Consider the following 55,253-nt stretch of genomic DNA (forward strand, 5'->3'; position numbering starts at 1 on the left):
AGCCTGGAGGATATTGGGGTGGCTGCCGAGCAGGTTGGTTTAGCCCATGCTGCTACGCGTATCACTCATGCAGTCTCACGCGGGGTGCGTGGTCGAGGAGAGACAATCTACGGCGATGCCGATACCCAAGCCGAGGCGGTAGTGGAATTCCTTGCCGCTAGGAATCTACTTACACGGAATTAAAGGAGCAAAGCTATGTCTCAAGCCTATATTCTCGTCGATTATGCTGGCGATACTCTTGCGCCCTCGACTATCGAGCTCTTGCATGCTGCTCGCGTCCTAGGATCTGTTACGGCTGTGGTGGTTGGTGAGCCCGGGAGTCATCTTCGCTTTGTCGAGGACTTAAAGGCACACGGCGCTGATACCATTATCGGGGCTGAGGTGGCCGATTATTCGCGTCGAACCATTATTCCTGAAGTTGATGCCCTAAGTATGCTTGCGGCTGGAAATCCTGGACCCATCGTAGTCAGCGCCGGCATTGAGGGCAATGAAATCGCTGGCAGGCTCGCTGCTCGACTCGCCTCGGGGGTGCTTTGCGATGTAGTAGCCATCAACTCCGATCGCAGCGCCACCATGAGCATCTTTGGAGACTCTATTGAAGTCAATGCAGTCGTAGGAGGTACCAGCCCAATTTATACGCTGCGCCAGGGTGCCGTTGATTCTCGCCAAGAGATTAGTGCAGGGGCTGGGGCTGTCAGCAGCTTCGCGCTTCCTTCTCACGGCGCTAAGGATTGCACTATTACGTCCTTTAGCCCAGTCGAGGCTGGCGAACGGCCGGATCTGAGTCAAGCAAAGGTAGTCATTTGTGCTGGCCGCGGAATTGACTCGGCCGAGAATTTCCACGAGCTCGCCGAACCTTTGGCCGATCTATTCGAAGGGGCGGTGGGTGCAACCCGCGATGTGGTTGACCTCGATTGGTATCCCGGGCAATACCAGGTGGGGCAGACAGGCGTGACTGTCAGCCCTGATCTCTACATTGGTCTCGGTATCTCTGGAGCCATCCAGCATACATCCGGAATGCAGACCTCGCGGACGGTCATCGTGATCAATAACGACGAGGACGCACCGTTTTTCCACATAGCGGATCTAGGTATAGTGGGTGACCTCCATGAGGTCGTGCCACTAGTGATTGAGAAGATCAAGGCTCGTCGTAGCTAAATAGGCCGCTAAATAGGCTGCGCTGCAATTAGGAGGGAGAAGCCTTGGTATACCTTGACCATGCCGCCACAACACCGATGCGCGCGGTCACCAAAAGTGCATGGCTGGAGGCGAGCACCTACCTGAATCCAGCCGGCCAGTATGGGGCAGGGCGACAGGCTCGAAGTGTGCTCGACGATGCCCGCGAACTCGTAGCCAGTCTCTTAGGTGCAGAACCCATTGAGGTTGTTTTCACAGCTAGCGGCACCGAAGCAGACAATCTCGCGATTCAGGGCTACTACGAGGCGCGGGGTGCCACCCACCCCCGAGTGATTAGTTCCGACATAGAGCACGCTGCTGTTTATGATACCGTACGCCATCTCGAGGCAAGCAGAGGAGCACACCTCGAGCTACTCTCTGCCGACCGTAGCGGCTTTATCCATGATGCCCACGACGCTCTCGACCAACCCGCGGCGGTGGCTAGTTTCATGTGGGCCAATAATGAAACTGGCGCGATACAACCAATATCGAGCCTCATTGCCGGAGCTGCCGCTACTGGTACCCCGGTCCATATTGATGCTGTCCAGGTGGCAGGCAAAATCCCCATCGATTTCGCGGCGCTGGGGGCTAGTTCGCTGGCTGTGTCCGGACACAAATTCGGTGGGCCCCGAGGTGTCGGAGTGCTGTTAGTGAAACGCAACCCCGCTCCACGTCCACTTTTCCATGGAGGGGGTCAAGAGCGAGGGCTACGGTCAGGGACCGTGGACGTTGCTGGAGCGTGGGCTCTTGCACGCGCGCTGGAGGAGGCAGTCGCGGACATCGACGCAGAAAATAGGCGCTTGGAACGGTTGAAGGAGAAAGTGCTTCGCACAGTTTCCGACACCGTTGATGACGTGCTGATCAATACTCCGGAGCTCTCCTTATCGAGCCATATAAATTTCTCTTTTCCCGGCTGTGAGGGGGATAGCCTCATCATGCTTCTCGACGCGATGAATATCGCTGCTTCAACCGGGTCCGCCTGTGCCAACGGAGTTAACCGTGCTTCGCGGGTGCTGCTGGCCCAGGGCCTCGATGACGCTACAGCGAGGGGAACCCTGCGCATTACCTTGGGCTATACCACCACCGAGGATGACGTCGATACGCTTTTAGCGGCGCTGCCTAAGGTAGTCGAACGAGCGCGAGCCGCTGGAATGGCGTCCACGTAGAAAAACTGCCTGCTCTGTAAGCAGGCAGTTTCTTTAATCGAAAGGAAGTTGGTTGAGGTCAGCTTCAGTCAGGGTTGATCTAGTCTCGCTCGGGGCCAGATTCTCGTCGCTGTCTGTATTGCTGTCTTCGTCGGTTGCGCGCATCCGGAATGCGTGGGGTAATACCTCCTCGTTGTCGATGCCGAACCCTTTAGCGTAGGTGGGCCAGGAATCCTCCATATCACGGACCCAGTAGGACCAGGTGTGGACGCCTGTATTGCGGAAATTATAGGTCGCCGGGATCCCCAGGTGATCTAGTTTCGCTTTAAGATCATGAGTGCATGAATTGGTTGCAGCCTCGATCACTCCACCGGATACCGTCACTTCGGCAGACCCTCCCAAGGCTTCCGTGCTTTGCTCCGGGGTACTTGTCTTGAAATTAACAAAAGAGCTAAATACCTCGCTTGCGGAAACTAGGCCCGAACCATTGGAGATATAGATCGTTTTATCGCGAAGTCCAGGAGCTTGGATCAAAGCATCATGGGCCTTGTTGCGCTCGGATCCCAAAGGGCCCCATATTGACGCTGGGCTCTCCCCGTCGCGGTTCACGGTGAATTGAGCCCATAGGGCTGGTAGCGGCTTCGATGTAGCAGCGCAGCCAGAATATGAACCGACTACATCATAGAAATCGGGATTGCGCTCGGCTAGTAGTAGCGACGAGGTCGCAGACATACTCATACCTACGATGCCCCGGCGCTGACTGTCAGCCTCCAGTTCTGCCTCTAAAGGGCCAGGTAATTCTTTAGTAAGGAAGGTCTCCCAGCGCTGCGGCCCCTTGAGATAGGTATCGCCTTGGGGTTCCTTCAGCCAATCCACATAATAGGAAAAGGCACCACGCATCGGGATGACCACATTGATATTCTTTTTCCAGTAAAAATCGAGCGCTTGAGTATTACTTACCCACGTCACACGTTGCTCACCGCCACCGGCACCATTGAGCAAATAGAGAATCGGTCGATTGGGGTCTTTAGCCTTAATAACCACCAACGGAATACTACGATTATTCATAGACGGTGAGGTCGCCTGAATCTCCACAATTCGATCATCACCGTGGCGCTGGTTGAAATAATCAATCCGTTGCCGGAAACGATCATCGTTGAACTCGGCATCAGCGGGGCGATCTTCTGGACGCATCACCGTCAATTGCGATAAAGCCACAGGAACGGCTTCTGCAGGATCTTCTTCTGCGATGGAGAGTTCTGTCTGTGAGGGTGCGGCGATCTCATCCCTGAGGGTCTCCGTACCTAAAACTTCGGCTGACACGAGGTTGTCAGCAGCAGTAAAAGATGAGTCTTCTGCATGACTGAGAGCTGGATGAGCTACCAAGCTCGCAACTAAAAAACTGATCGCTGTAAGACCTACGGACGATTTACTCATAACGCTCCTTGCGAGAGGGACAACCTGGTTGGAAATCTTAGTGCACTTAGAATAGCAGCCTTTATCTAACTACAATCGTCGCCATTGCTTGCCCGCTATGATCAGTCATGCAGAATCTTACCGCTGGCACAAAATTGCTTAACCCACTCCTCATCCTTATATTGAGCTGGAACCGCACCGCGCAACAGCATCTTTGTCATATGAGGTGCCTGATCACGTAAAGGCAGGGGAGAAGAAGAAGCGAGTAAAATCATATTCCCATAGCGTCGCCCTTTCAGCATCGCAGGATCGGCAATCGCCGCGCGGTAGGGAAAAATCTCTCCCATAGTTTTCAATTCCGATTTAGCTAGACTGAGATCGGAGTGGTCTCCGCAATTTGCGCAGTACAGACCGCTGGAGTCTAGGGAGGCAGCCACCTGATGGAAAAACTCAATAGTTCTAAGAGATGAAGGAGTTTGATCACCGGCGAATACGTCTCGAATGATGATGTCTCGCGAGCGATCGACAAAGGAATCAGTCACAGTACGAGCATCGCCCACTCGAATTTTCAACTGGGGGCTGCGGGGCAGATCAAACCACTCGCGCACCATACGAGCTAAATCTCCATCGATTTCCACCACAGTATTTCGGGACGCCGGATACCGTGCCACCATATACCTTGCCAGCGAACATGCCCCACCTCCTAGGTGCGTCACCCGCAACTTCTGCGGATCCAGGCAGTTCTCCACCCACGGCTCAATTGCAGCCACAATCCACCGCATATACTCATATTCAAGGCGGAGAGGGTCTTGGCTGATATGAGAAGACGGAACCCCGTTGACTAAAACCTCCCAGTCGCCCGGGCTGAAACTGTCTGCTCGCACCTCCACGCTTCCCGAGGACGTAGGATAAATTCCAGCCAGCTCGGACTTATCGGGAGTCTTCTTGTTTAGATGTGATAATCGTTGTTTTCGGCCCACAGTGCTCTAATACTAGAGTAGTAGACTCGCATTATCATCGACGCTCGAAAGAAGAGAGGGGCTTATGAGAGTTCTTGCAGCAATGAGCGGTGGCGTTGATTCCGCCGTCGCCGCCGCCCGCGCAGTACAAGCCGGCCACGAGGTCATCGGCGTTCACCTTGCTCTTTCTCGCGATCCGAAGTCCGTGCGCGAATCCTCCCGCGGATGCTGCTCTCTTGAAGATTCAGCCGATGCGCGCCGGGTATGCGATAAACTCGGTATTCCCTTCTACGTGTGGGACTTCTCTGACCGCTTCAAGACCGAGGTTATCGACGATTTTGTGGACTCCTATGAGCGCGGCGAAACCCCTAACCCCTGCTTAAGATGTAACGAAAAAATCAAATTTGAGGCCCTCCTCGAACGCGGGATTGCGCTAGGATTCGACGCCGTGGTTACCGGACACTACGCTCAGTTGACGCAAGTTGGTGACGGCGGCGATGGATATCTCCGCCGCGGGATCGATCCGCAAAAGGACCAGTCCTATGTTTTAGGTGTACTCGGGGCGAAGGAAATCGCACATTGCATGTTTCCTGTCGGCGATACGATTAAACCCGACATTAGACAAGAGGCAGCAACATTGGGTTTCTCGGTGGCAACCAAGCCGGACTCCTACGATATCTGTTTTATTCCCGACGGAAATACCCAAGCCTTCTTAGGAGCGCGCATCGGCCTCAGGCCAGGGATGATTGTTGACACCGAGGGCCGAGAGCTGCGCAGCCACGACGGGGCATGGAATTATACTATTGGTCAAAGAAAAGGTCTCGATATCAAGGAACCAGCTGCTGATGGTCAACCCCGATATGTCACTGATATTGATGCGTCAACCGGGACAGTGACAGTAGGTGCCAGAAAAGATCTCGAGGTCCGCACTATCACAGCTGATCGCCTCAAATACCTGCATCCTGATATGACTGGTGAATTTGAGGCTGAAGTTCAAGTTCGCGCTCACGGTTCGGTCGTACCGTGCACTGTTGTTATCGATCGCGAACGCGATACCATGACCATCGACCTTCATCATCCTCTTAGCGGTGTGGCGCGCGGGCAAGCGGCTGTCATCTATCGACCCGACCCTGGCGGAGATATTGTCTTGGGCTCCGGCACAATTTCTGGGACGAAGAACTAATGGATGCTTTTGCACGCGGCGAGTTCCCAGGAACAGACCTTGAAAGTGCTGCCGATATAATCTCCAGCGAAACGGGGAGCCTGCGAGCGATTCCACGGCTCGTGCAACGAGGCCTTGGTGCTGATCTGGTTGGACACACCATGGCCGTCATCGAAGAACTGCCTGTCGATATCGGACCCCGCTCATGGCGGCTTAGTGCCCGGCCGCAGCAGATCAGTAGGCGCCTATTCGATATGAGGGAAAGGGATCTGGACCAATTAGTGGAATTCTGGGGTCGAGGGGATATTCACTGTCACGTCATGGGCCCATGGTCACTGGCGAGCAGGATAGAGCTGCCTCGGGGACATCGCGCCATTACCGATCGCGGAGCAGTGGAGGAGATTTTTACGCTCTTCGCCGCTGGGGTGCAGCAGCATATACTCGACCTAAAGAAACGCTTTGGAAAACGGGTAACGCTCGCCATTTATGAGCCGGACGTGAAGGACCTCATGCGCGGAACGCTTCCAGGAACGAGTGACTTTGATCGAATCCCAGCGATGAACATGGAGGACCTCGCGCCTCGGTTGGCGCACTGTGTTTCTGTGCTGCCCAACGATAATACGTGGCTATACCTGCGCTCTCGCGAAGACTTTCAGATTGTCCAGCACGCTCAGTTTCCCGGGCTCATGGCTGATATCGATTCACTATGTACCGCTGAGATCCTCGATGCCTGCGGCGAAGCAGTTGCCTCAGGCATGCCGCTAGCGCTTGGCGCCGTCAACCCAAAAAAGCCATATGAGTCAGAAACAGATTTAGCCCAGCGAGTCATCCGGCTTGCAGATGAGTGGGCCATTGATCGCTGCCTGCTGCTCGAACGCCTCTCGATTACCCACACCGGCGACCTGAGTGAGGGTAGTCAGCTGGATGCCGCGCACACCCTCGAACGAGTGCGAAAGGTAGCGCAGATTTTAGAATATGCTGGCAGTGACCTCTAATAGCTTCCTTATGTGTGTGCTCTCCGCACCTGCACGGGCCACGAGGTATTGACTTCGTCTGCATCCTTGCCCTCACCTTGGAGATAGCGCGCGAGAGAACTTTGAATCTCGTGATATCCCACAGCTTGGAACTCCATCAATTCTTCCATGGATCGATCGGAGATATCGGTCTTGAACGTGTGCTTTGCTTGTTTCCACGCAATACGAGCAGCCGCTAGAGCGTCTGCGGTGGCTTCGTGAGCATTATCAATTTTAACCCCATAAAATTCACAAAGATCTGTCAAAGTCCGGCGGCCCTTACGGTAGCGATCTAAGGTTTTGTCGATCACATAGGGATCAAAAACGGGACCATTGATGAGAAAACTCGGGTCGAGGTGGTGCAAGACGGAGAGATCATAGGCGGCATTAAAAACAATAAGTGTATATCCCTGCTCCCAGCCCTTAGTGATCGTGGCAATAGTCTCATTGAGTACGTCATTGTGGGGGCGGCCGTGGGTACGCGCATAGTCGGTAGAGATTCCGTGCACGTTGGTTGCTTCCTCCGGTATGTCCACTCCTGGGTCCGCCAACATCTCATACGGGTGGGCGCCATCGGTATCGATGGTGATGAGCGCAGACGTTACTATTCGCGCCTCGAAGGGCTGCGCAGACGTGGTCTCGAGATCAAAGCTGATGACTTTTTGCGGGTCGAAGGGGTGAAGAAGCGCGTCCATAAAGATACCTTCCAGGGGAGGATGAGGGGGAGACCTTCATCAAAGTCGATGAGCCACCCAGGTTTTGTCCCTATCAGTGTAGATCACAGTCGCGACACCAAAGCTGTGAGGTGGATGACGAAAGTACGGAATTATTACTACACTCTAAGGCTATGACAAGTGAGACGAGTAAAGAGTCGGACTACAGCGATATCTATCAGCAGTGGCAAAAATTGGCGGCCACGATCACCGATCACCGGGATCTCTACTATCAAGGCTCTCCGAAGATAAGTGATCAAGAATTCGACCGACTTTTTCAAGAATTACTCGCCCTGGAAGAAGCGCATCCGCAGTTAAAAACGCCGGATAGCCCTAGTGCTCAAGTTGGTTCACCAGTAAAAGAATCTAGCTTTGAAAACGTTGAGCATCTGGAGAAGATGACTAGCTTGGACAATGTCTTCAACGCTGAGGAACTCGACGAGTGGCTTAAGAAAACCCCAGCTGATGACTATATTACCGAACTAAAAATCGATGGGCTATCGCTTGCGCTCGTCTACCGCCGTGGTGTTCTAGAACGCGCAGCTACGAGAGGGGACGGGCGCGTGGGAGAAGACGTGACAGAGAACGCCAAGGTCATCGAAGATATCCCGCACCGACTCCACGAGCACCCCGAGTTCCCCATTCCAGACGTTGTGGAAGTGCGCGGCGAAGTCTTTATCACTGTTGAGGATTTCGGGCTCGTTAACGAACAACGGCAAAAGGATGGTGGTAAGCCATTCGCCAATCCTCGTAATGCGGCCGCTGGATCGCTGCGTCAGAAGGACGTTGAGGCCGTGAAGCGCCGCAGACTGAGGCTCCTTTGCCACGGCATTGGCTACAGCGAGGGTTTTGAGCCTGTTACACAGTCAGCAGCCTACGAAGCCCTCGATGCTTGGGGATTACCAGTGTCCAAATACTCACAAGTGGTTACCAGTTCGGCGGAAGTGCACCAACGGGTGAGCTACTGGGAAAAACACCGAGGTGATGCACTTCATGAGATGGATGGCCTTGTCATCAAGGTGAATTCACGCGCTCAACAGGCCCAACTGGGAGCAACCTCTAGAGCGCCACGCTGGGCCATCGCCTACAAATACCCTCCAGAAGAAGTTACAACTAAGCTCCTTGACATAAGGGCCTCAGTGGGACGTACCGGCCGAGTTACACCTTTTGCCATTATGGAACCAGTTTTCGTGGCCGGATCGACGGTTTCTATGGCCACATTGCACAACCAGACGGAGGTTAAGCGCAAAGGCGTTCTGATCGGTGATACCGTAGTCGTGCGTAAAGCAGGAGAGATCATTCCAGAAGTCTTAGGCCCAGTGGTGGAGGACCGTGACGGAAGTGAATACGACTTCGTTTTTCCCACGTATTGTCCGAGTTGCGGTACAGTCCTCGCGCCGCAAAAAGAAGACGACGCCGATTGGCGCTGCCCCAATACTCGTTCATGCCCTGCACAGCTGTCAGCCCGCCTGAGTTATATAGGTGGACGCGGAGCCTTTGATATCGAAGCGCTAGGTGAAAAGGGTGCCCAGGATCTCATAGCCTCCAAAGTTCTCAACGATGAGGCCGGGCTTTTCGATTTAACTGCTGAGGATCTCGAACGAACGGGCGTCTATACCACCAAGAAGGGAACTATCAACGCTAGTGCCCGGAAACTGCTCAAGAATCTTGAGAGCGCCAAGCATACCGAATTGTGGAGGGTCATCGTGGCCCTGTCAATTCGTCACGTGGGACCGATCGCGGCGCGCGCGATAGCGAATAGGTATCGCAGCATGGCTGCCGCCCGTGCCGCGGATATCGAGGACCTTGCCGAAACCCCAGGCGTAGGAACCATTATTGCGCAGAGCTTTAAGGAATGGTTCGAGGTTGATTGGCACCAGGATATCGTCGACAGATGGGCCGCTAGCGGGGTTACCATGGAAGAGAATGCTCGCGAGGAGCTGCCACAAACGCTAGCTGGTTTAACCGTCGTGGTAACGGGCACCTTGGAGGGGTATACCCGTGATTCCGTGAAGGAGGCGATTATTGCTCGTGGTGGCAAAGCCAGTGGCTCTGTATCTAGAAAGACTGATTACGTTGTCGTGGGGGCCAACGCAGGGTCTAAGGAAACGAAGGCTCGCGACTTAGGTTTACGGATTCTCAACGAAGAGGAGTTCCGTGAGCTCATTGAAACTGGGAACATCGGAAATGCTGCGGGCACTGCTGACTAGGCATCGAAGCTAAAGTATGCCCGTGGTCAGCTCGGGCCGCGGGCATGCTTCGTGGTTCTTCTAGTCTTGAAGCATCCTGGATAGGATCGTGCCAAAATTACCCATATGTTCTACCTCTCCCGGTAAATAATCGGGTCCGCCTACTCTGCCGATGATAAGGACGAGTCCAGAGTGGCCTAGGGGTGCCGCTGCGAGAGAAGAGTCGAGCAAGGACCACGACTCCGGAATCCAGGCTTCTTCTTCAGGGTTGAGAATGCGCGCCTTGGGAATATTAAGCTGCGAAGGTGCGGAGCCATCGTCGCCGGGTGCGGCATCGGATGCGGTCACTCGGCTCACAGGACTGCCATCTTGGAGGAGGATGGCCCAACTCGAGGTGATGGCCTGGGGGATCCGATCCACGAGGGCGGCAATAGTGTCAGAGTGAGAGGACGCACCTGCCACGGCTGCGAGCATGGCAATTTGACCGCGTCGATCGACAGTTCCGGAAAAAGGCCGAATGGAGTCTACTTCGACGCCTGGGACCGAGGTGGCAGCCGAAATGAGGGTATCGGCCATGGCATGACCAGGCAGATGGACTACCATATCATCCATGGCGGTACCATCGGGGAGTGTTTCTATGACATCGACCGATTTGATATTGCCATCGATTAATCCAATAGCCTCTGCGAGTAGTCCCAGGCTACCGGGAGTATCGGGAAGCAAGACGCGGATTAAGTACTTCACCGAGTATCACAGCCTTTCTTAGAGTACTGACCTTTACTTCTCATGAAGGATCCATGACTGAGGGCTAACGAAAGGCCAGACTTCCTATCTTAGACTCTCGGGGCTCCTATGCTCCGTAGCGCTCCAGCGCGTTTCGGCAATTACCAGCCACCACGATTGGGGCAACCCCTTGAACTCCTCTGGACCCTCTAGACCCTCTAGATCTCAGAAACGCGCCTAGTTGCAAAACTATGATGCACCCACCTGATAGCGCGGTGCTCATTGTGTCTCCATGGCGGCTCATGACGCTTAGGTGTGACGATCGCTGGGCATCCGCGTTACCGCGCGAGTGAGGAGCGAAGATTTGGCATGGAATAGCTCCACGTTCGATAGGTGCCCTAAGATGGTGGTTACACCTATATGTTCACCATCCAAATCGAGGTAGTGAACATCGAATTGACTGCAGTAAGGATACGACTAACAGTGCCTGATATTTCGCGCAATGAAGTTGCTCACCTGGCTAAGCTCGCCCGCTTGGCTCTAACAGATGAAGAATTGGATCGGTTTGCAGAGCAGATCGACAGTATCGTGGCTAATGTTTCCGCGGTTCAAAAGGTCTCGGTTGAGGGAGTTGAGCCGATGAGTCATCCGCACTCAATTCCAACGCGGATGCGGGAGGACAGAGTAGAGCCCACATTAACCGCGGAGCAAGCTCTGGACCAGGCGCCCAAGGTTGCCGAGCAGCGTTTCGTCGTACCTCAGATTTTGGGAGAGTAAACTAGCATGACCAGTAAATATATATGGAATTCTGAATCTGCCCCAGAGCTCGTTAAGCTCTCGGCGGCAGAGCTAGCAGAGAAAATTCACTCCCGCGAAGTCTCCTCGGTAGAGGTGACCCAAGCTCATCTTGATCGTATTGCTGACATTGATGACGACATCCACGCTTTCCTTCATATTGGAGCTCAGCAAGCTCTTGAGGCGGCGGAAAAAGTTGATGAAGCTCTCGACCGCGGGGAGCAACCCGCCTCTGCACTAGCAGGTGTGCCATTGGCACTTAAGGATGTATTTACCACCACTGACGCTCCTACGACCTGCGCTTCAAAGATACTTGAAGGGTATATATCGCCGTACGATGCCACGGTAACGTCTAAGATTCGAGCAGCTGGAATCCCAATTTTAGGTAAAACAAATATGGACGAATTTGCCATGGGCTCGTCCACGGAAAATTCCGCCTACGGTCCTACCCATAATCCGTGGGATTTGGAGCGCACTGCCGGTGGCTCCGGAGGTGGCTCAGCTGCTGCCTTAGCGTCTGGTGAGGCTCCTTTGGCTATTGGAACTGATACAGGTGGATCAATTAGGCAGCCCGCAGCTTTGACCAGCACAGTAGGCGTGAAACCAACCTATGGTACGGTCTCGCGTTATGGTCTAGTGGCATGCGCATCGTCTCTGGATCAGGGCGGCCCGACCGCGCGCACGGTACTGGACACAGCTCTTCTCCATGAGATTATTGCAGGTTATGACCGATTTGATGCGACAAGCGTGAACCGCTCTGTTGCGCCTGTTGTTGAGGCTGCACGACGGGGTCAGAGTGGCGACTTAACCGGCGTGCGGCTTGGTGTGGTCAAGCAATTCGACCGGGAAGGCTACCAAGATGGTGTATTGCAGCAATTCCACCGGTCTGTGGAGCAGCTACAATCCCAAGGTGCTGATATCGTGGAGGTCGATTGCCCCCATTTCGATGATGCACTCGCAGCCTACTACCTCATTCTGCCGTGTGAAGTGTCCTCGAACCTTGCCCGCTTTGATGGCATGCGCTATGGCTTGAGAGCCGGTGATGACGGGCAACGCTCCGCGGAAGAGGTGATGTCTCTAACGCGTGCCGAAGGCTTCGGGCCCGAAGTCAAGAGGCGCATCATTCTTGGAACTTATGCACTCTCAGTAGGTTATTACGATGCCTATTACCTGCAGGCGCAGCGTGTGCGAACGCTCATCGCCCAAGATTTCGCGCGCGCTTTTGAGCAGTGCGACGTGCTGATTTCCCCCACCACGCCTACCACCGCCTTCAAACTGGGGGAGAAGGTCTCCGATCCAATGGCAATGTACAACTTTGATTTGTGCACCCTGCCTCTAAATCTTGCTGGTTTGTGTGGCATGTCGGTCCCAGCAGGATTGGCCACCGATACCCAGCTGCCGGTGGGCTTGCAGTTGATGGCCCCCGCTTTTGCTGATGACCGTCTTTACCATGTCGGAGCGGCATTCGAACAAGGTCGTTCCTGATAGGGGGACTGGCAATTAAAAGCCCGCCGGATTTTACCGGCGGGCTTTTAATTGCCAAAACACACTGCTAAACTAATTACTAGCACTTCGAAGTGAGCTGATGGGAATTTTCCCATGGGAACACCCAGTGAGATTCTGGGGACTGACGCGCAGCGGTGAGCGGGGACTTCCTACTCTCGAGTTATTTATAGCAACCACTGGCCAATTCCATGGCTGGGAAGGTGAGAGGGTAATGAGGGTTGATCCGCGAAGTCCGAAGACCGATCAGCTCGTGACCGTTAGTAATCGCCTCGCGTTCTAGGTAGATGCTGATACTACGAGGATCTTTCCGGCATAGCAGGTCCGTTATAGTGCCTTAGGTTCGATCAGCCCTCCGTCAAAAGGGCTGGTACACCTATCGCCATAATGCTCCTAAGTGCACGCGCCACGCAGAACCGTGGGGCAGTAGCAGAAAAGTGAGTCAGTCGATCGTATTGAGGTCACTGTCAGCCGGAAAAGTTTTGTCAGGCTTCCTCCGGGACCAAACGATCGACAGGCGCTTGTGATGCGCGGAAAATGCTGCCTCCTCCCTGCTGACGCACCTTTTGATGAAACAGGAAATAGGTTATCGTCGTCGCACCTTTTTTGAGGAAAGCCTCGACGCTGAGGGAATATGATCTCGAAGTTTTTCCCACCCCTTTTAGCTTCGAGTAATTTTATTTCGGTGCCGAACATGGACTCAAATAGTCTCAAGATTCATCTTGGGGGCTGAGCTTAAAAAAGGTCCAACCTATTTCCTGTTTCACCCATGCCTTAATTTAGTGATTTTAGTTTGTTATTTGATATGCATTTAGCGGATAAAATGGCATCGCCAATGAAACGGTTGGCTGTCAGAGCTTTCGCTGCGCAGTCCACAAACCAGAGGGTATCGGGGGTTCTGTAGGAGACGGGGAATGAGTCAGTCGGCGTGTGAAACCCGGGGAATAAGCCAGATGTGTCGGCAATCGTAATAACTGCTGCTCGTACAGTTAAGAAGCGTATTAGGGGAGAGCTTGCTTAGGCGATTTATCACAATCAATGGTGGTAGTGGATACCGGGAAAAACGGGGGTAAAGAGATTAGTCTTTTTTATTGTTTAGATAACATTTTCACCTTTCAGTTACGTTACGTCAGGTGTATGAGCTACCATTACCGCTGAGCTTTCATTAGAAAGCTAGCGTTAGTAACAAGTATCTAGACAAGCTGCTTTGCTACCGCTTTTTTTGGAATAATAGAGGTTCGTTAGTGCTAAAGTTTCGGTGGCTCACACCCGTTCTCTTTCTCACCTTGCTGGGTTTTACAGCGGTGAGTTTTGTGCTTTCCTTAACCTTTGGTGCGGTTGAATATCCCGCAGCAGATGTTCGAAACGTAGTGATGGCCCACCTCGCAGGTGGAATGGGAGATGACCCAGCACTTGATGCGGTTGTGTGGGAGCTTCGCGCCCCTCGAGGCCTGCTAGCTATCATCGTGGGCGCCGGTTTGGCGCTAGCAGGTGTGGCCATGCAGACTCTGGTGCGCAATCCTCTCGCAGATCCCTATCTTCTTGGCGTTTCCTCTGGCGCTTCAGTGGGAGCAACTGCGGTTATCACATGGGGAATATTCTCTTCCTTCGGTCTCTACTCGCTCTCGGTGGGTGCTCTGATTGGCGCCCTCGTTGCTACCGTCAGCGTATACACCATCACTCTAGCCCAAGGAGGTCTGACCCCTTTGCGCCTGATACTTACTGGTGTTGTACTTTCGTCGGCTTTTTCTGCCCTGGCAAGCTTCCTCGTTTTTTGGGGACCAGATCCCCGTGCCGCTCAAGGAGTAATGTTCTGGATGCTAGGCTCAGTCTCAGGCGGACAGTGGGATAAGCTGCTGATTCCGGTCGTAGTCGTTGTTATCAGCTACCTCATCCTCAGCTTATGCGCTAATGATCTCGATGCTTTAGCTTCAGGCCCTGACACCGCTAGTGCTTTGGGGGTAAAGGTGCCACAGCTTAGGCGTTTACTCTTTTTCCTCCAAGCCCTGTTGGTGGGATCGATGGTCGCTGTTGCTGGCGGCATCGGATTCGTTGGCTTGGTTATTCCACACCTTGCCCGAATGGTGGTGGGCTCTCTGCACCGTCGATTGCTACCCATTGCGATGGCGATGGGTGGGCTGTTTCTCCTTTGGGTTGATGTGTTAGCGCGTATCGCCGCCGCTCCACAAGAAATTCCGCTCGGTGTGGTGACCGGTGTGATTGGCGCACCAATATTCCTGATTCTCATGAGTCGCGGTCGCTATACCTTTGGGAGTGCATCATGACCTTACTTGAAGTTAAAAACGTTGCTGCGGGATTTAATCAAAGGTCGGTTGTTCACGATGCTTCCTTTAGGGTGGCGAATGGATCCTTCACAGCACTCGTAGGAGTCAACGGTGCAGGTAAATCGACACTGCTTCGCGCTATTGCGGGCATCACTCCGGTTCTATCTGGCCATGTGCACCTCGACGGACACGATATCCACCGTATGCCGTCAAAAAAGCGAGCCCAAGCTCTCAGTTTCATCGGGCAGGATGAGGTTCCGTTGGGTGATCTCACCGTTCATGAGATGGTAGCTATGGGGCGTATGCCGCATCTAAAGAGCTGGCAAATTGGCGGCAGAAAAGAGCAGACGATTATTGAATCATGTTTAGACATGGTGGATATGGTCGGCCTTGCGGAGCGCCGCTGTGAGCAGCTATCTGGCGGTCAGCGTCGATTAGCTCTGATCGCAAGAGGGCTAGCTCAGCAGGCACCCATGATGATCCTGGATGAGCCGACCAATCACCTTGATGTTCACCACCAGCACCATCTCCTGCAGTTATTGAAGAACTCGGGATTAACCATTCTTGCTACTATTCACGATCTCGATCTTGCGGTTGCATACTGCGATCAAGTTGTGGTGCTCCATGAGGGCGGGATCTTGGTTGCAGGGACTCCTGTCGAGGTACTAAATTCGCAAACCTTAAGACAGGTCTTTGATGTCTCAGCTTTTGTATTCGATTTTGAGACAACAGAACACCCCCATCTAGTTGTGGATTCTCTCTGATAGATTCTGCACCAGTACGACCCAGCTCAGAAGGGCTGGAGAAAGAAAACCTAATGAAAAATATCTGGAATAACAAGAGCATCGGCGCCCTAGTGATTAGCGCCTTCGTTTTAACTGGCTGCGCAAATAATGAGCAGGCCGTTAACCCTGCCACCTCGGGCGCTGCCGACAGCCAAATGACTAAGGCAGCTGAAGGCGAAGGAGTCACTGTTACTAACTGCGGCGAAGAGGTGACCTTCTCGAAGGCCGACAATCTATTCGTCAACGACGGCAATATCATCTCCATCGTCATGTCGGCTGGTGCTCGCGAGAATATCAAATATGTCTCGTCTGTCCAGCGCGATATGGATATTCTCAGGGCCAAATACGGTGAGGAGGTCGATGGCTTAGTTGATGTGGCTGAGCAGTACCCGTCTCTCGAAGAGATCGTATCCAAGCAACCTGATATTTATGTAGCTGGGTGGGGCTACGGCTTCAGTGAGGGTAAAAATATCACTCCAGAGGCACTCAAAGAGCAAGGCATCGACTCGTATTTCCTCACGGAATCATGCCGCCAAGAGGATGGCGACCGCGGTATCGTTGACCCCTGGACCGCTGTGACCACCGATATCAAGAATATCGCCGCCATCACTGGACACAAGGAGAACGCCGATAAGGTCGTTGCCGATATCAACTCCCGCCTGAATAAATTGGAAAACGCCGCGAAGGCTGAGAAGACCCCTGTAGGCTTCCTTTTCGATTCTGGCAGTGACACCATCTTTACCTCTGGCCGGTTCGGTGCTCCGCAAGCCATCCTAGAGGCTGCTGGCTCCGAAAATGCAGCCGCTGATATTGACAACACATGGACCACTGTGAGCTGGGAGCAAATGTCCGCGAAATCCCCAGATTTCTTCGTTTTCGTGGAATATCCAGGACAAGAATTCGATGAGAAGGTGAAGATCCTCAAGGAGCACCCAGTGACCAAGGATCTCCCAGCTGTCAAGGAAAACCGCTTTATCAACCTGCCGTATGCGATGTGGACCTCCGGCCCGCTCAATATCGATGCTGCTGAGCACGTACGGAAGGGCTTGGAAAAATTTGACCTCGTTCCTGCTTCGAACCTGACTCCCAAGCTTGATTTGCCAGATTCTGTTCCTGGTAAGGAGTTCTTCGTCGGCTAGTAGCCGCTGATTTTGCTCTACAGTCAACCGCCTCTGTCTGTGACGAGGCGGTTTTTCACCCCCTACTTTGCTATACCTCAGATTCGGCTAAGCTGTGCTGCAAAGCTAGTACCGGGGAAAGGGTATACAGTTGCCTCAGTTGACGCGCTCTCCAAAAAATACCGTATGGGTTTACCTCCTATCAGCCGCCTTATCCAATTTTGGCAACTCCATTGCTGGGACTGTGTGGCCATGGCTAGTCCTCGTACGCACGGGAGATCCGGCTTCCGCTGCACTGGTGGCCGCTCTCATTGCTATTCCCTCGGTGGTGTTTTCCGTTGTCGGCGGCCAACTCATCGATACCTTTGGCCGGAAACGTATGAGCGTAATCTCCGACACCATTTCTGCTTTAAGCATCGTGAGCGTGATCATCGTTGATCAACTTTTGGGGCTTAATATATGGTGGTTCGTGATTATAGGGATCTTTGGGGCAATCGGCGACGTCCCAGGTTACGCCGCGCGTAGTGCCCTCCTGGGAGATGTCGCTCAAACCTCTCAACGCACCTTGAAGTGGTTAGCGGGTGCTAGTCAGACGGTGGGCGCGATGACCTTTCTTGTTGGTCCAGCACTTGCCGGTGTACTTATTGCAGCGTTCCCTATCACTCAAGTTCTGTGGATTACCGCGTTATGTTCTTTCTTAGCCGCGCTGGTGACGTGGTCGCTGCGTTTGAAACCCAGTCAAGAGGCAGCAGAAACCTCAGACAATCCTCTGCAGGGCTGGCGAGCATGGACCAACCTGTTAAAAAGCGGGCCTATACGATTGCTTGCTATCACCAGTGGTATCTCTCAAATCTTAGTCATGCCTTATATCATTATTGTGGTTCCAGCCCACTTTCAGGCCACCGAGAATCCTCTCGGTATGGGCATGGTGCTTTCGAGTTTCGCTATTGGGATGATGGCCGGCGGTGTTCTAAGTACTACAATCTCTTCCAAAAATAAGTTCTGCCCGTGGAGTATTGCTCTTCTCAGTTACAGCATTGGGTTTTCTATGATGTCAGTCCTACAGTGGGAATGGGTCGTGATCGCGGGGACTGCTATTGCCGGAATTGGCGGCGGATTAATTAATCCTCTGCAAGCGGTCATCATCACCGAGAATGCCGCCGAGCACGTGCGAGGGCGAGCGTTTTCGCTCCTCGGTGCCATTGCCTTATTAACTCAACCCATGGGATTATCAGCCGCAGCATTTTTCCTGGAATTCACGACCATCTATGTTCTTGCCACAGCGGTTGCGGGAATTTGGCTCATTGTTGCTATATGGGCTGCCGTTTATGGAGCGCGAGTGCTGCACCCGAGCAAAACAGCGTAGTAGGATCGTACCGGTGACTGATATAAGTGAGAAGCAGGCATGGCGGGCGCTGGCAGCCTTGTGTATTGGCTTCTTTATGATTTTACTTGACCAAACAATCGTTGCCGTTGCCACCCCTGAAATCCAAGCCGAACTGGGTGCCACGCTCAATCAAGTGGTGTGGGTATCGAGTATTTATTTACTCTTCTTCGCGGTCCCTATCCTTGTTACCGGACGCTTAGGTGACCGATATGGACAGCGTCGGATGTATATCACGGGTATGTCTATCTTCACGGCAAGCTCGCTGGCTTGTGGACTGGCTCCCACGATTGACATTCTCATTGTAGCGCGCGCTTTCCAAGGGATCGGGGCGGCTATTATGACACCCCAAACAATGAGTGTGGTTAACCGGATTTTTCCGCGCGATCGACGTGGTGCGGCCCTCGGGGTTTGGGGTGCGGTTGCAGGACTTGCCACTTTGCTTGGCCCAATTCTCGGCGGAGTCTTAGTCAGCAGTGTGGGATGGCAGTGGATTTTTCTGGCGAATATCCCTCTCGGAATTCCTTCGATTATTGCGGTTTATTACTGGGTTCCAAAGCTCCCGCGAACCGCTAAGGCAATAGACACCGTAAGTGTTGTTGTGGCAATAGTCGCTATGTCCTGTTTCATTTTTGCGGTTCAGCAGGGTCCCGAGCTCGGGTGGCCCTGGTGGTTGTGGATCCTTCTCGCCATCGGACTGCTAGGTATCGGGTATTTTATTCGACGTCAGGCTGATGTGGCTGCTCGCGCCGAGGATGCTCTCGTTCCTTTGGAAATTTTCAAGGACAAGAATTTTTCCCTTGCCGCTTTCTCCATATCGACCATGGCTTTTGCGGTTGGGGGTGTGATGCTCCCTATGATGATTTACCTCCAAGACGGGCACCAATTAAGCGCGCAAGATGCGGGTTTTATGCTCATTCCCATGTCCGTTCTAGCGGGCGTTTTGGCTCCTTTTGTCGGCAGGTTATCGGATCGGCTTCATCCACGAATCCTCTCTACTATTGGGTTTAGCTGTATGCTCTGTGCTGCCTGTGCGCTGTTTGTCGTTATGCGCGAAGGATGGAGCTACTGGTGGTTGTTGCTTCCTGTGGTTTTGCTTGGTTTTGGAAATGGTTTCGTGTGGTCGCCTAATTCCGCCACCGCCCTGCGAGACCTTCCTGTTTCGCAGCTAGGAGCAGCTTCAGGGGTATATAATACGACCCGTCAGGTGGGTTCAGTGGTTGGGACCGCCATGATCGGCGCCTTAATGCAGCACGGTATGGCGCATTCTGCTTCGGTCAAAGACGCTATGGGTTTTTCCATGATTGCAGCCGTCATCGCGCTGGCTTTTGGCCTGCTAGCCGTAATCCAATTCAACGACCCGTCAGCGAAAAAGAATGCTCGTGTGCGAGAAAACTCACAACTCTAGGAAAGACCAGCTCAACACCACAATACCCATTTTTACCGATCGGACATTTTTTCAAGTATAAGCTAGGATAACAATCATGCGTATTGCCACTTTAACCTCCGGCGGCGACTGCCCCGGCCTGAATGCTGTTATTCGAGGAATCGTTCGTACCGCCACCGAGTACGGCTCCACAGTAGTGGGCTATCAAGATGGTTGGGTAGGCCTCATGGAAGATCGCCGTGTGCAGCTTTACGACGATGAAAGTATCGATCGTATTCTCTTACGTGGCGGTACCATACTTGGTACCGGCCGACTGCACCCTGACCGTTTTAAGAGTGGGGTTGACCAGATCAAGGCAAATCTCGCTGACGCAGGGATCGATGCTCTCGTACCCATCGGTGGCGAGGGAACCTTGAAGGGCGCTCAGTGGCTCGCAGATAACGGGATCCCTGTTGTAGGTGTCCCTAAAACAATCGACAACGACGTCAACGGAACCGATTTCACCTTTGGTTTTGATACGGCAGTATCAGTAGCAACAGACTCGATTGACCGTTTGCACACTACCGCAGAATCGCACAACCGCGTGATGATCGTGGAGGTTATGGGTCGGCATGTCGGTTGGATTGCCTTGCACGCAGGTATGGCTGGTGGCGCTCACTATATTGTGATACCTGAGGTTCCTTTTGATATTGCGGAAATCTGCAAGGCAATGGAACGTCGCTTCCAAATGGGCGAAAAGTACGGCATTATTGTGGTTGCTGAAGGTGCACTGCCCAAGGAAGGCACCCTGAATTTTGATGAGGGTGAAGAGGATCAATTTGGTCACAAGACCTTTAATGGCATCGGTCATGTGATCGGTGAGGAAATCAAAAAACGTCTGGGACACGATGTTCGCACCTCGGTGTTGGGACATATTCAACGCGGCGGTACTCCCACCGCCTTTGACCGAGTTCTTGCCACTCGCTATGGCGTTCATGCAGCTCGTGCTTGCCACAACGGAAACTTTGGTAAGTGTGTGGCTCTGCATGGAGAACATATCGAGCTCATCGATTTGCAAGAAGCAGTTGGCAGTTTGAAAGCTGTTCCAGCCGGCCGGTATCGCACCGCCCAAGCCCTCTTTGGCTAATAATAGTAAAAGAAAAAGCCTGCGGCCTCTGTGGTCGCAGGCTTTTTCTAATAGTGGGTTGCAAGCACGAGACCGAGGACCTGGACACCGTAGTGCTCGTGCAGCTCCGAAGCCGCGACAGTGACACTCCACGACGTGTCCACAACATCACTGATGAGTAATACAGGACCGATGACCTCACCGAGAGAGTCGCAGTTCCATCTCTTGGTGAGTGCTCTCACGCGGTAGGTGGAATTATGTGCGTCGACGTCTCGGGCCCCCTCATGGAGCTTTAGTACACCGCTGAAATTTATATTGCCAATATCTGCTAGGAGCTGCGCATACTGGTGGAGCAATGTTGTTATGTCTGGATGCGGATTTTCTAAGACGACCACACAGCGCGGGCGATATTCCCACTCCCAATCCTGTAAGACACTGACGGATAGGGCGAGGAGTGGGTCGTCCTGCCACCGGGCAGCGAAGGGCCACGCTTTGTCGTGGAGGATTTGACGTAATAGTGTTCCGTGCGTGAGGGAGGAGAGTCGATCGAGAGCTTTGATCCCAGCAATTCCTAAAATTGGTCCTTTCTGGGTTACACCAGCAGGCCACCTCTTTCGGACGCTTATATCGACGCCGCTCTGAGCGGCCGCTGCACGCAGGGCCTCGAGACTCGCTGTGTCGATATGTGGGTCGAGGTAGGTGTTGCGGCAATTGTCGCACCGACCGCACGGTTCCGTAGCGGTCATATCATCGAGTTGCTTGCGTAAATAAAGCTCGCGGCACCACGACGTTTCGATATAGTCCAACATCGCCTGTGCCTCCTTTGCGCGTGTTTCTTTGAGAGCTTGGTTCTTGTGGAGGTCAAGAGTAAAGGGTTTGCTGGTTCTTATCCATCCGCTGCGGGTTTTCTCTACGAAGTGGTCAACGCTGAGGATTTTCAGGGTTTGCTCAATTCGCCCGCGGCTTAGGTTGACAGAATTCTCCAGGCGGGCCACGGTGAGAGGGGTATCTGCTTGGGAGAGGGCCTGCATAAGAGGCTCGACGGCGGAAGCATCGGGCAGGCTCGATTTGGCGAAGTATTCCCAAATTGCCTGATCCTCAGTTCCGGGTAGAAGAATAATACTGGCTTGATCGTTATTGCGGCCTGCTCGTCCAATGTGCTGATAGTAGCTAATAGGTGAGGAGGGCGCTCCGTAGTGTATGACAAAGCCGAGGTCAGGTTTGTCAAAGCCCATGCCCAAGGCGGATGTGGCAACGAGTACTTTCAGTTCGTTGTTGAGAAGTTGTTGCTCATAGAGTTCCCGCTCTGCAGCCTCAGTGCGCCCTGTATAGGTAGCCGCCTGATAACCCATGGAACGAAGATAGTGGCCGAGCTCTTCGGCTGCCGCAATAGTCAAGCAATAAACGATGCCGGAACCAGATAGATCTTGTATATGAGTAGCAATCCACGCCGCTCGTTGGGACGAATCGGGTAGGTGGAGCACATTGAGATATAGCGAACGCCGGGCGAGAGATCCACGCATGATCGTGGTTTCTTCCCCTAATTGAGCACTGATATCGCCGACTACTCTGTTATTTGCGGTAGCAGTAGTGGCAAGCACTGGGGTTGCCGGATTCAGAGTGGGAATCAGGTCCTTAATGCGGCGATAGTCAGGGCGGAAATCATGTCCCCAATCTGAAATACAGTGCGCCTCATCGATGACAAGAAGTGACAACTGTGTTGCCAGTCGAGGCAGGAGCTCTTCGCGGAAATTAAGATTATTCAGCCGCTCGGGGGACACGAGGAGAATATCGATGTCCCCATCCCTTAGACGGGAAGCGATCGTGCCCCATTCGTCGATATTTGCACTATTGAGAGTCACTGCCTGAATGCCAGCGCGCTGGGCCGCTTCGATCTGGTTGCGCATCAAAGCTAATAACGGGGAGATAATCACAGCGGGGCCACCCCCTGCATCGCGGAGGAGTTGAGCAGCTATGAAATAAACGGCTGATTTTCCCCATCCGGTCCGTTGGACCACCAAGAGCCGTTGATGGCCGTTGACAAGGGCATCTATCGCATCCCATTGGTCAGGGTGGAGATGATGGTCATCATCTCCGGTAATTCTTCTTAAAATATTAGTGGCTGATGCCTGGCTAACTATGCTCATATGGATGAGAGTATCGGGTGCACAGGACACACCACCCCCACGATGGTGATGCAACGGCGCACGGAGTCCCGATTATCTGGCTTCTCAGTGGGTATCGGTATCTCGGAGGAGACAGTATAGAATGGTGAATTATGACTACAGCCTTTGATGAACTGATGGATTACGACGAGGTCCTGGAAAAATTTGAGCCAGTGATGGGCATGGAAGTCCACGTTGAATTGGCAACTGAAACCAAAATGTTCTCCACATCCTCGGCTCATTTCGGTTCAGAACCCAATTCCAATGTTGATCCCGTTTCACTCGGTCTGCCTGGTGCGCTTCCCGTTGTAAATGCTCAGGGAGTCGAGTGGGCTATTAAGATCGGCCTCGCCCTCAACTGCTCCATCGCTGAATCTTCGCGCTTCGCTCGCAAGAATTATTTCTATCCTGATCAGCCCAAAAATTATCAGATCTCGCAGTACGACGAGCCAATTGCTTACGATGGCTATCTCGATGTGGTTCTCGATGACGGTACGCCGTGGCGGATTGACATTGAACGGGCACATATGGAGGAAGATACTGGCAAGTTGACTCATATCGGTGGGGCCGATGGCCGCATCCACGGAGCCACCTCGTCGTTGGTGGATTGCAACCGCGCAGGGATTCCACTTATAGAGATAGTGACAAAGCCCATCGTTGGTGCTGGTGAGAGAGCCCCAGAAGTAGCAAAAGCATATGTGTCTGCGCTTCGAGATTTGGTCAAGGCTCTGGGTGTATCTGATGCGCGAATGGATCAAGGATCTATGCGCGTTGATTCGAATCTCTCGCTCAATCGGATCGGAGCTGAGGAATTTGGCACCCGTACAGAGACAAAGAATATTAACTCTCTCAAATCCGTTGAGCAGGCTGTGCGCTTCGAGATGATGCGTCAAGCAGCAGTGATCGAGAACGGAGGTGAGATTATCCAAGAAACGCGCCACTATCAGGAAACCGACGGGTCGACGACCTCCGGCCGTATCAAGGAAACCGCCGAGGACTATCGGTATTTCAATGATCCCGACTTGCCGCCGGTTATTGCCCCCCGAGAATGGGTCGAGGAGATCCGCGCCACCCTGCCGGAGCTGCCGTGGGTGAGGAAGGCACGTATTCAGAAGGAGTGGAATCTCTCCGACGCTGAAATGCGCGATCTCGTGAACGCTGGTGCCATCGACGTCATCATCGCAACCGTAGAAGCCGGAACCACTGCTGACGAGGCTCGTTCTTGGTGGGTTTCTTATCTGGCGCAAAAAGCCAAGGAGCGCGGTGTGGAACTTGAGGACCTCGCTATCACCCCTCAGCAGGTTGCTGAGGTGGTGTCCATGGTTAAGCAGGGAACGCTTACCAATAAGTTGGCCCGCCAGGCAGTTGACGGGGTCGTCGCCGGGGAGGGCAGTGTGGCTGAAGTTATTAAGGCCCGAGGCTTGGAGGTAGTCCGCGATGATGGTGCGATCGAAAAGGCAGTAGATGAGGCCTTAGCAGCCAATCCAGATATCGTGGAGAAATATAGAGCCGGCAATAAGAAAGTTGTCGGAGCCATTGTTGGTCAAGTGATGAAGGCAACACGCGGCAAGGCCGATCCAGGTCACGTGAACCAGCTCATTGCGAAAAAGCTCAACTCTTAAAAAAGAGGGGGATCTAGCTCCGGCTAGATCCCTCTTGTTGGTTTCGGTTAGAGCACACGTTCAGTTAGTGCATGAGTAAGCGCACACACATGACGGCCATAATGCAGCCGATGGCAGCGTTAATAATACGCCAGGATGAGGGCTTGGCTAAGATATGGGAGAAGTAGCTGGACCCGAAGCCTATGAGAGGAAACCACACAACTGAGGCGATGAGGGCACCTGTAGCGAAATACCAGCGACCAGACGTTCCATACTGGTTTGCCATTCCGCCCAGCATGATGAGTGCATCGATATAGGCAGCTGGATTCAGCCATGTAAACGCAAGCGCCGCGAGAACGGGCTTCGTCCATGTCCGAGTGCGTTGCTGTGGTCGCACCTTAACCTGAACGCCCCCGGAACCGCTGGCACCGTCAACGGGAGCAGTAGGGGAGGATTGCTCTATGACCATAGATCCGCCTTTAGGTTTGAAAGCATCCCTAAAACAGCTCAGCCCAAACCAGGCGAGGTAGCTTGCGCCCGCATACTTCAAAATGGTGAGAATAATTGGAGCCCGCTCGATTATGGCGCCCACTCCTGCGGTGCCACCGAAGATGAGCAAGATATCACTGATGAGACAGACGGCCACAACAGCTCCAACAGCTTCGCGTTTGATGCCCTGTCGGATAATGAGTGCGTTCTGAGGACCAATGGCCACGATAATGGAGATTCCCAGGAGGAATCCAGCGATAACAATGCTCATACTCAATGAAATTAGATTGAGCGAATCCTTAAGTAAAATTACATACCTTAAACATAGTTTAGAATAGCTTCATGAACCCCACTCACCTGCACACATTGCTCAGCATTATCGACGAGGGTAGTTTCGAAGATGCCGCCGCAGCCCTAGGCATTAGCCCTTCAGCGGTTAGCCAACGCATCAAGAGTTTAGAGAAATTCGCCGGTCGGGTTCTCTTACGTCGTACGAGCCCGGTGACTGCCACCGCTGCTGGAGAAATTTTGGTGCAGTCCGCTCGCAAGATGGCGCTTCTGGAGGCGGAGACTCTAGCAGAATTAAAGGGAAGAATTGCGGGTATTCCGCTGAGCGTCGTCGTTAATGCGGATTCACTGTCCACCTGGTTTAAACCTGTGTTGGCTGAGGTGGCTCGGTGGGAGAATGCCACATTAAGGCTACTCATCGAAGACGAATCGCATTCGCTAAACTTGCTGCGTAGGGGGGATGTTTTGGGTGCAGTGACGCGAGAAAAGAATCCGGTCCCCGGATGTGAGTCTGTGGCATTGGGAACCATGCGCTATGTGCCCGTTGCCCATCCCCGCCTCGCGCACCGCTATACAATCCAAGGCGAACTAGATTGGGCTGCGATGCCAACGTTGCGTTTTGGTCCCCGGGACACCTTGCAAATTGATGACCTCAAAGGGCACTCGCGCCACCGACGCATATCCCAGATCCCTTCTGCCGAAGCTTTTATCGAAGCTACGAGAGTGGGTCTGGGATGGTCAATGCTACCTATTCATGAGGCTAGCCCCCTTCTTGAGAGCGGAGAGATTATACTCCTCGATGAAAAGGTCCAGGCGGTACCCCTGTTTTGGCAGAGCTGGCGTCTGGAATCGACCTCGCTAGAGCGCCTGACCCAAGCGGTAGTTGGTGCAGCACAGACTCTATGAGCACATTTTCGGACGGTTGTGATACGGTACCGACCGTGAAAAATGCACGACCTTTTGGCCTTGATATGGCGCAGCTTATTAGTTTAGTAATTGGAATTATCACGACGGTATCGCTCATTGTGGGCGTTGTATTAGGAAGTAATTCGGGATCGAGCACTCAACCTCCAGCAGTGACTTCGGCTGTGACCCCGACAACTGAGGAAAACCCTGACACTGGTAGCTCTCCTCAGCAGGAGGAGGACCTCGACGCTGTACCTGGAGAATCAGCGGAAGACGAACAGCTCCCCGACGTGGCACCCGAAGGACCAGAGGGTGCAGGCGAGGTGCCTCCAGCGGTAACTGGCGACCAGCAATCTTTGGCTTGGCTTGCGGAGCTACCGACTCGCGTCTTCGATAAGAATGCACCCGCATACGATCGAGGCGCTTTTGGTAAGGCGTGGAGTGACGATGCTATGGACGTCGATTTGAGTGGCAATAGCTGCGATACTCGAAATGATATTCTTGCGCGCGACCTTAATGATGTGGTCTTTGTTCCTTCGAAGCGGAAGAATAAGGTCGAGACATGTAAGGTGAAAAGTGGCTGGTTCATCGATCCTTATACCGGGAAGCGCGTTGATTTCCAGCGAGGTCAGAAAACCAGTGCCCTCGTTCCCATCGATCATGTGGTTGCCCTCGGTGACGCGTGGTATGCCGGAGCTTATCGGTGGGATAATCAACGTCGTCTCGCTTTTGCTAATGATCCTATTAACCTCCTTGCCACCACGCAGTCTGAGAACTCCTCGAAGAGCGCACAGTCTGCGGCGAGCTGGATGCCACCTAACGAGGAATTTCACTGCGAGTATGCTCGTAAGCAGGTGCAGATCAAGCACACATATGATCTCGCGGTCACAACAGCGGAGCGCGGAGCCTTGGAAAAAGCTCTGCATCGCTGCTAGTTTTCCTGCGTGCCGTTGCCCTATTCGACGGCGTTCTCGCCTACATTGATAGAGTATGAGCGAGAATAATACACCCGATCGAGCCACCGAGCTCGACTCAGATATTCCAACCTTTGATCCTAATACGCCGCCCACCGCTGCTGAGCCTACAGATATTTATGCGCGCGCCGGACGGGCGGCCCCACAGGATATCCCCCCTCACAGCCCTAGCATTAACCCTAGCCCTGAACCAGTGCTAGGCGAGGTGCCTGATATGCACGCCGAGGATGCACTGGATCATCCCGTGCGCACTCCGGCGGCTGCCACCCAGCAGGCCGAAATTTTTGAAGTGAGTGATCGCCTCGCCTCTGATGCACCTATCAGTGCCTATGACGACGGTGCTATGGGTACAGATGCCACTCAGCACCTTGCCGCTGTGCAGCTTGCCCAACCTGCTCCTCTAACAGAACCAGCGCCAGCAGGTGTTCCTGCAGACTTTGTGGTTCGAGATGAGGTGATCGTGGAAAAGGAAGTTAAGCGTGGAACTCTTGACTTTGGACTGCTCCTTTTGCGTATCTTCTTTAGCCTCTACCTCATCAGTCACGCTCTCATCGTCTTTTTCCGCATCGGTTCGTCGGAGGGTATCAGTGAGCTATCCGCCGAATTTGCTGCCTATCCTTATGGCGATATTCTTAGCATCGCACTTCCTACGATTGAGCTTACTGCCGGCATATTCTTGCTCTTTGGACTCCTGAGCCCAGTAGCTGCGGCGCTGGCGATCATATCAACCTCCTTCATGGCCTTGCACACCATCAATATCCAAGACAGCCTCACCTTTAATACGGCTACTGAGACGCTGTGGTTTGGTGCATTTTTGAGCGCGATCGCTCTCGTTGTGCAATTCACAGGTCCTGGCCGTTACTCTTTCGACGCCGGTCGTTCGTGGTCGAAACGGCCTCTAGCTTCGAGCTGGGTCTTTGTGATAGTAGGCCTTGGTGCGGCCGCCGCGTTGTGGTGGTTCGGGGCGGCCACGAACCCTTTTAACTAAGTCCGAACTCCAGGCGCTGCAGGTGAGACTGCAGCGCCTTTTACGTTCGTCTTTAGCAGTGGGAGGATGAGGAAAAGAGTCCAAAAGAAATAATCATCCATCCACAGTTTAAGCAGTAAAATCTGCTCAAAGTCCTGATCACCTTGGGGATCACCGAGCCACCAATGAGGTGGAGTGGTCATCATAAAAAAGCTCATAGCTCCCAATAGAACCACCAATGTACGGGCACGCAAACGCAGTGCATAGTAGCCGAGAACCGCTATCCATATAGGCCACCACACCCAGTGATGTGACCAGGAAATAGGGGAGACTAGCAGCATGAGGGCTGTATTGACTAATGCTGCCTCGAAATCCAGGCCAGATCGCAGCAGTCGGAGCATAACTACGGCGAAAATGACGGTCACTAGTACCGCTAGGATCAGCCAGAGTACCTGAATGGTGTCACTGGCATTGTGGGCTGCCTCGGAACTTGGCCACAACCGTGTGAGGACACCCTTGATTGATTGGTTGGAGATATAGCCGATATTCACACCAATGCGTGAATTATCATTCATAACAAAGATGGCACGGCCAAAGAAATCAACAGTTTCCTTGGTATTATGAAGAGCACCAATGGCCGTGGCTCCCACAGCTCCTAAGATAAACATCCCAATGCCCTTGAGATCTTTGCGGAGCACCAGGTAGAGCACCATGACTGCTGGGGTGATTTTGATGGCAGCGGCGATTCCTATCAACCACCCTCGTGGTATCTTTCGCTTGCGCGGCACAATATCAAGAAAAACCAAGGCGAGAAGCCACATATTGATTTGCCCAAATTTGGCATTCTGCACAACAGGTTCCAGAAGCAGCCCGAATCCCCACCCTGTGGCTGTAAAAAGTAATGCGGCAGAGGGAGACGAGAAAAGATAGCGCCCTAAATACCATAGGCAGAGCGCTAGGAGAAGCCCCGATAGAGCAATCATCAAGTAGCCAGCGTGCTGCTCTGAGAGGAGGGCGAACGGACTAAGGAGAAGTGCTGCAAAGGGCGGGTAGATAAACGGCAAGGTAAGATCGTAGGCGGGAAATCCTGCCTGGTAGAGACTGGCTCCGTCCATGTAGGCTTGTGCTCCCTGACGATAAATGATCATATCTATATGCCCGTGAGGGTCTGCGATCTGAAGCACCATAATGAGTGCGGAGACCACACAAGCTACTACCGTGAGCAGCGGCCTGAAGCGCCGCAGCAAAGTCATTGAGATTCTTCTTCCTATACTTCGCGGACGGCACCCTTGTCAGCGGATGTAGCCATTTTTGCGTAGGCCCGCAATGCCTTCGATACTGTGCGTTGGCGGTTGACTGGCGTCCACGGTTTGTTGCGGACCCCTTGTGCCTGGCGACGTCTTTCGATCTCGTCGGCGTCGACGAGTAGATTGAGTTCGCGGTTTTTCACTGAGATGCTGATCATATCTCCGTTCTCTATGAGACCGATGAGCCCGCCGTGAGCGGCCTCAGGGGAGATATGGCCGATGGATAGACCAGAGGTCCCACCGGAGAAGCGTCCGTCTGTGATAAGAGCACACGCTTTGCCAAGACCTGCTCCTTTAAGAAAAGAGGTGGGGTGGAGCATCTCTTGCATGCCAGGGCCCCCGGCTGGGCCTTCATAGCGAATGACAACTACTTCTCCGGGCTGCACCTCTCGTTTGAGAATAATAGACACAGCTTCTTCCTGGGATTCGCACACCCGTGCCGGCCCGGAAAATTCCCATAATTCGGCGTCGACGCCGGCGGTTTTCAAAACCGAACCGTCAGGGGACAAGTTGCCACGCAAAATGACGAGTCCGCCGTTTTCGGAGTAAGCATGGTCGATGCTGTGGATGCAACCATCTTTTTGGTCGGTATCTAGGCTTTCCCACCGCGTCGATTGGCTAAACGGTTCTGTGGTGCGCATGCCGCCGGGGGCGGCGTGGAAGAGTTCTTCGGCCCGATCGAGGGCTTTGCCGCCGCGGATATCCCAATCGTTAAGCCAGCCGTCTAAGGTGTCATAAGCCACTGTGTGTACCTGCTCATGAAGGAGCCCGGCGCGTCGTAATTCACCCAAGATTGCTGGAATCCCTCCAGCGCGATGGACGTCTTCGATATGGTAGTGCCCATTAGGCGCAACTTTGGAAATACAAGGAATTTTATGGGAGAGTTCCGAAATATCGCTGAGATCGAAGTCCACCTCGCCTTCTTGAGCTGCCGCTAGAGTGTGCAGGATCGTATTGGTGGACCCGCCCATGGCCATATCGAGAGCTAAGGCATTGCTAAAGGCCTCTTTAGTCGCGATCGAGCGTGGCAGCACTGATTCATCTTCCTCGCCGTAGTAACGCTGACACAGATCGACGATCATATGGCCGGCTTGTTCAAAAAGCTGCTTCCGAGCGGTATGGGTGGCCAAGGTGGTGCCATTACCGGGCAGGGATAGTCCCAATGCCTCGGTGAGACAATTCATGGAATTCGCGGTGAACATTCCTGAACAGGAACCACAGGTGGGACAGGCGAGGTCTTCGATTGTGCGCAATTCAGCATCGGAGATTGCCTCATTGGCAGAGGCCGTGATTGCTGTGATGAGATCAGTGGGGGCGTGAGCGACCCCGTCAATGGACACAACTTTTCCGGCTTCCATGGGGCCACCAGAGACGAAGACCGCTGGAATATTCAAACGGAGGGCGGCGTTGAGCATGCCGGGGGTAATTTTATCGCAGTTGGAGATGCACACCATCGCATCGGCGGTATGGGCATTGCACATATATTCCACAGAATCAGCAATAATCTCGCGAGAAGGTAGGGAGTAGAGCATGCCCCCGTGACCCATCGCGATACCGTCATCGACGGCAATGGTATTAAATTCTTTGGGGACACCTCCCGCCTTGCGGACAGCCTCAGCAACGGTATCGCCCACATTTTTCAGATGCACGTGCCCTGGAACAAATTGGGTATAGGAATTGACGATGGCCACAATTGGTTTGCCAAAATCTTGTTCCTTGGTGCCGGTAGCTCGCCATAGGGCGCGTGCCCCAGATGCGTTGCGGCCAACCGTGGTTACGCGAGAGCGCAGAGGAATCATACTAGTCAATCCTTAATCGTTGTCAGCGGTATCACTATGAATACGGGCATCGTACTCATCCTTAGAAATGAGGACTTGGTGGCCGTCTTTATTTATGATGACAACCTGGTCATCGGCCGCCTGGTGAGCCTTAGTGATAACATCGGGAATCCGGCCAAAAGAGGCTTTTTCTAGTTCGGGCAAGGAATTGAAGCTGATACCAGGAAGCCTCATCTTCTTATTGTGCGAACCAAATGCCAGTGCGCGCGAGCCCTGAAAACCGAGCCCGGTGAATTCTGCCCATGGCATTGTGGCTGGGCGTTTGAATGCATAGTAGGCGGTAATCCCGTCGGTGGTAATAACGGTGCGCGACCTCAGCACATAATAAATCATGACCAGCGGTAGGAATGGCACCCAGAAGAGATATGTAAAAGCAGCGCCTGAGATGAGCAGCGCTAGGGCTGCCATGAAGATCGCTGCGAGCAGATGGGCGCGATCGACACGAAAGATTGTCTCGGGGTTGTCGGGGTTGTGGTCGCTCATACTCATTGATGATATTGGATTCTCAAGATCACGGTTAATTCTTTAAGTAGTTTCAGGCTCCACTGAGCTATCTAAGGGGGTGGTGGATTCAGGTTCGACTGTCACTTCAGTTTCGGGGTTCGCTGTGGGCTGGATGGAAACCGGCTCCTCCGTGAGTTCCGCTACGTGGGTATCGTCGTGGGTATCTTGAGGAACAATAGTCACCTCTGGTTCAGTTTCACTTGGAATGGCGGGCTGGATCTGACTCTGCGGTAACAGCGTTGGAGTTTCTGCAGTGGGCTCGGGTTCGAGAGTGAAGGCCTTAATAGCTAGCAGAATGATCCCCGCTAGCAACATCAAAGCAGTGGACAGACGTACCCTTCCGCCGAAAGTAAAAATATGCTGCGAGGAGTGTGCGGTCGGCTCTGCGTCGTCCTCTTGCGCAGGATCGGTAACAGCGGGATCGTTATCGGTGAGGAATCCACGCTCAGTTAGCCGTTCCGCACTGCTGGGATGCATAGTTCCTTCTTGGGGGGTGTACTCAACGGTGGTAGCTTGCGTCGCGAGTGAATGAGGAGTCTGGGTATCTTCGAGTTCTGAAACGATGCGTCCATCAATCGTTGCAGCGGATCCGTATTCGTGCCAAAACTCTTCGATAATTTTGACTCGCACTGCGCGTTCTACCATCCATTGAGAACCCGGCTTGACCTGAGTAAGGAAGCGCATTTGCATGGTCCACGGCATGCCAACGCTCGCAGGCGGATTGATCGCCAATGCGGGATGTACGGCAAGGGGGCCCAAAACCACCTCACGTATATTAGGCTCATCGAGGGCGCGCTGTGTAGCGCTAGTAGCGCGTTCGACGGCTTCGTCCACCGAATGGGATCCGAGAAGGGGAACGGGCATGGAAACTACGGCAGAAGACCAGTGATTGGAACAATTGATGCTCACCCCGGCTTTGGAATTCGGGATGATAACCGTCTCTTCTGCGAGGGTTCGAATACGAGTCGATCGCATTGTAATTTGAATGACGGTGCCCTCGATAGCGTCGGCAGATCCCCCTTTAAAGATCACCCAATCGCCAACCCCGTACTGCTTCTCCGAGAGAATGAAAAAGCCCGCGAGAAAATCTGCGATGATGGATTGCGCACCCAGGCCGATAGCGGCTGAGGCCGCCGTTGCAGGAATAGCTGCGGAAGCGAGAGAAAATCCAAGTTGTTGCAATATTGCAACAAAGATGAGGAAATAGGCCAAGATTTGAGCGGCATAAACAAATACTCCCGCGAAGGCGAGTTGGGTTTTCTGCTCATCCGCTTGTTCATCCACGACCTTATTACGAATGATATACATGGCGAGGCGTCCAGCGCGGGGCACCAGGAGCGCTAACAAGATAAGCAGGGCTAGAGGAATGCCAGGATCGAGAAACCAGTTCCATAGAGACTGGGCAATATAACTGATATGCATAATTCTTTCTAGGTTATCGTCTTCCCTGTGGTCTCGCGAATAGTGCGGATCGAGCGCCTCACTGCTTGGTCATGACTGCTGATAGCTTAACTTGGGGTGCTCCAGAATTTTTTGGGCGAATAAGCCTCTACCTGCACCGATTGGTTTTTGGGAGAGCTCTGGATGGGGTAGTGGCGAGGGGTAAAAAGCGATATTTTCGACAATTCCCTTAGTTGAATTGTATGATTGGTGACTATGAACATTATTCGACTTGTACTAGTAGTGAACGGCGCGGCGCTTGATGTCGCGGCTTGCTAAAGTTCAAGTCGAAACCAAAGCGCCCCCGAAACCTACGCACCACAAGTGCTAGGAATACGGGGGCTTTAGTGTTTTAGGTGGCAGACCGCCATTGGCTTCATTCTTTGCGATTATCACACCATGGATAATGGGCAGGAGTGAAGGAATATCTTTATTTCTAGACCCCAACAAGGAGTTAGAAGTCGTGACAACTCCCTCACGTCCGAGCCCCGCCACGGTTGCTTCGCGTGCTAAAGCTGCACAACCAGAACGAATGACCGGCGCCGACGCGGTCGTTCGGACTCTGGAAATGTTGGGCACCGATATTGTCTTCGGTCTGCCCGGCGGGGCCGTTTTGCCACTCTACGACGCGCTCTATAAATCAACGAAATTGCGGCATATTTTAGTTCGACATGAGCAAGGTGCTGGCCACGCGGCGACAGGCTACGCACAAGTATCCGGAAAAGTGGGCGTCTGTATTGCCACGTCCGGACCAGGTGCAACCAATCTCGTCACCCCAATAGCAGATGCCTATCTCGACTCTGTTCCGCTCGTCGCCATTACAGGCCAAGTGGCCCGCCCCATGTTAGGAACAGATGCCTTCCAGGAAGCCGATATTCGATCGATTACGATACCGGTGACCAAACATAGTTTTATGATTACTTCTCCGGACGAAATTCCGCGGGCTATCGCCGAGGCCTTTCATGTAGCGAATACGGGCCGCCCCGGACCAGTGCTCGTAGATATTCCCAAAGATATCCAAGCGATGGAAATGGAATTCCACTGGCCACCGCGTCTGGAACTTGTTGGGTATCACCCCGTGACCAAACCTCATTCGCGTCCCATCGAACAAGCAGTGAGGCTCATCGCAGAATCTACCCGCCCGGCCCTCTATATTGGGGGCGGCGTCGTGAAGGCTGATGCCGCCCGCGAGCTGAAAATCTTTGCCGAAAAAACTGGAATTCCAGTCGTGACTACTTTGATGGCGCTCGGCGTATTTCCCGATTCACATCCTTTGCATATGGGTATGCCAGGCATGCATGGAACAGTTCCCGCTGTGGGGGCGCTTCAAGAGAGCGACTTGCTGATCGCTATCGGCACCCGCTTCGATGACCGCGTAACCGGTGATACTGCATCTTTTGCCCCGGAGGCTAAGGTGATCCACGCTGATATAGACCCAGCCGAAATTGGCAAGATCAGAATGGCCGATATCCCCATAGTTGGGGATGCCCGCGAGGTACTTGTGGCGCTGGCGGAAGAGTTTGATAGAACTTTGCCCCAAGGAATTGATATTTCTGCGTGGACGTATCATCTCAGCGATCTTAAAGAGAGGTTCCCGCGTGGCTACGAGCACAGCGCCGATGGAGTTTTGGAACCTCAATTCGTGATTGAGTCCCTCTCATCGATAGTTGGACCTGAGGCAATCTACTGTGCCGGAGTAGGTCAACACCAAATGTGGTCAGCGCAGTTTATCGACTTCGAAAAACCTCGTCACTGGCTTAATTCCGGGGGGCTAGGAACCATGGGTTATGCGATTCCGGCGGCCGTAGGCGCTAAAGCTGCAGCACCCGACCGTGAAGTATGGGCGGTTGACGGCGATGGATGTTTCCAGATGACCAACCAGGAACTCACTACGGCCTCAGCTAATGGCTTCCCCATTAAGGTAGCCCTCATCAATAACGGCAACTTAGGCATGGTGCGCCAGTGGCAGACACTGTTCTACGACGGACACTACTCTCATACCCAACTGCGCAAGGGTAATCATTTTCTACCTGATTTTGTAGGACTGGCTGAGGCTCAGGGCTGCGCTGCTTTTAGAGCCACCACCGAGGCGGAGGCACTTGAGGCGATTCACAAAGCGCGCGAGATCAATGACCGACCGGTGGTTATAGATTTTATCGTCGGAGAGGATGCGCAGGTGTGGCCCATGGTCGCTACGGGGCACTCGAATTCCGAAATTCAATACGCGCGTGATCTACGTCCGCTTTTCGACGAAGCTTCGCCCACCGACGTCGACGATATGACGAAAAAGATCTGAGGGATAGCGTGAATAATCAACCTAAAAATTCCCGCCATATACTGTCCGCTTTGGTAGAGGACGTTGATGGGCTGGTGACCCGAGTGTCCGCAATGTTCTCACGTCGCGGCTTCAATTTGCGTTCCTTCGTCTCGGGCACCACCGAAACGCCACAGCTCACACGAATTACCATCGTCTTCGATGCGGATGAAAATGCTATTGAGCAGATCACCAAACAGCTCAACAAGATCGTGCCAGTTCGCAAAGTGGTTCGCATGGATCCAGAATCGACAGTGGCCCGTGCTCTAATGCTGGTTAAGGTCTCGGCAGATGCCTCAAATCGCCCGCAGGTAGTCGATGCAGCCAATATTTTCAGGGCTCGGATTATCGACGTGGCTCCCGAATCTGTGGTTATCGAGGCCACAGGTACCGAGGATAAGTTGGCGGCTTTTCTGGAGATCCTAAGGCCCTTCGGAGTTCGAGAATTAATATCCTCAGGGCCGATCGCTTTGACCCGTGGTCCGAAGACGATGGCTCCAAAGATCAATTAAGCAGTATCCTATAATTAGTTTCAAAGAGTCCCCACTAGGAAACTCTCGTGTGACTCATATTCTTTAACAGAAAGGTCCTTTTTTCATGGCAATTGAGCTGCTCTATGATGCAGATGCTGATCTCTCCCTCATCCAATCCCGCAAGGTAGCGGTTTTGGGCTACGGCTCCCAAGGGCATGCCCATGCGATGAATTTGCGTGACTCAGGAGTCGAGGTCGTTATCGGTTTGCGCGAAGGCTCCCCATCACGTCAAAAGGCTGAAGAAGCCGGTTTCGACGTTAAAACAAATTCCGAGGCCGCCGAATGGGCAGATGTCATCATGGTCTTGGTTCCCGATACCACCCAGGCCAAAGTCTACGAGGAAGACCTTGCACCACATTTAAAAGACGGCGATACAATCCTTTTTGCCCACGGCCTCAATATTCACTTCAAACTGATCGAGCCTGCGCAGAATATAACCGTAGGAATGATCGCCCCTAAGGGCCCTGGACATCTCGTCCGTCGTGAATTTGTCGACGGTAAAGGGGTGCCGTGCTTGATTGCCGTAGGCCAAGACCCTCACGGTCACGGCAAGGAGCTATGCCTGTCTTATGCTGCAGCCATCGGTGGCGCTCGCGCCGGGGTTATCCCCACTACTTTTGAGGCCGAGACTGTTACTGATCTGTTTGGTGAGCAGGTTGTGCTGTGTGGTGGCCTCGAAGAGCTGATTAAAAATGGTTTCGATGTCCTCGTTGAAGCTGGCTACGAGCCGGAGATGGCTTATTTCGAATGCTTGCATGAGATGAAATTGATCGTTGACCTCATCTATGAGGGCGGTCTGGCTAATATGAATTACTCGATTTCCGATACCGCTGAGCTCGGCGGCTACCTGTCTGGTCCTCGTGTCATTGATGGGGATACGAAGACACGCATGCGCGAAATTCTGCAGGATATCCAGAACGGTTCCTTCACAGAGCAGCTCCTAGCCAATATCAAAGACGGCAATCGGCGGCTTGAACAGTTGCGCGCTGAGACTTCTGCACACCAGATCGAAGAGACTGGCGAGAAACTGCGCGATCTTATGAGCTGGGTTAAAAATCCTCTCGATGCCACTGCCTAGAGTTTAGGTAGCTGCTGACCCTCAAACCCCTCGGGTATTCCGAGGGGTTTTGCTCTGCCAAGCTTACTATTCGACATTGGGTACAAGCCTGGTGAGGTTCGGGATATGTGTTGAGAGTAGGAGAGCTGGGCTTCGATAGAGCTACTCTTAGAGCTACCTCTTAAGTTCTACTTTGCCGACCAATTCCCATCATCTGGTTGTAACTTGTGTTCTTGCGTGCTCTGTAGCGTGTGGGCTGGACTTTCGGGTACACCCACCTTAAAAGCTCGCTTTGTCGCATCCGAGTGCTCAATGTGGGCACATTAGAGCTAATGAGAAGAAGTATTGGATCTGTGAGAATTTGCTTAACGTGCGGGGGCGTCGAACCGTCTTCGTGGAGGTCTAGCCTCGTAAATTGTGTCAGCGATAAATATCTTCGAAATAAGTAACCGGAAACGACCGGTAAGCGATGGCAACGAGCCGGGTATGTCGACGGTCGCCCCATTTTTTTGCTCTCGCCTTTCTAAGAAAAACCCCAAAAAGACCGACTGATATGAATATCTATTTTCATTATATTGAAGTTAATGAAAGTACAGGTTAGGGTAGCATTATGAGCAGGAAACGACGTCATTTAAACCACGGACACAGCCGTCGCCCGGGAGAAACTCGCTCGCGAGGCGCGCGTCGTTATAGTATCCGCGCACGTGACGCTTCCGAGTCCCAGACCGCTCCGACTCCTCGCACACACGATCAGGAGCACAGTGTGCCCCAGCAGTCCAAGGTGCTTGTAGGTCGTGGCCATGCCCGCGATGATGATCATGACCACAACCATGACCACCGTAATGGCCATGATCACAACCATAACCACAACCACGATCATGATCATCATAGCCACGCACCGGAGGGTCTAAAAGCACTCCTAACAGTTCTTATTTTCACCGCGACAATTTTTTTTGCCGAACTCATTGGTGGATATATATCTGGCTCGCTCGCCCTCGTCTCTGACGCGATGCATATGCTCTCGGATTCAACAGGACTTCTAGTAGCCGCGTTAGCCATCATTTTCGCCCGCAAGACTGCAAGCGATACCGCAACATACGGCTACCGCCGACTAGAGGTGGTAGCCGCCTTAGCGAACGCGCTGAGCGTTTCGATTATCTCGTTGTGGATCGTAGTGGAAGCGATCATGCGTTTTTTCGCCCAGGAAGAGATCAACGCCCCGCTAATGCTCGGAGTAGGCATCATAGGTTTGGTGGCAAATATTTTCGGGGCACTTGTGTTGCACGGACACAGTCACTCCAGCATGAATATGCGCGGTGCTTATTTACACGTTCTCGTCGATCTCTTCGGATCAATTGCCGTAATCATCGCAGCCCTCGCCATGATCTTCTACCAAATTATATGGGCTGATACGGTAGCTTCGCTCATCATCGCAGCCCTCATTCTCCCGCGGAGCATGAAGCTGGCATGGGAATCGCTAAGGGTGATTACGGAACAGGTGCCACTAGGGGTAGACATGGCCGAGATTAAGCTAGCGCTTACCCATATCGATGATGTGCTAACAGTACATGATCTACACGTCTGGTCACTTGACGGCAATGAACTAATCGCCACCTGCCACCTCGTAGTCGATCGCGATATGTCCATTGGGTCGTGTACCGTCTTGGATAAAGTTCAAGATCGCTTGCTCGATTTTGGTATCGAGCACTCAACAGTGCAGCTCGAAGGCCCCGGGCACCAAAGGCACGAGACGACGTGCTGATCATCGGCTAAGCTAAAATTATGGCTTATAGCACCCCAAGTTATGATCTTCTCGATCTCTTCGCTCGTGTAGATCGCGGCGATATCCAACTGCCAGATTTCCAGCGCGAATACCGGTGGGATGTCGACCAAATCCGCACTCTAATCATTTCAGTCCTACGGGGCGACCCCATCGGCGCATTCATGGCGCTCGACACGCGCAACGAGGTACTCCGTTTCCGTCCGCGCCCCCTCGCCGGCGCCCCAGATCATGGCCTGGGTCCAGGTATGCTGCTCCTTGATGGACAACAACGCCTGACTACCTTGTATCATTGCCTCCGTGGTGGTGGAATCGTCGAAAGCGTCGACTTTCGTCATAAGCGGGTGCGGCGGCGGTTTTACGTTAATGTTGAGCGCGCTACAGCAGAAGAAATCATTCCAGATGATGCTGTCATCGCAGTTGATGAACAAGGTGTTGTGTGTTCGCATTTCGGCCCTTCTGCACAACTTCCAGACTCCGATACTGCATCTACCTATGGCTATATTCCAGTGGCAGATTTACTCTTTGAAAAAGGTACAGATCTACTCTTCGATATAGCTGTTGCTTCCTCCCATGACGTGGCAAAGAAATTTTATACCCGGGTTATCAAGCCACTAGTGCGCTACCAAATCCCCATTATCAGGTTGGATCGTGATACTGCCCAGGCTGGAATCGGATCGATTTTTGCCCATGCTAATAGCGTGGGTCAGCAAATGGACGTATTCGAGCTCATCACTGCAATCTTTGCTGCCCAGGACCAGAATTTTCACCTAGCCGATGATTGGCGCAAAACCCAGCGGGTCCTTAATGCCCACCCAGCTTTAGCAGAAATTGGGCGCACCGAATTCCTCACTGCTGTTGCCCTCTATTGCACCTACAACAAGGGCAAAGCCTCAGGCTTCAGGCAGTCAATTCTGCAGCTCACGCTCGAGGAGTACAAAGAGGCCGCAGAAAAACTGCGATCTGCATTTGAACACGTCGGTGACTTCCTCACTGAACGCTGTATTCATTCCATTGACCAAGTGCCCTATAGTGCCCAATTGGTACCCCTAGCCGCGATCAGAGCCCTTCTCGATGACAGTGTCTTGGACAACCAAGCAGCACTTGACCGCCTGAATCGCTGGTTCTGGTGCGGGGTATTTGGCGAACTCTACGGCTCCCCAGCTGTCATGGTGCGAACAAGCCAAGATGTCGATGAAGTAACCAAGTGGATTCTTGATTACAACAATTCCAGGGGCGTACCAGAGCCAAAAACCATTGCTCAAGCCCGCTTTGTGGAATCACGACTGCATTCTGCTACCCCACATTCTGGGCTCTATAAAGGCATCTATGCTTTAATCATGGGGCGCGGTGCTATAGATTGGCGCAGCAATTCTAGGTTCGACGGGGAAAATTTCCACGCCCTCAGCACACATTTCCGCAAGATTTTCCCGACCGAGTGGTGCGCGGAAAACGGCATCGAAGAATTTCTATCAGATTCGGTTCTCAACCGGACCCCAATGTCGCGGCGCACATATGTGATGCTGGAGCAGAACTCGCCTGCGCGCTACCTGCACCGAATTCAGCTGAAAAGTCTGCTTGACGATGCGGAGTTCGATGCCGTATTGAATTCCCATCTCATTGATTCTCACTTACTCTTTAGTGCCAATGCCCGAGAATTCTTTCATGATCGACGCCATAAGATTCTGAAGATGATCGAGTCAGCCATGGGAGTCACAGCCATCTTAGATGTTGATGAAGATAACCTTCACGCTGGAGAAGAGGGCCCAGGTGCCTTCGTGGATGCCCGCAAGTAATTCATGCGTTATTGGAAAATACTGTCAAGCGTCCTGCTAGCGTCGTTGGTGCTCGGCGCGTGTACCACTGATCCGGCTCGCCAGATTTCAGCGATTCCAACTACTCAAGTTGCCGATCATCTAGAGCAATCGCGAACCAGGAATCTAGGGCACCATGTCAATCCTATATTCGATCGGGAACCAGTTGTATTAAGCGACACTGGTTCGGGGATTGCGGCGGTAAGACACTTCTTCGAGGCTGCGGAAACTCTGGTGATTTCAGACGCAGATATTGCCCACCAGTTGCGTGCAGCCAGCATCGCAGTGGTTGCTCATGCTCCGATGCTGACCATGACTGACGACGACCGCGACGATATTATCGCCGAAATCGATCGCCTGGGTGTCAAAACTATCTTACTCGTCGGAGATGTGCCTTTGGCCTCGCTCAGTGGGGATGTAGCAATCATCAAAGATACGTTAACTCCGGTAGCTCTAGGGGACCTCACCGCACTGCAATTCCAGCGCAAAGCGATAACGTATCAAAAATCTGTGATCCGCAGTGTGGCTAAGCTCCCAGGAGATGAGGCCGTTGAATTGGTGCCTGCATGGGATGAAGAATTTGCTGACATGAGCCCGCAAGAGCGTTTTGGCCGTCCAGACGGTGGCCAAAAATTGCGCCCTTTCCCGCTGAATTCTAAACGCGACGCAGATACTGCCCCCATTGTAATTGCATCCGCAGATTCAAGTATTGCAGCAGTTGCCAGCACGCGAGCTTTCGGTGCAAAAATACGTGTTCTGGCATTTCCTGATCCCCGCTTTAGCGTGGAAAGTATGCGCAAGGTAGCAGGATTATCCAATCATCCATTAGTGGCCCTGGGTGAACAGTTTGGTAGTGCCGCAGAACTTGCAGATCGAATCGAGGCAGGTGAGCAGCTGACACAATATCAGCCAGGTCCGGGTCGACGCGGCCTCGTCTTCCCGCAGCGCTCGATTGCGGCGGTAGAGATGCCTGCGACTAAGAGGGTGGACCATAGCGGCATCTTCACCGAAAGATTGGCCCAAGCGCGGGCTGATAGCGCGGAGATGGGTAAACTTTATGATCACGTTATTAGCCCAGCAGTTTTCTTTGATATGGACAATACGAATCTATCGGAGTTGGATGGATGGCTGGAGCAGCTCAAGGATGCCGATGCATACGGAATCATCAAGGTCCGCAGTTTTAAAGAATTGCAACGCTTCAAAGCGGAAGTTATTGCGCCTCATGTGGGGGTTTATTTCCACACCGATTCGGCTCGAGATACCGAGGATCACACGGCGGACAATCGTGAGGTGGAAAAAGCCAGCGAGTGGCTTTCTTTAGTCGTGAGGGCGCAGGATCTGCCACAAAAAATATTTATTACTGATTTTCCTCTCACTACGCGTTACGATGAGCTGTCCTATGTCCACTTGATTGTGGGAAAAGAGAAATACCTAAAGGAAGCGGCGGAATTACCGCCGTATTACCATCCAGCTCTAGAGCTACTTCCCGATAGTCCGCTTGCGGTAGCTGATATTGACCAGGTGCAACCTCGGTTGAAGATGTTAAAACGTAGTCAAAAGAGCCAAGAATTTCCTGCTCTTCGCTAAGGTGTGGGATACACTACACATAGTCAATATCAGTATTGACCGTCACTAAGAGCCTATGGGTGATATTTCATCCGGCCAAACCCACCTGTCAAGGAGAATATACAACGTGAGCGTTTCACATCGCCCCGTAGTTTTAATTGCTGATAAATTGGCGCAGTCAACTGTTGATGCGCTTGGAGATGAGGTTGAGGTTCGCTGGGTTGATGGCCCCAATCGTGAGGCATTGATGGCAGCAGTTGCAGAGGCTGACGCGCTGTTAGTACGTTCCGCGACTACGGTAGACCGAGAGGTTTTGCAGGCGGCACCTCGTCTAAAGATTGTAGGTCGCGCGGGCGTGGGGCTGGACAACGTCGATATCCAGGCAGCCACAGAGCTGGGAATTATGGTCGCCAATGCACCCACCTCAAATATCCACTCGGCGTGCGAGCATGCAATTTCGCTACTACTAGCCACAGCTCGTCAAATTCCGGCGGCTGATTCAACGCTGCGCCGCGGTAAGTGGAAACGCTCGTCCTTTAACGGTGTAGAAATCTACGGTAAAACGATTGGCATTATCGGCTTTGGCCATATCGGACAGTTATTCGCGCAACGTCTCACGGCGTTCGGGGCCCGAATTATCGCCTTTGATCCTTATGCGAACCCGGCGCGTGCAGGCCAATTAGGCGTGGAGCTGCTGTCTTTGGTGGAGGTGGTTGAGCAATCTGATTTTATAACGATTCACCTACCCAAGACTCCGGAGACCGCGGGAATGTTCGACGCTGAACTGCTCGCTCACGCTAAGCCCGGGCAGATTATTATCAACGCAGCGCGAGGGGGATTGGTTGACGAACACGCTCTAGCTGAGGCGATACGCAGTGGGCGCATCAGGGGTGCTGGTTTTGACGTATTCGCCACTGAACCGTGCACCGATTCTCCGCTATTTGACCTCGATGAAGTGGTAGTTACCCCTCATTTGGGAGCGTCGACTGTTGAGGCACAAGATCGTGCTGGTACCGATGTGGCGGCCTCTTGCCTGCGAGCCTTAGCCGGCGAATTTGTCCCTGATGCGGTGAATGTGGCTGCGGGTCAAGTGGGTGAAGAAGTAGCCCTGTGGCTCGAACTAGCGCGTAAGCTCGGCCTGACCGTCAGCCATATGTTGGCACAAGCCCCAATCCGCTTAGAGGTGCAAGCTCGCGGTGAATTGTCCACCGAGGATGTGGAAGTTCTTGGCCTCTCGGCACTGCGTGGCCTCTTTGCTGGGATTGTCAATGAGCAAGTCACATTCGTGAATGCACCGATGATTGCCAAAGAACGGGGAGTGTCTTTGGAGGTGAGTACGCGTTCCGAGTCGGTATCGCATCGCTCGGTATTAGATGTCACGGCGATTGCAGCTGACGGCTCTCGGATTTCACTGATTGGTGCCCTCACGGGGCTCGACCGCGAAGAAAAAATCGTGCGCATCAATGGCCGCGGCATCGATCTGCGAGCTAAAGGCACTAACCTATTCTTCAATTATGCCGATACACCTGGTGCATTGGGGCGTGTCGGTACTGCTCTGGGCAATTATGGGGTCAATATTGTGGCCGCAGCTTTGACCACAGAGTCCTCTGGTGATAAAGCCGTCTTGATTTTGCGAGTGGATCGCCCCGTCGACGATGATGTCGTGGAATCAATCGCAGCTGACTTGGGGGCTGTAGCCTTCCAACTTGATCTCGGATAGGAATGGGATAAGGTAGCCCGCCTGAGGGGAGCGCTCAGATTAAAGGGCCATATGGGGAGCGAGTTGCGGCAGCTTCGAACACGGGGGTCGAGGCTGCCGCGATTTTTATTTCAGTAGGCTTTGCTATCTCGAGCCAGTAGGTGCAGGTGCGTATCTTCGCACGAGGGTTGATGTGCGTCTGCTCGCGCTGGGTAAAATGCGTCACATCTTCTTCATCTGTGTATATCTCTATTCCCGAATTAGAGCCGAGAATTGAATTCTACCCACAAAGCGGGGGAGATAGTCTCACAGATCCCTATCCTTAGGGGATACATACTTCTGCTTCACGCACTAAAGTGGGGAAGATGACAGTTGAATCAGTAGAAGTCACCGCTTTTCTCTCCACTCAAGCGCCTTATGCCCAACTCCCCAGCGAAATCCTCAGTGTGCTCGCTACTGAACTCGCGATCAGTTACGTTCGCCGCGGCAAGCGAATTAAGAATATTGGTGATGCCAATACCACTCTTTACCTCGTCCGCCAGGGAGCCGTCGACGTTCTCGATCGAGACAATATCCTCGTAGATCGGCGCGAATCTGGCCGTTCCTTCGGGTATTCCAGCCTCATCAGCGGCGAGAGCCTAAAGTACTCATTCGAAGCGTGTGAAGACAGTCTTCTTTATCTCATTCCTGAGGCCAGCTTTAGGCGAATAGCTAATCACGACGAGGCTTTTGCTCGCTATTTCGCCTCGCACACTCGCCGCATCCACGCCACCGCCACGACTTTGCGTCAAGGAGCTGCAACAGACCTTTTGCGTCGCTCTATTTCTGATTTCATGGTGGCAAACCCCACGACAGCATCCCCTACGACCAGTATTCAAGATGCCGCCATCAGGATGCACAAGACCAATGTGTCCTCTCTTATTATTCTTGAGGACTCTCAGCTCGTAGGGATCGTGACCGACCGAGACTTTCGAAAAAAGGTAGTAGCCAACGCTCTTGACGTAAGTCAGCCGCTCTCCACGATCATGAGCACCAATGTGGTCACTATCGCTACGACGGCACAAGCTTTTGAGGCCATGCTCATGATGACCGAATTTTCCATACACCACCTGCCTGTCCTTGATGGCACAACTTTGGCTGGTATCGTCAGTTCCCCCGACATTATGCGATTGCTGCAATCAGACCCGATTTATCTACTTGCGGATCTTAAGAATAAATACACCACTGAGCAGCTTCAAGAGGTTCACACCTCTGCTAGTGAGGTGGCGTTGCGCTTTATTGAACGGGGTTCCTCCCCAGGAGAAATCTCCAGCGTGATGAATGTGTCTGCCGACGCCCTCGGCCGCCATATTATATCGATGGCTATTGAGCATCTGGGCCCGGCACCCGTTCCGTTCTCTTTTATCACACTAGGTTCCCAGGGACGCCGTGAGATGGGATTTGCTTCTGACCAAGATAATGCTTTGATCCTAGATAATAGCTATGAGGAAAAACTCCATGGCGACTACTTTCAAGCACTTGGTGATTATACAAGCCGGCATCTTGCAGCCGCCGGCCAACCCCTGTGCCCCGGAGATATGATGGTCTCCAACCCAACGTGGCGAATGACAGAAGACGAGTGGATTACTTCCTTTCACCGGTGGATCACCGCCCCCGAACCAGACTCCCTCCTCTACGTCCAGACCTTCTTCGATATGCGCTCTCTTTTTGGTCAGACGGAACTCGAGCATATGGTTCGCCGAACCGCCTATCAAATGGCGCATAAGGCACGACGCCTTCACGCACACTTGGCGGCCCTTGCAGCGCGTCGAGAACCTCCCCTAGGTTTTTTTCGTGGATTTGTGCTCGAACGTGACGGTGAATACCGGCACACCCTGGACATTAAAAAGGGCGGAATAGCGGCTATTGTGCAAATGGCAAGACTTTACGCAATCACTGCCGGTGTCAGTGAGATCTCCACTCGTGACCGGCTAAAGGTATCGCACGAGCACGGAGTCGTCAGCGCCCAGGGTGCCCAGGATCTGATCGACTCCTTTGATTTTCTTAACTCGTTGACTTTTAAGCATCAAGGAAAGCAGATTCGCGGCGGACTACATCCTGATTACCACATCGATCCCATACTCTTGGGGAAAATGGACCGCGAACACTTAAGGGATGCCTTCGGCATTATCAAGAGCATGCAAACAGCACTGGCCACCACATATCCCGTGCGCACCATCTAGCAGGAGTCGATAGGCATGTTTCGTTTCTTAAAAAGACCTCAAATAACTGCAGAGTATCAAGCATTTTTAGACTCTGGCATCCCAAGTCTAGATGCTCAGCTTGCTGAGCTGAAGCTTCTAGCTGTGGATATGGAAACAACGGGTCTGAATCCTCATACGGACAATATCCTCGCGATCGGTTGGGTAGCTGTCAATGGGCCAACCATAGATATGTCGAGCGCAGGCTATGAATTAGTGCGTGGTCACCTAGTAGGATCCTCCGCCACCATTCACCATCTGACTGACGATGAAGTGGCGCACGGGCTGAACGAACCCGATGCTATAAGAAGGCTTGTGTTCGCTATGCACGGACGATTGATGCTCAATCACTTCACCGCCCTAGAAACCCAATTTCTCAATCGGGCGACAAAGAAATACTTCGCCGCGAGCTTTTCCTTCGATACGGTTGATACCTTTCAGATCGAGCGAGGCCATATGGAGCGCATGGGAACCTATCCGCGGGGGGAAGACCTGAGACTAGCCGTAGTGCGTCGGCGCTACGGTCTTCCTGATTATGGCAACCATAACGCATTGACCGACGCTCTAGCCTGCGCAGAGTTATTTCTCGCCCAACAAGCTCATCTACCGGCTGCAACCGCCAAAGGTTTGATGGGGTAGCGCGCAATATTCTAGGTTAGAATCTCTGTTTATGCGATTTGGACGAATAGCTACCCCAGATGGAATGTTTTTCTGCACTGTTGAGTCTCGCGATGACAAGCAGTGGTGTCGGGTTATTGAGGGTACCCCTTTTACTTCTCCCCGTTATAGCGGTAAAGAGTATCCGTTGGAGGAGGTCAAGGTTCTTGCGCCGATGCTGCCGAGCAAGATTGTGGCAGTGGGCCGTAACTATGCCGACCACGTTAGGGATCTATTTGGAAAAACATCCGAAGAGTTACCACCCACCCTGTTTCTCAAGCCGCCGACCGCAGTAGTGGGGCCTGAGGCGCCCATCAGGATTCCCGATTTCGCCCACAACGTGGAATTTGAAGGTGAATTAGGGCTCGTCATTGCAAAGCCGTGCAAAAATGTCAGTGCCAATAACTGGAGGCAGGTTGTGCTTGGCTATACCATCGTCAACGACGTATCCTCTCGTTCGTTGCAATTTTCCGATCACCAGTGGGCGAGGGCAAAGGGTATCGATACATTTGCACCCATCGGCCCATGGATTGAGACCGATCTCGACGCCATTAATACTGAGGACGTACCGATTAGGGCCTACTTAACTCATGAGGGTGAGACTGTTACGAAGCAGAATTCAAATTCGCGGGAGATGATTATGGATATCGGGGAGATCATCGAGTTTATTACGGCCTCTATGACGTTATTGCCAGGCGATATTATCTTCACTGGTTCTCCAGCTGGTACCGCGGAAATGGTTCCAGGTGATCGCATCGAAATCGAGATTCCAGGCTTGGGAAAACTTGCTAACCCAGTAGAACGGGCATAAAAAATTGGCCTAAACGATATATATCGCTTAGGCCAATTTTTTATTCGGCAGCTTTCTTGTCAGAAGAACAGCAGCAATCATGCGTGTCTTCCACTACCGGTAGCTCCGATTTTGCACCGTCGGCGCAGCAGCAAGGACTATCAGCTGTTGCTCCAGGAGGGCAGCACTGCTGATCATCACAGGTTGCGGGGTCGCAACAACCTGGTGGGCAGCATAATGGGGCTAGGGCTTGGTTCACATCGGTTTCGCTCACGGGTGTCTCCTTGGACAATAGTGCGTCAATCTCACCGAGCATTGCGTGCAGTGAAACGATTTGCTGTTCCACGTAGGCTCGCTGCTGGTGGAGATATGGCCGCAGATTATGGGGGTAATCATCACTATCGAGCAGCGCCGAAATTTCTTTTAAGCTCATTCCGATGGTGCGGAAGATAATGATGGTCTGCAGACGCGAGATATCATCATTGCTGTAAAGGCGATGACCTTGCCATGACCGGGTGCAAGGGGAGAGAAGCCCGATATCATCCCAGTGGTGGAGAGTCCGCTTGGTCAGTTGGTAGAGTTCCGCGACCTCTCCAATGGTTCTCGTGTGCATAGTGCTTACCCTTCCAGCCTTCCGTAACGTGATGTCAAGCATAATGGTGAAACTGCCAATATCAACGCCTTCCAGAACGTCGCCAGAGTAGCGAAGACATTTCAAGCATCCATGAGAAGCCCTGATCTCGCAACGATCGCACTACCTTCGTGACCCCACCCACCAGCGCCTACGCGTTCGTGCAGGCGTATAGACAACTTCAAAATCGCCTAATCTCTCGCCTAATCTCTCAAAGTGACGCTATATCGTCAGTAACGAAGCTAGGGACTTAAGGGCGGTGTACCTTTGGGAGAAAGCGCCAGGGAGACATATATTCTCCTCGTCGGGCACATGGGTATAGATAGTCTCGCCGGTTGATCACAGGTATCTCGTCACGGCTTTATCGGGCAGGGTATTGGACGGGGTGTCAGGGCCTAAACTTATTGACCACAGCAGACCTCAAGAGAGAAGTTGTGGGCCATGGTGCCCCAATTGATCATAATTTTTGATTTTTCTTAGGACGGTGCCGATAGTTTCCTACTGTCCGCGGCGGCTGAAATATATAGCTGGCGAAACGATAACGAGTAGGCCCTAACGAGCTGCCTGCATCTTCTCCATAGAGGTCACCTCGGGTTTTGATTAGCAGGAAGGTTTAGAGTATGGAGCGGAAAAGATTCTTAGTGTTGTGCCGTGCGGATAGGAAGCAGTGGTCTTTATGTTGGACGAATATAGCTCTCTGAATAATGTTTGTTGCTATTCGCAGCACACCTTGTCTGGATTTGTTTAAGAACTCTCTGTCACGATTGAATAAGGCTATATCTCCACGTAGTGTTCGCAGAGATTATGCAGCTTGCTCACGAGTGTCGTGTAGCACGGGCACAGTCTCGACTAGCTCCCAGATCTCCTCGTATGTGAACTAAATAATCAAAGAGCTTTTCAACCAGGCCCCTTGCAAAGGCTAGAGATTGCCGCGGGCGAATTCTGCTAGGAAAACCGGTGTGAATGCGTGCAGAGTGACTGACAATTGTGGAACCTACCTATGGTCTCCCCAAGTATGACCCACGTATCAACCAGGATTCGACTAGTAGGGCATGACTAAGCACGTTATCTTCGACTAAAAATCTGTGCGCTAATAAGTTCTGGAATCTTGAAGCTTCACCTTTTCTAGCGCCTGATAGATTCCAAGAGGCATATCTACGTGTCGATGAACTACACTAAGTAACCATGTCTGAAGTACGCGTACGATTCTGTCCATCACCAACTGGCACCCCCCATGTAGGCATGGTGCGCACCGCCCTCTTCAATTGGGCTTACGCTCGCCATACGGGGGGAAAGCTGATCTTCCGCATCGAGGATACTGATGCCGCCCGCGATTCCGAGGAATCATATCAGGCGATTATTGATTCTCTCGAGTGGCTAGGAATTAACTGGGACGAAGGCGTCAATATCGGCGGTCCCGACGCCCCGTACCGGCAATCGCAGCGTATGGAGATCTATCAGGATGTGCTGGAAAAACTTAAAGAGTCAGGATGGGTATACCCCGCCTACTCAACCGCTCAAGAAGTAGAAGAACGTCACAAGCAGGCTGGTCGCGATCCGAAATTGGGCTACGATAACTTCGATCGTGATCTGAGCGCGGAGCAGATCGCCGCGTTTGAGGCTGAAGGCCGCCAGCCAGTGTGGCGGTTACGGATGCCTGAGAATGATTGGCGTTGGTCCGATCTAGTGCGCGGGGACATCGAGTTCAAACGTCAAACCCAGCCCGATTTCGTAGTTGCCCGATCTAACGGTGCTCCGCTGTACACACTGGTCAACCCCGTAGACGATGCCCTGATGGGCGTCACTCACGTCTTGCGTGGCGAGGACCTTCTGCCCTCAACTCCGCGCCAGCTTGCCTTATATGAGGCCCTCAAGGAGATAGGTGTTGCCAAGCACACTCCCACCTTTGGCCACCTGCCTTTTGTTATGGGGGAGGGCAATAAGAAGTTGTCCAAGCGCGATCCCGAATCTAACCTCTTTCACCACCGCGATAAGGGCATTATTCCTGAAGGAATGCTGAACTATTTAGCGTTGCTGGGTTGGTCGCTCTCCTCGGAGCGCGATATTTTCAGTGTGACGGAGCTCGTGGAGAATTTCGAGGTCACTGATGTTCTTGCAAACCCAGCTCGCTTTGACCAAAAGAAGCTCGAAGCAATCAACGCCGATCATATTCGCTTGCTTCCGCTCGATGATTTCACGCATCGGCTACGCGACTACTTAGAGCGGTATTACGATTTCCCCGCGGACTACCCGAAGCAGAAGTTCGCCCTTGCTGCAGAATTAGTGCAGACTCGCATCAAGACGCTCTCAGACGCCTGGCAGTTATTAAAATTCTTGGTTACGGCCGATGAAGATCTCATCTTGGATGAAAAATCTGCGCGAAAGAACCTCAAAGAGGCTGCCCTCGAACCACTTCGCGCCGGTATTGCGGCCTTAGAAGCGATAGCTGATTGGACAACTCCTGAGATTGAAAAGGCGCTATCGACGGCCCTAATTGAAGAACTTGGACTCAAGCCGCGTATTGCCTACGGAGCACTGCGAGTAGGGATCTCTGGAGAGGCCATTTCACCGCCACTTTTCGAGTCCATGGAATTGCTCGGTAAGGATTCCACTCTGTTTAGACTTCGTCGTGCCTTGGAGCAGTCCCCGTTCCAAATAGTCAACTAGTCTGAGCCAGGACCCGCTGCCCGATAACAAGACCCCTTAACCGATATGAGGTTTAAGGGGTCTTGTTGGTTAAACTTCAGCCGAAGCTAGCGGAGATCGCGCAGCATTTCGTTGTACTCGCATCCACACAAAGAAGCCCCAGATAACGAAAATGCCGTAGATGATATACAGGATGGCTGACGGGTAGTAGCCTGCGCTTAGCAATAGTGGTACACCTACGATGTCAACCCCGATCCAGATTAGCCAGAATTCAGTCCAGCCACGGGCCATGCCGTACGTAGCGAGAAGCGAACCGGTGAAAATCCATGCGTCGGCCAAAGGCCCCCACGATCCCAGAGCCGAGAAGACCCAGGCGAGAGTAACAGTCAGAACAACAGCGGCGACCACTAGACCGAGGCGCTCCTTATTAGTGGCCCACCGTGGTTCCACTGCAGCTGCTTCATCGTGGGGTTCGCTGATAATTGAACGGCTGGGATTAGTCCCTGAAGCCTCCCTTATGCCGCGGCGTTTCGCCTTCGACCAGTTCCACCACCCGTATACGCTGACAATGAGGAACATAACCTGGCGCCCTGCTTGGCCGTAGAGATCGAGGTTTTGTGGAGTGTGAAAGACTCCCCCAAGAAAAACAGTAAACAGTAGCAGATTGCCGATAATACCGACAGGCCAGGCCCACACAACTCGGCGCATGCCTCCGATTGCTGAGGCAAGACCAAAGGCGTTACCGATGATTTCGCGCCATAAAATGGGGACGCCGCCGATAACGAGGGTGGCATCAAGAAGGGTAGTGAGAAGATTCACGATAAAACTCCAGAAGGTAGTAGGAATACGCAAATCCTCAAGGTGAAAAGCGAAGCATTCTCCTTAGAGCGCTGGATATAAAGAAAGAGCCCTCACGAGCGGTTCTCTTTTAGTCTTCATAACCAGAGCTGAAAAGAAACCACGCGCCGAGGCCGGTATGGTTGCTTTGTTGAGCAACCATCGACAGTCTTTAGCTGCAGCTAACTTCTGCTCTCTTTCATCCGGACTATAACCGTCGGCTCTGGAGTTGCACCAGATCTGCTGACCCACCTCCAAGGAAAGTGGCGCTCGCGGGCTCGACTCATATAAGTCTTACCGCCGGTGGGGAGTTTCACCCCGCCCTGAGAACGTAACACGATTCTAACAAACGGAGATGAATACTCAGAAATCCCATTTATCCCGTTAAACTGAGAGCTATCATGATAAATCGTCGAAGGCATCGGACGCACTCCAAGAGTGGTCTTGTTACTAGCGCTCTAATAGGAGCATTGGCCGGCTCACTCATAGCATTCCCGCTGCACGATCTCAGCTCCACACAACCCGATCCGCTGCATCTCGACGCGGTGACCCCGAGAGTCGAAGAATTCTTGGAACCCCAACTAGCTGCTGTCGAAGAGCGCGCGGATATTCTGTCTCGAAACGTAGCTCGTTACGGTGAGGATCTTAGCTACAACCCTGTTCCTCCGGTGGCTCCAGGTATGCAGCAAAGTGTAGAAATGCGAGATGATAGTGGTATTACCAGGCGATATATCGTCCATATAGGCTCTCAGTACAATTTAGACAATCCCGCTCCCGCTCCAGTGCTTTTCGCCTTTCACGGGTGGAAAGAAGGTGCAGAGGCCTTTGTTAAACATTCTGGCTTCGCTAATACCAAAGCTTGGGAGGAAGCCATCGCGATTTACCCCCAAGGGCTTGACAGTGCGTGGGAGGGGGCTCCCTACGCTAAAGCCACGGCTTCAGAGGATATGGATTTCATACGAGCAATCCTTGAGCAGATCGATCGCGACTATAAAATCGACCGCAACCGTGTCTACGCTGCGGGCTTCAGCAATGGTGGGGGAATGGCGGCAGCCCTAGGGTGTAAGATGCCGGAAACTTTCGCCGCGATTGCCACGGTCTCCGCCGCCTTCTACTTTCCCACTCTAGACGGCTGCGTGCGTTCTCCGATGCCCGGGCTTTTCGTGCACTCCTCAGAGGACCAAATCATTTCCTATGAGGGGGGTAAACGGCACGGCGCCTACTATTATGCGCCACGTTTCGCCGCCGACTTTGAGGCGGTACGCAACGGCTGTTCACAATCTACTCCCGACGTCGACCGCTTTGGGAATGGGGAGCGTTATATTTATCGTGGATGTACTGCTGAGACGCAGCATATTCGGATCGATGGACAACCGCATAAGTGGATACTCGATCCATCCCTGCCGGGCTATATCTGGAATTTCCTCAGCAGTAAGTCGAAATAGAGCCAGAAGATCTAGTCGCCTAGCTCGCGATTTGCTTTCGAGAGGTGTAACTGGTTAAATATCATTTCGTTGCATTGCGCACGGAAACAGCTTTCAAGCGCAGCAGCATTGGCCTATGGTGTAATTGGCAACACAAGGGTTTCTGGTACCCTCGTTCTAGGTTCGAGTCCTGGTAGGCCAGCAAGTGGTTTTATCCACTTAGTTCTATGCCCCGTTCGTCTAGTGGCCTAGGACGCCGGCCTCTCACGCCGGTAACACGGGTTCAAATCCCGTACGGGGTACAATTCCGCGAATACTAAAGAGTGCGGATAGAGATCTACGAGGCAGCCGGTGGAAATCTACCGACTGCCTCTTTTTCTTGCCCGTCTAGTGGCAGTGTTACCAGGGCATCGTTATTAGACGGTTCGCGGACAAAATATGAAACTTTAAATTCCCCGAGGTTTTCGCGAACGTCTAAGTATTTCAAGGCCAGTTGCATAGCAAGCTAGAAACTCTCCATGTAGTTGCACGTCTCATTTTGTTGTTAGTGCCGTGCCTAGATGATCGGCCCACATAATGCTCAGCGGCAATAAACTCCTGCACCACGGCCCCACCTTGAGCACGAAATCGCTGCCGAACCATAGTGTCTCATGTTGAGAACTTTCTCGAACCCGATTCGAAGGTAGTGTTCGCCAGGTGGTGTCGCCCGAGCTCCACATCCCCTGCGCTGGCACAACTGCTCATGCAGGCGAGAATGCCTGCATTCACATTACCGAAAAGAACCCAATTCGATCTAGGGGGCCTTCCAGACACCGTGTAGCTTGAATATATATTCGGAAAAAAGTCGGTCCTGATCGCTGTCGAAATTAGACTCAAGACCCTGGGAGATTCAACTGCACTTCCCACAAACTCGTCACGCTTGTAGGACTGCAACCCCTTATTATCTGCATGTTGTTGTTTAGAAACTCCAGTTAGATATCGCTGGTAGATAGAAGCTTCGAAGCTCTCATACCCTTTAGATGGTGCGTCCGTACTCAACAAATGTTCCAGTCCCATGTGATTCTGTGAGTAGACTGAATAGGCTTCGCACTGCATGGATAACTTTTGATTTGAGATCACTTGAGTAAAAAAATGTTCAGTACCGCTTGCGCCAAATAGTAACCGTATTTGATGGATCATCGCTCCTTCCCATTCCTTAGCGAGGTCTACGGAAGCGGCGTGGCTTGGACAGCCGGACTCCGATTCGCAGGGTCTATGGCGGCGGCCTATACCACTTGTGAGATGGTAGACGCCTGAATTAACAGCAACGCATACACAGCGTCCGATACTGGTTAGGCTGAAAACCGACGAGGTATCCCATAGGGTTGAAAGCGCTCTAGCAGTTGCTGGATAAAACACCGTCGATATCACAGCTCGCTGCAAACGCACTATACCTAGATTTTTCCCAAGGGTGCTGGGGCACTAAGGTTTTTCGCCCGCACTCTGCATTCAAGTTAAATAAGAGCTGACGGTGAAAACCTCAGTGTGCGCAGGATAAAATATAGGGTCATACCTCTACATTTCCTGTAACGATCTCTAGACCCTCAAGCTGGCGTATCCTTAAACTACAGACAGCGTTTGTTATCGGCAGACGAATAGGGCTCGGAAATGTCGTTTGGGTGGTGCTCTTTTAGAGTGGTGTTAGTTGGTGTCCTCGTCTCTGATCCACTCACCGATTACCTTAGGGATCACAACCGGGGGATCACCAAGAAGATCCCGAAGGTTCCCCTCACGCTCAACCGGATTACTAATCCGACGCTTTTGCTTCCGCCCTTGATCCTCACCAGGCTGGGCCTGATTCATCATCGGAACAAACCCACGCCCTTGAGAACCCGACTGAGACGAACCCGCCCCACCGGAGGAATTCAATCCGCGGGAAGTCCCCGACG

The 55,253-nt window shown here is 52.7% G+C and carries 42 protein-coding genes, 2 tRNA genes, 1 pseudogene and 2 riboswitches (1 of these 47 running past the window's edge); of the genes and pseudogenes, 32 read left to right on the forward strand and 13 right to left on the reverse strand.

Features of this window, described 5'->3' with window-relative positions:
- The 3 genes in view from NXS13_RS05355 to NXS13_RS05365 are tightly spaced (at most 44 nt apart) and all read left to right on the forward strand, a layout consistent with a single transcriptional unit that may run on beyond the window.
- Window positions 1-183, forward strand: the end of a protein-coding gene (locus NXS13_RS05355; RefSeq protein WP_259077950.1) for an electron transfer flavoprotein subunit beta/FixA family protein. 615 nt of this gene lie to the left of the window's left edge; only the last 183 of its 798 coding nucleotides appear in the window; its start codon lies beyond the left edge, outside the window; the stop codon is at window positions 181-183.
- 12 nt (window positions 184-195) lie between these two features.
- Window positions 196-1,158 carry an electron transfer flavoprotein subunit alpha/FixB family protein gene (locus NXS13_RS05360; protein WP_259077949.1) on the forward strand — a complete coding sequence of 321 codons (963 nt, stop codon included), beginning with the start codon at window positions 196-198 and terminating at the stop codon, window positions 1,156-1,158.
- Between the two features lie 44 nt (window positions 1,159-1,202).
- Entirely contained in the window at window positions 1,203-2,342 is a 1,140-nt protein-coding gene (locus NXS13_RS05365) for a cysteine desulfurase family protein (RefSeq protein ID WP_259289465.1), read from the forward strand.
- Between the two features lie 33 nt (window positions 2,343-2,375).
- Here NXS13_RS05365 and NXS13_RS05370 read toward each other — a convergent pair whose 3' ends face one another.
- Entirely contained in the window at window positions 2,376-3,758 is a 1,383-nt protein-coding gene (locus tag NXS13_RS05370) for an alpha/beta hydrolase family protein (protein ID WP_259289466.1), read from the reverse strand.
- 101 nt (window positions 3,759-3,859) lie between these two features.
- Complete coding sequence (locus NXS13_RS05375; protein ID WP_396124730.1) at window positions 3,860-4,717, reverse strand: spermidine synthase; 858 nt, start codon at window positions 4,715-4,717, stop codon at window positions 3,860-3,862.
- A gap of 64 nt (window positions 4,718-4,781) precedes the next feature.
- Here NXS13_RS05375 and mnmA point away from each other — a divergent pair, with 64 nt between their 5' ends.
- Together mnmA and NXS13_RS05385 are read left to right on the forward strand one after the other, a co-directional pair.
- Complete coding sequence (mnmA, locus tag NXS13_RS05380) at window positions 4,782-5,879, forward strand: tRNA 2-thiouridine(34) synthase MnmA (RefSeq protein ID WP_259289467.1); 1,098 nt, start codon at window positions 4,782-4,784, stop codon at window positions 5,877-5,879.
- Window positions 5,879-6,853 carry a hypothetical protein gene (locus tag NXS13_RS05385; RefSeq protein WP_259158349.1) on the forward strand — a complete coding sequence of 325 codons (975 nt, stop codon included), beginning with the start codon at window positions 5,879-5,881 and terminating at the stop codon, window positions 6,851-6,853. Before mnmA ends, NXS13_RS05385 begins: the two co-directional genes overlap by 1 nt.
- A gap of 8 nt (window positions 6,854-6,861) precedes the next feature.
- On the opposite strand, the gene NXS13_RS05390 is transcribed toward NXS13_RS05385, so the two are convergent.
- A complete protein-coding gene (locus NXS13_RS05390; protein WP_259077939.1) occupies window positions 6,862-7,566 on the reverse strand; it encodes an exonuclease domain-containing protein in 705 nt (234 codons plus the stop codon).
- Window positions 7,567-7,718: 152 nt separating this feature from the next.
- Between NXS13_RS05390 and ligA the strand changes: the two genes are divergently transcribed.
- Entirely contained in the window at window positions 7,719-9,794 is a 2,076-nt protein-coding gene (ligA, locus tag NXS13_RS05395) for an NAD-dependent DNA ligase LigA (RefSeq protein ID WP_259289468.1), read from the forward strand.
- Between the two features lie 60 nt (window positions 9,795-9,854).
- On the opposite strand, the gene NXS13_RS05400 is transcribed toward ligA, so the two are convergent.
- Window positions 9,855-10,517 carry an amino acid-binding ACT domain protein gene (locus NXS13_RS05400; RefSeq protein WP_259077934.1) on the reverse strand — a complete coding sequence of 221 codons (663 nt, stop codon included), beginning with the start codon at window positions 10,515-10,517 and terminating at the stop codon, window positions 9,855-9,857.
- Window positions 10,518-10,979: 462 nt separating this feature from the next.
- Here NXS13_RS05400 and gatC point away from each other — a divergent pair, with 462 nt between their 5' ends.
- The 8 genes from gatC to NXS13_RS05440 all read left to right on the forward strand — a co-directional run bounded on the left by gatC (window position 10,980) and on the right by NXS13_RS05440 (window position 20,879).
- Complete coding sequence (gene gatC / locus NXS13_RS05405) at window positions 10,980-11,273, forward strand: Asp-tRNA(Asn)/Glu-tRNA(Gln) amidotransferase subunit GatC (protein ID WP_259077932.1); 294 nt, start codon at window positions 10,980-10,982, stop codon at window positions 11,271-11,273.
- Window positions 11,274-11,279: 6 nt separating this feature from the next.
- A complete protein-coding gene (gatA, locus tag NXS13_RS05410) occupies window positions 11,280-12,776 on the forward strand; it encodes an Asp-tRNA(Asn)/Glu-tRNA(Gln) amidotransferase subunit GatA (RefSeq protein ID WP_259077930.1) in 1,497 nt (498 codons plus the stop codon).
- Between the two features lie 81 nt (window positions 12,777-12,857).
- A riboswitch (cobalamin riboswitch) is annotated at window positions 12,858-13,060 on the forward strand.
- A 978-nt stretch (window positions 13,061-14,038) separates the two neighbouring features.
- Window positions 14,039-15,079, forward strand: a complete 1,041-nt coding sequence (locus NXS13_RS05415; RefSeq protein ID WP_259077928.1) for an iron ABC transporter permease — start codon at window positions 14,039-14,041, stop codon at window positions 15,077-15,079.
- Window positions 15,076-15,843, forward strand: coding sequence for an ABC transporter ATP-binding protein (locus NXS13_RS05420; protein ID WP_259077926.1), 768 nt, complete (start codon window positions 15,076-15,078; stop codon window positions 15,841-15,843). Before NXS13_RS05415 ends, NXS13_RS05420 begins: the two co-directional genes overlap by 4 nt.
- Window positions 15,844-15,896: 53 nt before the next feature.
- Window positions 15,897-17,003 carry an ABC transporter substrate-binding protein gene (locus tag NXS13_RS05425; RefSeq protein WP_259077924.1) on the forward strand — a complete coding sequence of 369 codons (1,107 nt, stop codon included), beginning with the start codon at window positions 15,897-15,899 and terminating at the stop codon, window positions 17,001-17,003.
- 139 nt (window positions 17,004-17,142) lie between these two features.
- Entirely contained in the window at window positions 17,143-18,348 is a 1,206-nt protein-coding gene (locus tag NXS13_RS05430) for an MFS transporter (protein WP_259289469.1), read from the forward strand.
- The gene (locus tag NXS13_RS05435; RefSeq protein WP_396124933.1) at window positions 18,311-19,774 is read left to right on the forward strand and encodes an MDR family MFS transporter; all 1,464 of its coding nucleotides are present in this window, start codon (window positions 18,311-18,313) and stop codon (window positions 19,772-19,774) included. Before NXS13_RS05430 ends, NXS13_RS05435 begins: the two co-directional genes overlap by 38 nt.
- Window positions 19,775-19,850: 76 nt before the next feature.
- Window positions 19,851-20,879: an ATP-dependent 6-phosphofructokinase gene (locus tag NXS13_RS05440; protein WP_259077915.1), complete on the forward strand. Its 1,029-nt coding sequence runs from the start codon at window positions 19,851-19,853 to the stop codon at window positions 20,877-20,879.
- Between the two features lie 47 nt (window positions 20,880-20,926).
- On the opposite strand, the gene NXS13_RS05445 is transcribed toward NXS13_RS05440, so the two are convergent.
- Window positions 20,927-23,005, reverse strand: a complete 2,079-nt coding sequence (locus NXS13_RS05445) for an ATP-dependent DNA helicase RecQ (RefSeq protein WP_259289470.1) — start codon at window positions 23,003-23,005, stop codon at window positions 20,927-20,929.
- 131 nt (window positions 23,006-23,136) lie between these two features.
- Between NXS13_RS05445 and gatB the strand changes: the two genes are divergently transcribed.
- Window positions 23,137-24,645 (forward strand): Asp-tRNA(Asn)/Glu-tRNA(Gln) amidotransferase subunit GatB, encoded by a 1,509-nt coding sequence (gene gatB / locus NXS13_RS05450; protein WP_259077911.1) that lies wholly within the window; start codon window positions 23,137-23,139, stop codon window positions 24,643-24,645.
- Between the two features lie 64 nt (window positions 24,646-24,709).
- Here the strand turns inward: gatB and NXS13_RS05455 are convergent, their stop codons facing one another.
- Window positions 24,710-25,384 (reverse strand): LysE/ArgO family amino acid transporter, encoded by a 675-nt coding sequence (locus tag NXS13_RS05455; protein ID WP_259077908.1) that lies wholly within the window; start codon window positions 25,382-25,384, stop codon window positions 24,710-24,712.
- A gap of 71 nt (window positions 25,385-25,455) precedes the next feature.
- On the opposite strand from NXS13_RS05455, the gene NXS13_RS05460 reads away from it, so the two are divergent.
- The 3 genes from NXS13_RS05460 to NXS13_RS05470 are packed head-to-tail and all read left to right on the forward strand — an operon-like array spanning window position 25,456 to window position 28,269.
- Window positions 25,456-26,307, forward strand: coding sequence for a LysR family transcriptional regulator ArgP (locus tag NXS13_RS05460; RefSeq protein ID WP_259289471.1), 852 nt, complete (start codon window positions 25,456-25,458; stop codon window positions 26,305-26,307).
- A complete protein-coding gene (locus tag NXS13_RS05465) occupies window positions 26,304-27,242 on the forward strand; it encodes an HNH endonuclease family protein (protein ID WP_259077905.1) in 939 nt (312 codons plus the stop codon). Before NXS13_RS05460 ends, NXS13_RS05465 begins: the two co-directional genes overlap by 4 nt.
- A 55-nt stretch (window positions 27,243-27,297) precedes the next feature.
- Window positions 27,298-28,269 (forward strand): DoxX family protein, encoded by a 972-nt coding sequence (locus NXS13_RS05470; RefSeq protein ID WP_259077903.1) that lies wholly within the window; start codon window positions 27,298-27,300, stop codon window positions 28,267-28,269.
- On the opposite strand, the gene NXS13_RS05475 is transcribed toward NXS13_RS05470, so the two are convergent.
- Genes NXS13_RS05475 through NXS13_RS05490 form a run of 4 tightly spaced genes read right to left on the reverse strand, consistent with a single transcriptional unit; the run spans window position 28,266 to window position 33,319 of the window.
- A complete protein-coding gene (locus NXS13_RS05475) occupies window positions 28,266-29,501 on the reverse strand; it encodes a glycosyltransferase 87 family protein (protein ID WP_259077900.1) in 1,236 nt (411 codons plus the stop codon). The two genes, NXS13_RS05470 and NXS13_RS05475, sit on opposite strands and share 4 nt — an antisense overlap.
- 14 nt (window positions 29,502-29,515) lie before the next feature.
- Window positions 29,516-31,354: a dihydroxy-acid dehydratase gene (gene ilvD / locus NXS13_RS05480; RefSeq protein WP_259158355.1), complete on the reverse strand. Its 1,839-nt coding sequence runs from the start codon at window positions 31,352-31,354 to the stop codon at window positions 29,516-29,518.
- A gap of 12 nt (window positions 31,355-31,366) precedes the next feature.
- On the reverse strand, window positions 31,367-31,876 hold the full coding sequence (locus NXS13_RS05485; protein ID WP_259289472.1) for a PH domain-containing protein: 510 nt from the start codon (window positions 31,874-31,876) through the stop codon (window positions 31,367-31,369).
- Window positions 31,877-31,918: 42 nt separating this feature from the next.
- The gene (locus NXS13_RS05490) at window positions 31,919-33,319 is read right to left on the reverse strand and encodes a mechanosensitive ion channel domain-containing protein (protein WP_259077883.1); all 1,401 of its coding nucleotides are present in this window, start codon (window positions 33,317-33,319) and stop codon (window positions 31,919-31,921) included.
- Between the two features lie 424 nt (window positions 33,320-33,743).
- Between NXS13_RS05490 and NXS13_RS05495 the strand changes: the two genes are divergently transcribed.
- From NXS13_RS05495 to NXS13_RS05540, 10 genes are all read left to right on the forward strand, one after another.
- Window positions 33,744-35,633, forward strand: a complete 1,890-nt coding sequence (locus NXS13_RS05495; protein WP_259289473.1) for an acetolactate synthase large subunit — start codon at window positions 33,744-33,746, stop codon at window positions 35,631-35,633.
- A gap of 8 nt (window positions 35,634-35,641) precedes the next feature.
- Window positions 35,642-36,163: an acetolactate synthase small subunit gene (gene ilvN / locus NXS13_RS05500; protein WP_259077854.1), complete on the forward strand. Its 522-nt coding sequence runs from the start codon at window positions 35,642-35,644 to the stop codon at window positions 36,161-36,163.
- An 85-nt stretch (window positions 36,164-36,248) separates the two neighbouring features.
- A complete protein-coding gene (gene ilvC / locus NXS13_RS05505; protein ID WP_259077841.1) occupies window positions 36,249-37,262 on the forward strand; it encodes a ketol-acid reductoisomerase in 1,014 nt (337 codons plus the stop codon).
- A gap of 589 nt (window positions 37,263-37,851) precedes the next feature.
- Window positions 37,852-39,003 (forward strand): cation diffusion facilitator family transporter, encoded by a 1,152-nt coding sequence (locus tag NXS13_RS05510; RefSeq protein WP_310470376.1) that lies wholly within the window; start codon window positions 37,852-37,854, stop codon window positions 39,001-39,003.
- Window positions 39,004-39,023: 20 nt separating this feature from the next.
- On the forward strand, window positions 39,024-40,817 hold the full coding sequence (locus tag NXS13_RS05515) for a DUF262 domain-containing protein (protein ID WP_259158358.1): 1,794 nt from the start codon (window positions 39,024-39,026) through the stop codon (window positions 40,815-40,817).
- 3 nt (window positions 40,818-40,820) lie between these two features.
- A complete protein-coding gene (locus tag NXS13_RS05520; protein ID WP_259077833.1) occupies window positions 40,821-42,422 on the forward strand; it encodes a hypothetical protein in 1,602 nt (533 codons plus the stop codon).
- Window positions 42,423-42,528: 106 nt separating this feature from the next.
- Complete coding sequence (serA, locus tag NXS13_RS05525) at window positions 42,529-44,121, forward strand: phosphoglycerate dehydrogenase (protein ID WP_259077830.1); 1,593 nt, start codon at window positions 42,529-42,531, stop codon at window positions 44,119-44,121.
- A 344-nt stretch (window positions 44,122-44,465) separates the two neighbouring features.
- Window positions 44,466-46,322 carry a putative nucleotidyltransferase substrate binding domain-containing protein gene (locus tag NXS13_RS05530; protein WP_259158359.1) on the forward strand — a complete coding sequence of 619 codons (1,857 nt, stop codon included), beginning with the start codon at window positions 44,466-44,468 and terminating at the stop codon, window positions 46,320-46,322.
- A gap of 15 nt (window positions 46,323-46,337) precedes the next feature.
- On the forward strand, window positions 46,338-46,979 hold the full coding sequence (locus NXS13_RS05535) for an exonuclease domain-containing protein (RefSeq protein WP_259077827.1): 642 nt from the start codon (window positions 46,338-46,340) through the stop codon (window positions 46,977-46,979).
- Window positions 46,980-47,010: 31 nt separating this feature from the next.
- Window positions 47,011-47,808, forward strand: coding sequence for a fumarylacetoacetate hydrolase family protein (locus NXS13_RS05540; protein ID WP_259289474.1), 798 nt, complete (start codon window positions 47,011-47,013; stop codon window positions 47,806-47,808).
- 40 nt (window positions 47,809-47,848) lie between these two features.
- Here the strand turns inward: NXS13_RS05540 and NXS13_RS05545 are convergent, their stop codons facing one another.
- Entirely contained in the window at window positions 47,849-48,400 is a 552-nt protein-coding gene (locus NXS13_RS05545) for a MerR family transcriptional regulator (protein ID WP_259077822.1), read from the reverse strand.
- Between the two features lie 1,203 nt (window positions 48,401-49,603).
- Between NXS13_RS05545 and gltX the strand changes: the two genes are divergently transcribed.
- Entirely contained in the window at window positions 49,604-51,085 is a 1,482-nt protein-coding gene (gene gltX, locus NXS13_RS05550; protein ID WP_259289475.1) for a glutamate--tRNA ligase, read from the forward strand.
- Between the two features lie 69 nt (window positions 51,086-51,154).
- On the opposite strand, the gene NXS13_RS05555 is transcribed toward gltX, so the two are convergent.
- Window positions 51,155-51,883: a nicotinamide mononucleotide transporter family protein gene (locus tag NXS13_RS05555; protein ID WP_259289476.1), complete on the reverse strand. Its 729-nt coding sequence runs from the start codon at window positions 51,881-51,883 to the stop codon at window positions 51,155-51,157.
- Between the two features lie 205 nt (window positions 51,884-52,088).
- A riboswitch (FMN riboswitch) is annotated at window positions 52,089-52,236 on the reverse strand.
- Between the two features lie 135 nt (window positions 52,237-52,371).
- Here NXS13_RS05555 and NXS13_RS05560 point away from each other — a divergent pair.
- The 3 genes from NXS13_RS05560 to NXS13_RS05570 all read left to right on the forward strand — a co-directional run bounded on the left by NXS13_RS05560 (window position 52,372) and on the right by NXS13_RS05570 (window position 53,627).
- Complete coding sequence (locus tag NXS13_RS05560) at window positions 52,372-53,346, forward strand: PHB depolymerase family esterase (RefSeq protein WP_259158360.1); 975 nt, start codon at window positions 52,372-52,374, stop codon at window positions 53,344-53,346.
- Window positions 53,347-53,455: 109 nt separating this feature from the next.
- Window positions 53,456-53,527 (forward strand) — tRNA-Gln (locus NXS13_RS05565).
- Between the two features lie 27 nt (window positions 53,528-53,554).
- A tRNA-Glu gene (locus tag NXS13_RS05570) sits at window positions 53,555-53,627 on the forward strand.
- Window positions 53,628-55,005: 1,378 nt separating this feature from the next.
- Here NXS13_RS05570 and NXS13_RS05575 read toward each other — a convergent pair.
- Window positions 55,006-55,253, reverse strand: a pseudogene (locus tag NXS13_RS05575) (hypothetical protein); the annotation flags it as partial.

Origin of the sequence: Corynebacterium sp. ES2730-CONJ (genome assembly GCF_024834055.1) — a bacterium.
Taxonomy (GTDB): domain Bacteria; phylum Actinomycetota; class Actinomycetes; order Mycobacteriales; family Mycobacteriaceae; genus Corynebacterium.

Coding starts and splice junctions, on each gene's coding strand:
- NXS13_RS05520 (WP_259077833.1), top strand. CDS start 40,821: ATGCGTTATTGGAAAATACTGTCAAGCGTCCTGCTAGCGTCGTTGGTG.
- NXS13_RS05390 (WP_259077939.1), bottom strand. CDS start 7,566: ATGGACGCGCTTCTTCACCCCTTCGACCCGCAAAAAGTCATCAGCTTT.
- ligA (WP_259289468.1), top strand. CDS start 7,719: ATGACAAGTGAGACGAGTAAAGAGTCGGACTACAGCGATATCTATCAG.
- NXS13_RS05420 (WP_259077926.1), top strand. CDS start 15,076: ATGACCTTACTTGAAGTTAAAAACGTTGCTGCGGGATTTAATCAAAGG.
- ilvD (WP_259158355.1), bottom strand. CDS start 31,354: ATGATTCCTCTGCGCTCTCGCGTAACCACGGTTGGCCGCAACGCATCT.
- gatB (WP_259077911.1), top strand. CDS start 23,137: ATGACTACAGCCTTTGATGAACTGATGGATTACGACGAGGTCCTGGAA.
- NXS13_RS05530 (WP_259158359.1), top strand. CDS start 44,466: ATGACAGTTGAATCAGTAGAAGTCACCGCTTTTCTCTCCACTCAAGCG.
- NXS13_RS05475 (WP_259077900.1), bottom strand. CDS start 29,501: ATGACTTTGCTGCGGCGCTTCAGGCCGCTGCTCACGGTAGTAGCTTGT.
- NXS13_RS05465 (WP_259077905.1), top strand. CDS start 26,304: ATGAGCACATTTTCGGACGGTTGTGATACGGTACCGACCGTGAAAAAT.
- NXS13_RS05440 (WP_259077915.1), top strand. CDS start 19,851: ATGCGTATTGCCACTTTAACCTCCGGCGGCGACTGCCCCGGCCTGAAT.
- ilvC (WP_259077841.1), top strand. CDS start 36,249: ATGGCAATTGAGCTGCTCTATGATGCAGATGCTGATCTCTCCCTCATC.
- NXS13_RS05485 (WP_259289472.1), bottom strand. CDS start 31,876: ATGAGCGACCACAACCCCGACAACCCCGAGACAATCTTTCGTGTCGAT.
- NXS13_RS05515 (WP_259158358.1), top strand. CDS start 39,024: ATGGCTTATAGCACCCCAAGTTATGATCTTCTCGATCTCTTCGCTCGT.
- NXS13_RS05495 (WP_259289473.1), top strand. CDS start 33,744: ATGGGCAGGAGTGAAGGAATATCTTTATTTCTAGACCCCAACAAGGAG.
- NXS13_RS05535 (WP_259077827.1), top strand. CDS start 46,338: ATGTTTCGTTTCTTAAAAAGACCTCAAATAACTGCAGAGTATCAAGCA.
- NXS13_RS05360 (WP_259077949.1), top strand. CDS start 196: ATGTCTCAAGCCTATATTCTCGTCGATTATGCTGGCGATACTCTTGCG.
- NXS13_RS05370 (WP_259289466.1), bottom strand. CDS start 3,758: ATGAGTAAATCGTCCGTAGGTCTTACAGCGATCAGTTTTTTAGTTGCG.
- NXS13_RS05445 (WP_259289470.1), bottom strand. CDS start 23,005: ATGAGCATAGTTAGCCAGGCATCAGCCACTAATATTTTAAGAAGAATT.
- NXS13_RS05435 (WP_396124933.1), top strand. CDS start 18,311: ATGGAGCGCGAGTGCTGCACCCGAGCAAAACAGCGTAGTAGGATCGTA.
- NXS13_RS05510 (WP_310470376.1), top strand. CDS start 37,852: ATGAGCAGGAAACGACGTCATTTAAACCACGGACACAGCCGTCGCCCG.
- gatA (WP_259077930.1), top strand. CDS start 11,280: ATGACCAGTAAATATATATGGAATTCTGAATCTGCCCCAGAGCTCGTT.
- NXS13_RS05545 (WP_259077822.1), bottom strand. CDS start 48,400: ATGCACACGAGAACCATTGGAGAGGTCGCGGAACTCTACCAACTGACC.
- NXS13_RS05490 (WP_259077883.1), bottom strand. CDS start 33,319: ATGCATATCAGTTATATTGCCCAGTCTCTATGGAACTGGTTTCTCGAT.
- NXS13_RS05425 (WP_259077924.1), top strand. CDS start 15,897: ATGAAAAATATCTGGAATAACAAGAGCATCGGCGCCCTAGTGATTAGC.
- NXS13_RS05385 (WP_259158349.1), top strand. CDS start 5,879: ATGGATGCTTTTGCACGCGGCGAGTTCCCAGGAACAGACCTTGAAAGT.
- mnmA (WP_259289467.1), top strand. CDS start 4,782: ATGAGAGTTCTTGCAGCAATGAGCGGTGGCGTTGATTCCGCCGTCGCC.
- gltX (WP_259289475.1), top strand. CDS start 49,604: ATGTCTGAAGTACGCGTACGATTCTGTCCATCACCAACTGGCACCCCC.
- NXS13_RS05470 (WP_259077903.1), top strand. CDS start 27,298: ATGAGCGAGAATAATACACCCGATCGAGCCACCGAGCTCGACTCAGAT.
- NXS13_RS05540 (WP_259289474.1), top strand. CDS start 47,011: ATGCGATTTGGACGAATAGCTACCCCAGATGGAATGTTTTTCTGCACT.
- NXS13_RS05455 (WP_259077908.1), bottom strand. CDS start 25,384: ATGAGCATTGTTATCGCTGGATTCCTCCTGGGAATCTCCATTATCGTG.
- NXS13_RS05460 (WP_259289471.1), top strand. CDS start 25,456: ATGAACCCCACTCACCTGCACACATTGCTCAGCATTATCGACGAGGGT.